General features: G+C 60.5%; 57 protein-coding genes and 1 tRNA gene (2 of these 58 only partly in view). 30 read left to right on the top strand and 28 right to left on the bottom strand.

Translation table 11 applies throughout. The features are described from left to right. The 4 genes from GO988_RS07245 to fumC form a co-directional block, all read right to left on the bottom strand. Positions 1-298, bottom strand: the 5' portion of a protein-coding gene (locus tag GO988_RS07245; protein ID WP_232341436.1) for a diacylglycerol kinase family protein. 131 nt of this gene lie to the left of the window's left edge; only the first 298 of its 429 coding nucleotides appear in the window; it begins with the start codon at positions 296-298; its stop codon lies beyond the left edge, outside the window. Continuing rightward, positions 282-881, bottom strand: a complete 600-nt coding sequence (locus GO988_RS07240; protein ID WP_317164812.1) for a GNAT family N-acetyltransferase — start codon at positions 879-881, stop codon at positions 282-284. The genes GO988_RS07245 and GO988_RS07240 overlap by 17 nt, the downstream gene beginning before the upstream one ends. Positions 882-940: 59 nt before the next feature. Further along, entirely contained in the window at positions 941-1,561 is a 621-nt protein-coding gene (locus tag GO988_RS07235; RefSeq protein WP_157563670.1) for a hypothetical protein, read from the bottom strand. A 125-nt stretch (positions 1,562-1,686) separates the two neighbouring features. Beyond that, a complete protein-coding gene (gene fumC, locus GO988_RS07230; protein WP_157565365.1) occupies positions 1,687-3,090 on the bottom strand; it encodes a class II fumarate hydratase in 1,404 nt (467 codons plus the stop codon). A gap of 147 nt (positions 3,091-3,237) precedes the next feature. Here fumC and GO988_RS07225 point away from each other — a divergent pair, with 147 nt between their 5' ends. The 4 genes from GO988_RS07225 (at position 3,238) to GO988_RS07210 (ending at position 9,362) form a co-directional block, all read left to right on the top strand. Continuing rightward, positions 3,238-3,414, top strand: a complete 177-nt coding sequence (locus GO988_RS07225; protein WP_157563668.1) for a hypothetical protein — start codon at positions 3,238-3,240, stop codon at positions 3,412-3,414. A gap of 192 nt (positions 3,415-3,606) precedes the next feature. After that, entirely contained in the window at positions 3,607-5,874 is a 2,268-nt protein-coding gene (locus GO988_RS07220) for a M28 family metallopeptidase (protein ID WP_157563666.1), read from the top strand. A gap of 75 nt (positions 5,875-5,949) precedes the next feature. Next, positions 5,950-8,121 (top strand): S9 family peptidase, encoded by a 2,172-nt coding sequence (locus GO988_RS07215; RefSeq protein ID WP_157563663.1) that lies wholly within the window; start codon positions 5,950-5,952, stop codon positions 8,119-8,121. A 155-nt stretch (positions 8,122-8,276) separates the two neighbouring features. Beyond that, positions 8,277-9,362, top strand: a complete 1,086-nt coding sequence (locus tag GO988_RS07210) for a proline iminopeptidase-family hydrolase (protein WP_157563659.1) — start codon at positions 8,277-8,279, stop codon at positions 9,360-9,362. 78 nt (positions 9,363-9,440) lie between these two features. On the opposite strand, the gene GO988_RS07205 is transcribed toward GO988_RS07210, so the two are convergent. The 3 genes from GO988_RS07205 to GO988_RS07195 all read right to left on the bottom strand — a co-directional run bounded on the left by GO988_RS07205 (position 9,441) and on the right by GO988_RS07195 (position 11,776). Next, on the bottom strand, positions 9,441-10,505 hold the full coding sequence (locus tag GO988_RS07205; RefSeq protein WP_157563656.1) for an energy transducer TonB: 1,065 nt from the start codon (positions 10,503-10,505) through the stop codon (positions 9,441-9,443). Between the two features lie 129 nt (positions 10,506-10,634). Continuing rightward, positions 10,635-11,309 (bottom strand): RNA polymerase sigma factor, encoded by a 675-nt coding sequence (locus tag GO988_RS07200; protein WP_198172564.1) that lies wholly within the window; start codon positions 11,307-11,309, stop codon positions 10,635-10,637. A 50-nt stretch (positions 11,310-11,359) separates the two neighbouring features. Continuing rightward, on the bottom strand, positions 11,360-11,776 hold the full coding sequence (locus GO988_RS07195) for a hypothetical protein (protein ID WP_157563650.1): 417 nt from the start codon (positions 11,774-11,776) through the stop codon (positions 11,360-11,362). 139 nt (positions 11,777-11,915) lie between these two features. Here GO988_RS07195 and GO988_RS07190 point away from each other — a divergent pair, with 139 nt between their 5' ends. The 6 genes from GO988_RS07190 (at position 11,916) to GO988_RS07165 (ending at position 19,089) form a co-directional block, all read left to right on the top strand. Continuing rightward, positions 11,916-12,317, top strand: coding sequence for a hypothetical protein (locus GO988_RS07190; protein WP_157563648.1), 402 nt, complete (start codon positions 11,916-11,918; stop codon positions 12,315-12,317). Positions 12,318-12,753: 436 nt separating this feature from the next. Next, positions 12,754-13,770, top strand: coding sequence for an ABC transporter transmembrane domain-containing protein (locus tag GO988_RS07185; protein WP_157563645.1), 1,017 nt, complete (start codon positions 12,754-12,756; stop codon positions 13,768-13,770). Beyond that, the gene (locus GO988_RS07180; protein ID WP_157563643.1) at positions 13,763-15,139 is read left to right on the top strand and encodes an HlyD family secretion protein; all 1,377 of its coding nucleotides are present in this window, start codon (positions 13,763-13,765) and stop codon (positions 15,137-15,139) included. Before GO988_RS07185 ends, GO988_RS07180 begins: the two co-directional genes overlap by 8 nt. Positions 15,140-15,142: 3 nt before the next feature. Next, on the top strand, positions 15,143-16,711 hold the full coding sequence (locus GO988_RS07175) for a TolC family protein (protein WP_157563640.1): 1,569 nt from the start codon (positions 15,143-15,145) through the stop codon (positions 16,709-16,711). 41 nt (positions 16,712-16,752) lie between these two features. Then, positions 16,753-17,769 carry a hypothetical protein gene (locus tag GO988_RS07170; protein WP_157563636.1) on the top strand — a complete coding sequence of 339 codons (1,017 nt, stop codon included), beginning with the start codon at positions 16,753-16,755 and terminating at the stop codon, positions 17,767-17,769. A 126-nt stretch (positions 17,770-17,895) separates the two neighbouring features. Continuing rightward, positions 17,896-19,089 carry an SMP-30/gluconolactonase/LRE family protein gene (locus GO988_RS07165; protein WP_198172562.1) on the top strand — a complete coding sequence of 398 codons (1,194 nt, stop codon included), beginning with the start codon at positions 17,896-17,898 and terminating at the stop codon, positions 19,087-19,089. On the opposite strand, the gene GO988_RS07160 is transcribed toward GO988_RS07165, so the two are convergent. After that, positions 19,065-19,835, bottom strand: a complete 771-nt coding sequence (locus GO988_RS07160) for an RlpA-like double-psi beta-barrel domain-containing protein (RefSeq protein WP_157563630.1) — start codon at positions 19,833-19,835, stop codon at positions 19,065-19,067. The genes GO988_RS07165 and GO988_RS07160 overlap by 25 nt on opposite strands. Positions 19,836-20,191: 356 nt before the next feature. On the opposite strand from GO988_RS07160, the gene GO988_RS07155 reads away from it, so the two are divergent. From GO988_RS07155 to lpdA, 11 genes are all read left to right on the top strand, one after another. Next, a complete protein-coding gene (locus tag GO988_RS07155; protein WP_157563627.1) occupies positions 20,192-23,107 on the top strand; it encodes a 2-oxoglutarate dehydrogenase E1 component in 2,916 nt (971 codons plus the stop codon). 4 nt (positions 23,108-23,111) lie between these two features. Further along, positions 23,112-23,435 (top strand): nucleotidyltransferase domain-containing protein, encoded by a 324-nt coding sequence (locus GO988_RS07150; RefSeq protein ID WP_198172560.1) that lies wholly within the window; start codon positions 23,112-23,114, stop codon positions 23,433-23,435. After that, positions 23,422-23,838 carry a HEPN domain-containing protein gene (locus tag GO988_RS07145; protein ID WP_157563620.1) on the top strand — a complete coding sequence of 139 codons (417 nt, stop codon included), beginning with the start codon at positions 23,422-23,424 and terminating at the stop codon, positions 23,836-23,838. The genes GO988_RS07150 and GO988_RS07145 overlap by 14 nt, the downstream gene beginning before the upstream one ends. A gap of 36 nt (positions 23,839-23,874) precedes the next feature. After that, positions 23,875-25,548: a 2-oxoglutarate dehydrogenase complex dihydrolipoyllysine-residue succinyltransferase gene (odhB, locus tag GO988_RS07140; RefSeq protein ID WP_157563618.1), complete on the top strand. Its 1,674-nt coding sequence runs from the start codon at positions 23,875-23,877 to the stop codon at positions 25,546-25,548. Between the two features lie 263 nt (positions 25,549-25,811). Then, positions 25,812-26,447 (top strand): Crp/Fnr family transcriptional regulator, encoded by a 636-nt coding sequence (locus GO988_RS07135; RefSeq protein ID WP_198172558.1) that lies wholly within the window; start codon positions 25,812-25,814, stop codon positions 26,445-26,447. A gap of 348 nt (positions 26,448-26,795) precedes the next feature. Then, on the top strand, positions 26,796-27,176 hold the full coding sequence (locus tag GO988_RS07130; RefSeq protein WP_157563612.1) for a hypothetical protein: 381 nt from the start codon (positions 26,796-26,798) through the stop codon (positions 27,174-27,176). A gap of 53 nt (positions 27,177-27,229) precedes the next feature. Continuing rightward, the gene (locus GO988_RS07125; RefSeq protein ID WP_157563609.1) at positions 27,230-27,685 is read left to right on the top strand and encodes a hypothetical protein; all 456 of its coding nucleotides are present in this window, start codon (positions 27,230-27,232) and stop codon (positions 27,683-27,685) included. 69 nt (positions 27,686-27,754) lie between these two features. Further along, a complete protein-coding gene (locus tag GO988_RS07120; RefSeq protein WP_157563606.1) occupies positions 27,755-28,441 on the top strand; it encodes a carboxypeptidase-like regulatory domain-containing protein in 687 nt (228 codons plus the stop codon). A 156-nt stretch (positions 28,442-28,597) separates the two neighbouring features. Beyond that, on the top strand, positions 28,598-28,978 hold the full coding sequence (locus GO988_RS07115; protein ID WP_157563603.1) for a hypothetical protein: 381 nt from the start codon (positions 28,598-28,600) through the stop codon (positions 28,976-28,978). 165 nt (positions 28,979-29,143) lie between these two features. Then, positions 29,144-29,701, top strand: a complete 558-nt coding sequence (locus GO988_RS07110) for a DUF4126 family protein (protein ID WP_157563600.1) — start codon at positions 29,144-29,146, stop codon at positions 29,699-29,701. Between the two features lie 210 nt (positions 29,702-29,911). After that, complete coding sequence (gene lpdA, locus GO988_RS07105) at positions 29,912-31,318, top strand: dihydrolipoyl dehydrogenase (protein ID WP_157563597.1); 1,407 nt, start codon at positions 29,912-29,914, stop codon at positions 31,316-31,318. An 83-nt stretch (positions 31,319-31,401) separates the two neighbouring features. On the opposite strand, the gene GO988_RS07100 is transcribed toward lpdA, so the two are convergent. The 6 genes from GO988_RS07100 to GO988_RS07075 form a co-directional block, all read right to left on the bottom strand. Continuing rightward, the gene (locus GO988_RS07100; protein WP_157563594.1) at positions 31,402-31,938 is read right to left on the bottom strand and encodes a hypothetical protein; all 537 of its coding nucleotides are present in this window, start codon (positions 31,936-31,938) and stop codon (positions 31,402-31,404) included. A gap of 332 nt (positions 31,939-32,270) precedes the next feature. Further along, on the bottom strand, positions 32,271-33,134 hold the full coding sequence (locus tag GO988_RS07095) for a DUF922 domain-containing protein (RefSeq protein WP_157563591.1): 864 nt from the start codon (positions 33,132-33,134) through the stop codon (positions 32,271-32,273). Positions 33,135-33,277: 143 nt separating this feature from the next. Continuing rightward, positions 33,278-33,739, bottom strand: coding sequence for a cold-shock protein (locus GO988_RS07090; RefSeq protein WP_157563588.1), 462 nt, complete (start codon positions 33,737-33,739; stop codon positions 33,278-33,280). Between the two features lie 116 nt (positions 33,740-33,855). Then, positions 33,856-34,065 (bottom strand): zinc ribbon domain-containing protein YjdM, encoded by a 210-nt coding sequence (locus GO988_RS07085; protein ID WP_157563585.1) that lies wholly within the window; start codon positions 34,063-34,065, stop codon positions 33,856-33,858. 32 nt (positions 34,066-34,097) lie between these two features. Next, the gene (locus tag GO988_RS07080) at positions 34,098-34,721 is read right to left on the bottom strand and encodes a pseudouridine synthase (RefSeq protein ID WP_157563582.1); all 624 of its coding nucleotides are present in this window, start codon (positions 34,719-34,721) and stop codon (positions 34,098-34,100) included. 107 nt (positions 34,722-34,828) lie between these two features. Continuing rightward, the gene (locus GO988_RS07075; protein ID WP_157563579.1) at positions 34,829-35,980 is read right to left on the bottom strand and encodes an MFS transporter; all 1,152 of its coding nucleotides are present in this window, start codon (positions 35,978-35,980) and stop codon (positions 34,829-34,831) included. Positions 35,981-36,167: 187 nt separating this feature from the next. Here GO988_RS07075 and GO988_RS07070 point away from each other — a divergent pair, with 187 nt between their 5' ends. Together GO988_RS07070 and GO988_RS07065 are read left to right on the top strand one after the other, a co-directional pair. Beyond that, positions 36,168-37,037 (top strand): SDR family oxidoreductase, encoded by an 870-nt coding sequence (locus GO988_RS07070; RefSeq protein WP_157563576.1) that lies wholly within the window; start codon positions 36,168-36,170, stop codon positions 37,035-37,037. Between the two features lie 123 nt (positions 37,038-37,160). Next, entirely contained in the window at positions 37,161-37,832 is a 672-nt protein-coding gene (locus GO988_RS07065; protein ID WP_157563574.1) for a hypothetical protein, read from the top strand. Positions 37,833-38,013: 181 nt separating this feature from the next. Here the strand turns inward: GO988_RS07065 and GO988_RS24570 are convergent, their stop codons facing one another. After that, positions 38,014-39,168 (bottom strand): phosphatase PAP2 family protein, encoded by a 1,155-nt coding sequence (locus GO988_RS24570; RefSeq protein WP_157563571.1) that lies wholly within the window; start codon positions 39,166-39,168, stop codon positions 38,014-38,016. A 191-nt stretch (positions 39,169-39,359) separates the two neighbouring features. Between GO988_RS24570 and GO988_RS07055 the strand changes: the two genes are divergently transcribed. Next, on the top strand, positions 39,360-40,814 hold the full coding sequence (locus GO988_RS07055; protein ID WP_157563569.1) for an aldehyde dehydrogenase family protein: 1,455 nt from the start codon (positions 39,360-39,362) through the stop codon (positions 40,812-40,814). A gap of 176 nt (positions 40,815-40,990) precedes the next feature. Here the strand turns inward: GO988_RS07055 and GO988_RS07050 are convergent, their stop codons facing one another. The 3 genes from GO988_RS07050 to GO988_RS07040 form a co-directional block, all read right to left on the bottom strand. Next, a complete protein-coding gene (locus tag GO988_RS07050; RefSeq protein ID WP_157563567.1) occupies positions 40,991-41,410 on the bottom strand; it encodes a hypothetical protein in 420 nt (139 codons plus the stop codon). A gap of 68 nt (positions 41,411-41,478) precedes the next feature. After that, complete coding sequence (locus GO988_RS07045; protein WP_157563565.1) at positions 41,479-44,445, bottom strand: PAS domain-containing hybrid sensor histidine kinase/response regulator; 2,967 nt, start codon at positions 44,443-44,445, stop codon at positions 41,479-41,481. A 362-nt stretch (positions 44,446-44,807) separates the two neighbouring features. Continuing rightward, positions 44,808-46,793, bottom strand: coding sequence for an FAD-dependent oxidoreductase (locus tag GO988_RS07040; protein WP_157563563.1), 1,986 nt, complete (start codon positions 46,791-46,793; stop codon positions 44,808-44,810). Between the two features lie 111 nt (positions 46,794-46,904). Here GO988_RS07040 and GO988_RS07035 point away from each other — a divergent pair, with 111 nt between their 5' ends. Further along, positions 46,905-47,429 carry an acyl-CoA thioesterase gene (locus GO988_RS07035; protein ID WP_157563561.1) on the top strand — a complete coding sequence of 175 codons (525 nt, stop codon included), beginning with the start codon at positions 46,905-46,907 and terminating at the stop codon, positions 47,427-47,429. Positions 47,430-47,557: 128 nt separating this feature from the next. Here the strand turns inward: GO988_RS07035 and GO988_RS07030 are convergent, their stop codons facing one another. After that, complete coding sequence (locus tag GO988_RS07030; protein ID WP_157563559.1) at positions 47,558-48,061, bottom strand: DUF6992 family protein; 504 nt, start codon at positions 48,059-48,061, stop codon at positions 47,558-47,560. A gap of 105 nt (positions 48,062-48,166) precedes the next feature. Here GO988_RS07030 and GO988_RS07025 point away from each other — a divergent pair. After that, positions 48,167-48,240 (top strand) — tRNA-Val (locus GO988_RS07025). Between the two features lie 476 nt (positions 48,241-48,716). Here GO988_RS07025 and GO988_RS07020 read toward each other — a convergent pair. Then, positions 48,717-49,286 carry a hypothetical protein gene (locus GO988_RS07020; RefSeq protein ID WP_157563557.1) on the bottom strand — a complete coding sequence of 190 codons (570 nt, stop codon included), beginning with the start codon at positions 49,284-49,286 and terminating at the stop codon, positions 48,717-48,719. A gap of 120 nt (positions 49,287-49,406) precedes the next feature. Between GO988_RS07020 and GO988_RS07015 the strand changes: the two genes are divergently transcribed. The 4 genes from GO988_RS07015 to GO988_RS07000 all read left to right on the top strand — a co-directional run bounded on the left by GO988_RS07015 (position 49,407) and on the right by GO988_RS07000 (position 51,355). Continuing rightward, positions 49,407-49,823 carry an ester cyclase gene (locus tag GO988_RS07015; protein ID WP_157563554.1) on the top strand — a complete coding sequence of 139 codons (417 nt, stop codon included), beginning with the start codon at positions 49,407-49,409 and terminating at the stop codon, positions 49,821-49,823. An 81-nt stretch (positions 49,824-49,904) separates the two neighbouring features. After that, positions 49,905-50,456: a hypothetical protein gene (locus GO988_RS07010; RefSeq protein ID WP_157563552.1), complete on the top strand. Its 552-nt coding sequence runs from the start codon at positions 49,905-49,907 to the stop codon at positions 50,454-50,456. Between the two features lie 204 nt (positions 50,457-50,660). Continuing rightward, a complete protein-coding gene (locus GO988_RS07005; protein ID WP_157563549.1) occupies positions 50,661-50,852 on the top strand; it encodes a hypothetical protein in 192 nt (63 codons plus the stop codon). A gap of 119 nt (positions 50,853-50,971) precedes the next feature. Next, positions 50,972-51,355, top strand: coding sequence for a hypothetical protein (locus GO988_RS07000; RefSeq protein WP_157563546.1), 384 nt, complete (start codon positions 50,972-50,974; stop codon positions 51,353-51,355). Between the two features lie 153 nt (positions 51,356-51,508). Here the strand turns inward: GO988_RS07000 and GO988_RS06995 are convergent, their stop codons facing one another. The 8 genes from GO988_RS06995 to GO988_RS06965 all read right to left on the bottom strand — a co-directional run. Then, entirely contained in the window at positions 51,509-52,156 is a 648-nt protein-coding gene (locus GO988_RS06995) for a hypothetical protein (RefSeq protein WP_157563543.1), read from the bottom strand. A gap of 169 nt (positions 52,157-52,325) precedes the next feature. After that, positions 52,326-52,481 (bottom strand): T9SS type A sorting domain-containing protein, encoded by a 156-nt coding sequence (locus GO988_RS06990; protein WP_157563540.1) that lies wholly within the window; start codon positions 52,479-52,481, stop codon positions 52,326-52,328. Next, positions 52,448-52,666 carry a hypothetical protein gene (locus tag GO988_RS06985; protein WP_157563538.1) on the bottom strand — a complete coding sequence of 73 codons (219 nt, stop codon included), beginning with the start codon at positions 52,664-52,666 and terminating at the stop codon, positions 52,448-52,450. Before GO988_RS06985 ends, GO988_RS06990 begins: the two co-directional genes overlap by 34 nt. A gap of 208 nt (positions 52,667-52,874) precedes the next feature. Next, the gene (locus GO988_RS06980) at positions 52,875-53,243 is read right to left on the bottom strand and encodes a hypothetical protein (protein WP_157563536.1); all 369 of its coding nucleotides are present in this window, start codon (positions 53,241-53,243) and stop codon (positions 52,875-52,877) included. A gap of 12 nt (positions 53,244-53,255) precedes the next feature. Further along, on the bottom strand, positions 53,256-53,726 hold the full coding sequence (locus GO988_RS06975) for a hypothetical protein (protein WP_157563534.1): 471 nt from the start codon (positions 53,724-53,726) through the stop codon (positions 53,256-53,258). A 63-nt stretch (positions 53,727-53,789) separates the two neighbouring features. After that, positions 53,790-54,116 (bottom strand): hypothetical protein, encoded by a 327-nt coding sequence (locus tag GO988_RS24090; RefSeq protein ID WP_232341435.1) that lies wholly within the window; start codon positions 54,114-54,116, stop codon positions 53,790-53,792. Between the two features lie 32 nt (positions 54,117-54,148). Further along, on the bottom strand, positions 54,149-55,147 hold the full coding sequence (locus GO988_RS24085) for a hypothetical protein (protein ID WP_232341434.1): 999 nt from the start codon (positions 55,145-55,147) through the stop codon (positions 54,149-54,151). Next, positions 55,092-55,419, bottom strand: the 3' portion of a protein-coding gene (locus tag GO988_RS06965; RefSeq protein WP_157563530.1) for a hypothetical protein. 68 nt of this gene lie beyond the right edge of the window; the window shows 328 of its 396 coding nt (coding positions 69-396); its start codon lies off the right edge, out of view — the gene reads right to left on this strand; it ends in the stop codon at positions 55,092-55,094. Before GO988_RS06965 ends, GO988_RS24085 begins: the two co-directional genes overlap by 56 nt.

Below are 55,419 nucleotides of genomic sequence, written 5' to 3'. Positions count from 1 at the left end.
GCGAGGCCAAGTTGGTGAGTGTTTCGATAGCCGTGTTGAAGAGTTCGGCCGCCCACACACTGGCCACTGCCAGGCTCACCAAAGCCCACTCTACCAAGCTCAGGCCGAAGTAGAAGCCCGCCCCCAGCACCACTGCCGTGGCTACCGCGTGCAGCTGCAAGTGCAGCTCGGAGCGTAGCGCCATCCCTACCCCCCGAAAGGCGTGCCCGAAGCTGGCCGCCCGGCGGCGCAGCAAGCTGCGCTGGCTGGCGCTAGGCGGCGCGTAGGGGGGTAGGGGGCCGTTAGCCTCGGGCATCATACTCCTTGAAAACGGACTGTTGCAGGGCGTCCCACTCGGGCCGGATAATGCTGAAAATGACCGTATCGCGCCGGTAGCCGCCCTGCGTGAGGCGGTGGCGGCGCAACGTGCCCTCTTCGGTGGCGCCCATGCGCCGCATGGCCTGCTGCGACTTCAGGTTGCGGCTGTCGGTTTCGAGCTCTACCCGCTCGTACTGCAAAGTTTCGAACGCGTAGCTCAGCAGCAGGTGCTTGGCCGCCCGGTTTAGGCCGGTGCGCTGAAACGCGGTGCCCAGCCAAGTGTAGCCGATGCTCAGGCGCTGGTCTTCGGGCACAATACTGTAGTAGCTGGTGCTACCTACCAGCTTGCCAGTGGCCCGCTCCACAATGGCGAAGGGGTAGCGTTTGCCGGCCTGGCGCTCGTGCATGGCGGCGGCCAAGTAGGCGGCCAGGCTCACTGCATCGTCGGCCCGCGTGATGGTAAACTGCCAGATGGCGGGGTCAAAAGCCACGGCCTTCAGCGGCTCAAAATCGGTGGTTTCGAGGGGCCGCAAGCGCACGAGGCTATTTTGCAACACGAGGTGCTGGTTGAAATCGAAACTCACGGGTGCAAGGGCAAAGTGAAGGGTAAGGCGAAGATAAAAGGGAATACCTGCGGCGGGCCTCAGCGGGCCGGCGCCGCCAGGCAATGCGCAGCCACGTACCGCCGGTAGTCGGCATAAGCCGGCTCCTGCACCAGCGCTTTGAGCGCCCGCACGTGCGGGTCGGCCAGGTCATGAGCCTGGCTACGCAGCAGCATAAACCGCAGGCCGGTTTGCAGCGGGGCGCAGTCGCCGGCCGCCGCCAGTTCGCGGGTTTTCACCAGCGAATAATCGAACGCGGCCCGCTCGCTCGCCTCGGGCGTGCGGCTGGGCGCCGGCACCGTGCGGTAATAGTGCAGGTGGCCAATTTCGTGGTACAGCACCACCACCAGGCGGTTATCATCAAAACCAGGCTGCGCCGTTTGCAAGTAGCGCAAGTCGAGGCGCACGGCGCCGTTGGCGAAGGCCATGGCCGGCGTAGCCAGGGGTAGGGCAGAGCGCACCACCACAAACCGTCTTAGCAGCGTGTCTTGTTGCTGTGCCAAGCGCAAAGCGCGGTAAAACTTAGGAAACTGCCGGGCGGCCGTGGCCAGTGCCGCGCGCGCCGTAGCCGAATCGACGGGGGTAGCCTGCGCCAATTGGGCGCGGCTCGCCAGCGGAGCCGTGCCCAGCAATCCGAGTAGCCAAAAATGCTTGATACGCATGGGTAAACCTTAAACGAGCCTGGCCGCTAAACAGTAGCGCGAACGTTGCCGGCCGCGTCCTCACCCAAATGGGCTGTGCGAGGACGCGGCCGATAACGTCCGCGCTAGTAGTTGGCTGCCGAAGGCTATTTCAGCTCGCCCACCATGTCTTCCGGCTTCAGCCACTCGTCAAACTCCTCGGCCGTGACGTAGCCGAGCTGAATAGCGGTTTCCTTCAGCGTCGACTGGTTTTTGTGGGCGGTTTGGGCAATCTCGGCTGCTTTGTAGTAGCCAATGTGCGGGTTGAGCGCCGTCACCAGCATCAGCGACGAGTTTACGTGCTTCTGAATGTTAGGCAAAATAGGCTCAATCCCCACCGCGCACTTGTCGGTAAACGACGTGCAGGCGTCGCCAATCAGCCGGGCCGAGTGCAGGAAATTGTATATCATCACCGGCTTGAACACGTTCAACTCGAAGTGGCCCATCGAGCCGCCAATGGTGATGGCTACGTCGTTGCCCATCACCTGGGCAGCCACCATCGTCAGGGCTTCGCACTGCGTGGGGTTCACCTTGCCCGGCATAATGCTGCTACCCGGCTCATTATCCGGGATGTGGATTTCGCCGATGCCCGCGCGGGGGCCGCTGCTCAGCATCCGGATATCGTTGGCGATTTTCATCAGGCTCACGGCCACTGTTTTGAGCGCGCCGTGCGCTTCCACAATGGCGTCGTGCGCGGCCAGGGCCTCAAACTTGTTGTCGGCCGTGATGAAGGGTAGGCCCGTCAGCTCGGCAATGTGCTGGGCCACGTTCTCGGAGTAGCCGGGGGGCGTGTTGATGCCAGTGCCCACGGCGGTGCCGCCCAGCGCCAGCTCGCTCAGGTGGGCCAGCGTGTTGTTAATGGCGCGCAGGCCGTGGTCGAGCTGCGACACGTAACCCGAAAACTCCTGGCCCAGGGTGAGGGGGGTAGCATCCATGAAGTGGGTGCGCCCGATTTTCACCACGTTTTTAAACGCTTCCGACTTGGCCTTCAGCGCATCGCGCAGCTTGGTGATACCCGGGATAGTGGTTTCGACCAAGATTTTGTAGGCCGCAATGTGCATGGCCGTCGGGAAGGTGTCGTTGCTCGACTGCGACTTGTTCACGTCGTCGTTCGGGGCCAAAAACTTCTTCTCATCGCTCAGCAAGCCGCCGTGCAGCACGTGGCCGCGGTAGGCGATTACCTCGTTCATGTTCATGTTCGACTGCGTGCCCGAGCCGGTTTGCCACACCACCAGCGGAAACTGGTCGGCGAGCTTGCCCTCCAAAATCTCGTCGGCTACGCGGCCAATCAGCTCGGCTTTTTCGGCGTCGAGCACGCCCGCGTCGCGGTTGGTAAGGGCGGCCGCCTTCTTGAGGTAGGCAAATGCGCGGATGATTTCCTTGGGCATCTTATTGATGTCCTGCGCAATCGGAAAGTTCTCGATGCTGCGCTGCGTTTGAGCGCCCCAATAGGCGTCGGCGGGCACTTGCACCTGGCCCATGGTATCTTTTTCGGTGCGGAACTGGCTCATAGCCTCGTTGGCTGAAGTGAAAACGGGTGAGAAAATGCGGATAGTAACGGCGGCAAAAGTACACCGCCCGGCCGGTGCGCGCCGGGGCCAGGCAGCCATTGGCCGGCGTAGCCCGTACACCTAGCCAATCCACTTTGTTTTTTCCCTATGAACCAGCCCACGCCTACCCCCGACCCCCACACCGAGCCGCCCGTACCTGTACAAGGCGACGGCGTGCCCGATTATAGCCACCTCGAAATCCACACCGAATCGGACTTGCCTACCCCCGACAAAGCCGGCGGCAGCGCTACCGAGCCTGAAAGCGGCGGCGGCTACAGCGGGTAATTGCTAGCTAATTGCGCAAAAAGCGCCGGGCTGCTTCGTGTTAGGAGCGGCCCGGCGCTTTTGCGTAGGCGGTAGCCCCACAACTCGTTGGTACACGCACACTAAGCCGTGCTATCTTGCGCGGCACTATTGCCGGGTTTTGCTGGATGCAGCCGGGTCGCGGTGCTTTTCTTTCGTGAAATAAGCCAGTCTATGAAGAAACGCTACCCCGTCCTCCTAGCCGCTGCCCTGCTCGCCCAAGCCGCAGCCCCCGCCCAAACCGCCCCCACCGAACCCAAGCCACTGTTGGGCTTCACAACGGCTACGGCAGCCACTGAATATCAGCACGAAAGTGCGTTCGACGCCCAACTTAAGGCCGACAACCTGCGCCAGTGGATGAAGCGCCTCGCCGCCCACCCGCACCACGTGGGCTCGCCTTACGACAAAGCCAATGCCGAATTCATGGCCGGGCTGTTTAAGTCGTGGGGCTATGATACGCGCATTGACGTGTCGTACGTGCTGTTTCCGACGCCCAAGCTGCGGGTACTGGAGCTGGTGGCGCCTACCCCCTTCACGGCCAGCCTCGCCGAAAAGCCAGTGGCCGAAGACGCTACCTCGGGCCAAACCAGCGAGCAGCTACCCACCTACAATTGCTTTTCGAAAGACGGCGACGTGACAGCCGAGCTGGTGTTTGTGAACTACGGCATCCCCAAGGATTATGAAGAGCTGGAGCGCCGCGGCATCGATGTGAAAGGTAAAATTGTGATTGCCAAGTACGGTGGCTCGTGGCGCGGCATCAAGCCCAAAGTAGCCGCCGAAAAAGGCGCCATTGGCTGCCTCATCTACTCCGACCCCAAAGATGACGGCTACGCCCAGGGCGACGTGTACCCCAAAGGCCCGTTCAAACCCGAAACGGGCGCCCAGCGCGGCTCGGTGCTCGACATGCCCACCTACCCCGGCGACCCGCTCACGCCCGGCTATGGCTCCACCAAAAACGCCAAGCGCCTCGACTACCGCCAGGCGCCCACGCTGACGCAAATCCCCGTGCTGCCCATCTCCTACGGCGATGCCCTACCCCTGCTTTCGGCGCTAGCCGGGCCCATGGCACCCGAGCCCTGGCGCGGGGCGCTGCCCATCTCGTACCACCTCGGGCCGGGGCCAGCTAAGGTGCATTTGCAGCTGGCTTTCAACTGGAATACCGAGCCGGTCTACAACGTCATTGCTACACTCAAAGGCCGCCAGCTGCCCGACGAATGGATACTGCGCGGCAACCACCACGACGGCTGGGTGAACGGCGCCAGCGACCCGCTTAGCGGCATGGTGGCCGAGCTGGAAGAAGCCCGCGCCATCGGCGAGCTGGTGAAAACCGGCTGGCGCCCCAAGCGCACGATTATATTTTGCGCCTGGGACGGCGAGGAGCCCGGCCTGCTGGGCTCAACCGAGTGGGCCGAAACCAATGCTAAGGACCTTCAAAAGCACGTGGTGGCGTACTTAAATACCGACAACAGCGACCGCGGTTTTGTGCGCGTAGCGGGCTCGCACACGCTCGAAAAGTTCTTTAACGAGGTGGGGCGTGATGTGCTCGACCCTGAAACGCACATTTCCATCCTCGAACGGCGCCGCGCTTTCGACTTGGTAAATGGCACGGCCGAGGTGCAAAAAGACGCCCGCGAGCGCCCCGACCTGCGCATTGCGGCCCTGGGCGCCGGCTCCGACTACTCGCCCTACATCCAGCACCTGGGCATTCCGTCGATGAACGTGGGCTTTGGCGGCGAGGGCGAAGGCGGCGAGTACCACTCGATTTATGATTCGTTTGATGACTTCGTGCGTTTCAAGGACCCCACGTTTGCCTACGGGGTAGCGCTGGCCCAAACAATGGGCCGCTGCGCCCTGCGCCTGGCTGATGCCGACGTGCTGCCCTTTGAGTTTCAAAACCTTTCGAACACCGTGGGCAAATACGGCACCGAGGTCAAGAAGCTGACCGATGATATGCGCACCGAAACTGAGCGCCAAACCAAGCTGCTGGCCGAAAAGCGCTACGAAGCCGCGTCGAACCCCGACCACCCCCTGCTACCCCCTAAAGCCCAGGACGCGGTGCCGCGCCTCGATTTTGCGCCGCTCGACCAGGCCCTGCTCAAGCTCGAGCAAAGCGCCCAAGCCTATGCCCAGGCCCGCAAGGCCAACGCTACCCCCCTCGCCGCCAGCCGCCAAAAGGCGCTCGACCAGCTGCTCTACCAGGCTGAGCAACAGCTGTTGAGCGCTGAGGGCTTGCCCCGCCGGCCCTGGTACCGGCACCAGCTCTACGCGCCGGGCTTCTACACCGGCTACGGCGTCAAAACCATGCCCGGCATCCGCGAGGCGATAGAAGAGCGCAAGTGGCCCGAAGCTACCGAGCAGATTAAGCGCACCGCCGCGGCCCTGGAGCGGCTAGCGGGCCAAGTGAACCGAGCCGCCGCCGTGGCTGGGCCGGCCGCGTTGTGAGGCTGCAAAACCGGCCGGCCTTACTTAATAGGCTCGCACTAATCGAGTAGTAAAGTCTCTCAACAACAAAGTATTATGAAGAAAACTAGCCTTGTTTTACTGGGTTGCTGGGCAGCCCAGGCAGCCAGCGCCCAGCAGGGCCCCGAGCCGGTGAAGGTTACGGATATGTTGAAAATTCAACAGGTCGGCAACATCACCCTGACGCGTGATGGGCGCAAGGCGGCCTTCAGCGTGTTGAGCGTGGAGCCCGACGAGAAGAACAAAGCCGATTACAAAAACGTGAGCCAAATCTACCAGCTTGGCACGGAGGCTGGAGCGAGCCCGCGGCAACTCACCTCGGCCAAGGAAGGCGCCAGCCAGCCGGCCTGGAGCCCCGACGGGCGGCAACTAGCCTTCGTGCGGACTGTGGAGGAGAAGCCGCAGGTATTTGTGCTAGCCGCCGACGGTGGCGAGGCCCGCCAGCTGACGCGCTTCAAGTTTGGCGCCACCGGCCCCAAGTGGTCGCCAGATGGCCGGCAGGTGCTATTTGCGGCCGCCATTCCGCTGCGCGAGCTGCTGCGCGACTCGGTGCTGAACGCCACGCAAGCCCTACCCCAGTGGTCGTTCGAGAAGCCCGGTTTTAGCAAGAATAGCCTGCTCGGCAGCGCCAAGCCCAATGCCAATGGCAGCTTGGCCGAAATACGCGCCTACCTCGACAAAGACGAGGTGGATAAGAAAGCCAAGGTGCTTGATAACCTCAATTTTCAGGATGAAAAAGAGGTGTCTACGGAGCAGAGCTTTACGCAGCTTTTCCTGCTTAGCGCCACCGACCCCGCGGCCAAGCCGGTAGCCGTTACCCGCGGGTTCTATCGCTTCGCGCAGGCCGATTTCACGCCCGACGGCCAGCACTTGCTGCTGCTCGCCGCCATCGACTCGCTGCGCCACCCCGACCGGGCGCTGGAAAATGGCATCTACCTGGCCGACCGCGATGGCCGCCACCCGCGCCGCCTGCTGGGGCAGGATAGCACCGTGTACTCGACCCCAAAGGTGTCAAACTCGGGCAAGTGGCTGGCCTTTCAGCAGTCGCCCACGTGGCGCGTGGCCGTGCCCACGCTGGCCATCATGCCGCTGAGCGGCAGCGCTAAAGACATCATTACCATTCCTTTCGACCGCAGCAAAGGTAGCCTGGCCTGGAGCAGCGACGACAAGTACCTGTACTTCACGGCGCAGGCCAATGGCGGCGTGCCGCTCTACCGCGTCAACATCAGCACCCGTAAGGTCGAAAAGCTTTCGGCCGCTGATACCGGTATTTTGAGTTTCGACGTGGCCCGCGATAAGGTGGTGTACGCCCAAACCGGCGTCCTCAATCCCTCCGATTTGTACGTGGCCGATGCTGGGCTGCGCAAGGTGCAGCGCGCCGGCACCTTCAACGACTGGGTGAAAACCCGCCGGCTGTCCTTGCCCGAAAAGCACAGCTTTGTGAACGACAAAGGCCTCACGGTGGAGTACTGGGTGATGAAGCCCACCGCCTACCAGGCCGGACAGAAGTACCCGGTGGTGCTCGATATTCACGGTGGCCCCACGGCTATGTGGGGGCCGGGCGAGGCCAGCATGTGGCACGAGTTTCAGTATTTCGCTAGCCAGGGCTACGGCGTGGTGTACAGCAACCCGCGTGGTTCGGGCGGCTACGGCCAGCAGTTCTTGCGGGCCAACATCCAGGATTGGGGCACCGGCCCGAGCCGTGACGTGCTCACGGCCCTCGACAAAACGGTGGCCGAAGGCTGGGCCGACCCCCAGAAGCTCACCGTCACGGGCGGCTCCTACGCGGGCTACCTCGTGGCCTGGATTATTAGCCACGACCACCGCTTTCAGGCGGCCTGCTCGCAGCGGGGCGTGTATGACCTGGCCACGTTTTTTGGCGAGGGCAACGCCTGGCACCTCGTGCCCGACTACTTTGGTGGCTACCCCTGGCAGCCGGCGGTGCGCAGCGTGCTCACCCGCGAGTCGCCGATTACCTACGTCGAAAATATCACTACCCCCTACATCATCTTCCACGGCGAAAACGACCGCCGCACCGGCTTTGTGCAGGGCGAAATGATGTACCGCAGCCTCAAAGTGCTGGGCCGCCCCGTGGAGTACGTGCGCCACCCCGGCGGCACCCACGAGCTGACCCGCTCGGGCGACAACCGCCAGCGCATCGACCAAATGCTGCGCACCTACGAGTTTTTTGAGCGCTATATCCACACCAAGGGGGTCGCCGCGCAGTAGCGTTTTTAGTCAGAATTTGGCATGAAGAACGTCCTGCTGAGCTTGCCGAAGCATCTTGCTTGCGCCAATTGAGTCACTAGCTCAACAACGCAAGCAAGATGCTTCGGCAAGCTCAGCAGGACGTTCTGTTTGATTTAAATTATATTCTCTGCCCCATGAAAAAATGTTTTCCTACCCGTCTGCTGTCACTCGCGCTGCTTGGTGGCGCGCTGCTGGCTGGTTGCAGCCAGTCGCAAACCCCCGCTACTACCGACGCCACGGCGCCTAGCACCACTATGCCGGCCAATTACTTCCCCGCGCCCGAAACCGGCGTGAAAACAGGCGGCGTGCAGGTTATTCCCATCACTACCCCCAAGGGGAAATTCAACGTCTGGACCAAGCGCTTCGGCAACAACCCCAAGATTAAAGTGCTGTTGCTCAATGGTGGGCCGGGGGCCACGCACGAGTATTTCGAGTGCATGGAGAGCTTCCTGCCGCAGGAGGGGGTAGAGTTTATTTACTACGACCAGCTCGGCTGCGGCAACTCCGACAACCCTAAAGACACGGCCATGTGGAGCCTGCCGCGCTACGTGGAAGAAGTAGAACAAGTGCGCCAGGCCTTGAAGCTGGACAAGAATAACTTCTACCTGCTGGGTCACTCCTGGGGTGGCATCCTGGCGGCCGAGTACGCCTTTAAGTACCAGCAACACCTCAAAGGTCTCATCATTAGTAACATGATGATGAGCTGCCCCGCCTACGGCAAGTACGCCGACGAGGTGCTGGCCAAGCAGATGAAGCCCGAGGTGCTAGCCGAAATCCGGGCCATTGAGGCCAAAAAAGACTTCAGCAACCCGCGCTACATGGGCCTGCTCGAGCCCAATTTTTACGCCGAGCACCTGTGCCGCATCGTGCCCAACCCAGAGCCCGTGACTCGCGCCATGAGCAAGATTAACCAGTCGCTTTACGTGACGATGCAGGGCCCCAGCGAGTTCGGTATTTCGGGCAAGCTCACCACCTGGGACCGCACCAAAGACCTGCCCCAACTCACGGTGCCTGTGCTAAGCATTGGGGGCAAATACGACACCATGGACCCCGCCCACATGGCCTGGATTGCCACCCAGGTTAAGAATGGCAACTCGCTCATCTGCCCCAACGGCAGCCACATGAGCATGTACGACGACCAGCAAACCTATATGAAAGGCTTCCTCACCTTCCTTAAATCGGTAGACGATGGCTCGTTCAAACCCGGTACGAAGCTTTGAATGGGTAATAGTTAATTGATTAGTGGTCAGTGGTTAATAAAGTGCTCATTAACCATTGACCACTAATCAATTAACCATTTAAAATGGTACGGCTATTTCCACGGCCTGCGCTGCGCGCCGCCCACCACTGACGCCTGGTACCCAGGCTGGCCCGTCGCACACGAGGCGCTGGGCTTCGGCATCGTAGTCGTCGCGTAGGCCGCGCAATACGTTGATTTTTTGAATCTTGCCATCGGGGCCGATGGTTAGCTGGAGCCGCACCGTGCCCGACAAGGGGCGGTCGGGCGCTTCGGGCACAAACTCGGCGGCTGCGCGCCGCAGCTTGTCGCGTAGGGCCGTGTAGCCACCCACGGGGGCCGGTGCCAGCGCAGGCATGGCCGGCATAGCACCGGCACGTACCCGCGCAGCCTCGGGAGCGATAGCCAGCTTGGCTGCAGTTGCTACGGCGGCTTTGCTAGCCAGCCCCGCCGTATCGGGGGGGGTAAGGGCGGCCGTAGTAGCCGCAGGCGCATCGGCAGCAACGGGGGAGGGTGTACCCGCGGCCAGCGGGGCAGCCGCGGTAGCGGGGGCAGCGTGAGGCTGGCTACTGCCCGCACGCCGGTGCTGGTGCCCAGTTCGGGCCATCGGCCGTGCAGCCGGCATGGGGGGCTGCGGGGGCAAGGGGGGGGTAGGGGCCGCGGCAGAAGCTGCCGGGGCAGCCGACGGTGCCGCCAACGAAGCTGGCGGCGCTGGCCTCACCTCTGCCACGGGTGCGGGGCCAACTGTGGCGGGGTGCCGCTGCTGCCACGTCCACCAGCCACCGGCTACCAGGCCCAAAATCAGCGTGGCGGCGGCCGCCAGCTGGGGTGCCAGCCAGCGGTGTGGCTGCTTACTGGTGGCTTGCCGGGCCGGGGCGGCTTGCTGCTGCACGCGCTTGCGCAGGCGCTGTTGCAACTGAGCCAGGGCTTGGTCGGTGGTCGCGGCGGGTGTTTGGAGCAAGCCTTCGAGCGCGTCGGCGCAGCGCGAGCAGGCCAGAGTGTGGGCCTCTACCCGGTGCTGGGCGGCGGGCGCCAGTGTACCCGCCGCATACTGGCGCAGCAGCGCCACCGGCAGGTGCGGGCCGGCCGGGGCAGTAGCATTCAGTAGGGGGTTGGCGGGCAGCATGTTGTAGGTTGTAGAATATGAATTGAAAAGTACTGGTTTGGGAGGCGGAGCCAGGGTATTCGTTAAGATGAAATACACAACGGTAGGCGAGTACCTAGCGGGGGTAGGGGCCAGCAACCTACTACGTGTTCATTCCTCGCTTTTCATTCGCAACTCTTTACTCAGCGTTCGCTTAAGCATGCGGCGGCCGTTTTGCAGGTGGCTTTTAACTAGGTTGAGGGCCAGGCCAGTGGCAGCTACAATTTCCTGATACGATTTTTCTTCCAAGTAAAATAATTCGAGGCAGCGGCGCTGCTCAGGGGGTAGCTGGCTGAGGGCCAACTCCAGGGCTTGCAAGTCGGCTTCGTGCTGGCGGGCTTCGTCGGCTTCGGCGCCGGCATCGGGCAGATGCCGGGCGGCAGCGTTTTCCACATCGGCAGCGTCGGGCAGCAGCAGCAGCGGGCCGCCGCTGGCGGTGCCGCGCTGGCGGGCGCGCAGCTCCATGAGGCAATAGTTGCGGGCAGTGGCATAGAGCCAAGCCGAAAAATTGTCGGGCACGTGGGTGCGCAGCTTCATGACTAGCTGCTCAAACAGCTGCATAGTCGCGTCCTGGGCATCCTCATCGGGCGGGGCCAGGTAGCGGCGGCACACCGCAAACACATCGGGCAGGTGCCGCTCGTAGAGCACGCCGAGGTCGGCTACGTCGCCGCCCTGGCGGTAGCGGGCCAGCACTTCCTGGTCGGAGAGGGCGGCAGCAGAAACGACGGGAACGCGGCGGCGAAACAACACGGCCACAAAATACGCCCGCCCGGCGCTAGCGCCCACAAAAAAAGCCCGCGCCAGGGGGCGCGGGCTTTCAAGCAGGCGGGGAAGAGTTACTTCTTAACGGCTTCTTTCAGGTTGGCTTTCGTTTCGGCGGCCGACTTCGAGGCGGCGTCGCCTACGGCATCCATGCGGCGGCCAGCGGCATCCATTTTGGCGTCCATCTTAGCACCGGCTTCGTTGGCGTTGGCCTTGGCGCGGTCGGCAGCGGCATCCATTTTGTCGCCAGCAGCGTCCATTTTGGCGTCGATTTTGTTGCCAGCGGCATCCATTTTAGCGCCCATCTTGTCGCCGGCGGCGTCCATCTTGGCATCCATTTTCGCACCTACCGAATCCGCGTTCGGGGTGGTTACCTCGGTCGTAGTCGTGGTGGTGCCGTCGGCATTGGTGGTTTTCGACGTGTCGGTCGAGCAAGCGGTGAAGCTAAGAGCAATGGCGGCAGCGCACAGCGTTTGCAGAGAGAATTTCATGGCAGGAGAAAAGTAGAAACGGTGAGATTGTGTACCTTAATTGTGCACCAGCCCAAAAGGTAACCTTAGGAGCAAGGCCGCTAACTAACTTTTTTGCAGCGAGCTAAGTATAGCCAGCTAACTTACCCTACCCCCCGTCATGGATTCTACCGCCGCCACCCCCCACACCCCCCCTACCCCCGAGATTCAGCTGAACATCAGCGACGAGCAAAACACGGCTTTACTGACCGATACGCTCAACCTGCTGGGCCAGGGCCTTCCCAACGCCGATGGCGCCACCGGCTTGCGCGAGCTAGAGCGCTGGGAGTCGGTACTAGCTGCCAGCGACCGCCCGGGCCTCGCCAAAATAAAGCAGGAAATCAAGCTCTTGCGCGAGATGCTGGGCTCGTCCGAAACCCAGGCCCACGAAGTGGCCGAAGTGCTGGCTAGCCTCGGCGCCGAAGCTGCCAAAGTGGGCGAAGAGTCGGCCAATGGTTACTCCGATTCGTTGCACAACCTAAGCCGGACGCTCATCAAGGCCGGCAACCTGCTTTCGCGCTAGCCGGTGCCTACCCCCTTGCTGGGCTTCATCGGCTAAAGAGAGGGTAGCGATTTTTTGGAATACAAAGCCCAGGTAGGGGCGGGCTAATAGCAATCATAACAGGTTGCTACCAGCCCGCCCTTACCTGGGCTTTTTGTGCGCCTAAGTGTCGCGGTATTAAGGTAGGGCGTTGATATTAAATTACTGATTATAAACGTATTATTCAATAAGTTCATTAAAAATTCATTAAAATGACAACCAACTATCCGACTGAAAGTTAAACGACCACGGAAACGCCTAGTAGCAGCCCAAGCTCTCGCAGAGCGCGCCTCCCACCCGCTGCCCAGCTGCACGCGCCGCGCCGATGTACGCCCGCTGCTCTTCCACTAACTAGCCAGGTGTACTGCCCTGGCCTGGATTGCTAACGGTTTGCTGTCCTGTTAATTATTGTTTGTTTATGAGTGCACATGTTGCTGGTAGCCTACCCCCCCCCACGCCTTGGCAGCGCCTTACGCGCTTGCTTGATACCGAGCGTAGTACCATTCGCTACATCGTTTTTTACGCCATCCTCACGGGCCTTATCAGCATGTCGCTGCCGCTGGGCACCCAGGCGGTTTTCAACCTCGTTTCGACGGGGGCAGTGTTTGGCTCTACCTACCTGCTAGTGGCGGTAGTGGTGGGCGGGGTGCTGCTGGGCGGCATTTTGCTGGTGGGCCAGATGACGCTCGTCGAGGCCATTGAGCAGCGCATTTTTGCCAAGGCGGCCATCGAGTACGCCTACCGGTTGCCGCGCATCAAGGCCGAGGCCCTGCACGACCAGAACCCGGCGGAGTTGGTGAACCGCTTTTTTGATGTGCTGACTATCCAGAAGGGCCTGACGAAGCTGCTGGTAGACGTCATGTTTGCGGTGCTGCAAATCTTGATGGGCGTTATTATTCTGGCTTTTTACCACCCCATTTTTATCGGGTTTGGCTTGTTTACCATCGTGGCGCTGGGGCTTTTATACATGCTCAACTACCGGCAGGCGCTGCACACGAGCATCGAAGAATCGGCGTATAAATACGAGTTGGTGGCCTGGCTCGAAAACGTGGCTGGCCGCCTCGACGAGGTGCGCGGCAACCCCAACGAGCAGCACCAAGCCCTGACCCGCACCGACGAGCTGACCTCGGAGTACTTGCACGCCCGCAACGCCCACTTTCGGGTACTAAAACTGTACTACGGCTACGCGGTGGCGCTGCGCACCATCCTCACGGCGGGTCTGCTGATAGCGGGTACGCTCTTCGTGGTGTCGCGCCAGATGACGCTGGGCCAGTTTGTGGCTGCCGAGGTGATTATTGTGCTCATTAGCAGCTCAATTGAGAAGCTGATGACGAGCATCAACACCATTTTTGACGTGCTAACGGGCGTAGAAAAAGTAGCCGCTTTGACCGACCTGCCCCTCGACCAGCACCAGAATTCTCTGCAAAATGCTTAACCTTTCTAACCAAAACGTCGCCGAGGAGGTGTGGGAACGGGTGCCCCGGCAGTCGCGCCCCGAGCTGCTGCGCACCTACGCCAGCCGCAAGTTGGGCCGCATCCTGGCGGTGATTGGCCTCGCGTTCCTCGTTATTCTGTTCTTGCCCTGGCGCCAGACGATTTACGGCACCGGCACGCTCACGGCCCTTACCCCCCAAGACCGGCCCCAGACGGTGCAAAACCAGATTGCGGGCCGCATCGAGCACTGGAATGTGCGCGAGGGCCAGCTGGTGCACCGCGGCGATACGCTGCTGACCATCTCCGAAATCAAAGACGAATACTTCGACCCTAACCTGCCCGAGCGCCTGCGCGAGCAGCTGGCCGCCAAGCGCGGCAACGTGGCCGCCAACGTAGCCAAGATAGCCGCCACCGACCAGCAGCTCACCGCCCTGCGCACCACGCTGGAAGTGCAATTGGAGTCGGCCCGCAATAAGGTAGAGCAGGCGCAAAATTACCTCAACAGCGACCGGGCCGACCTAGTGGCAGTCAGTAACTTCTACGAAACGGCCAAAGCCCGCTTAGCCCGCTACGAGGAAGGCTACAAAAACGGCCTTTTTTCGCTTACCGACATTGAAACCCGGCGCCTCAAACTCCAGGAAGACCTTGCTAAAGTAACCTCGCAGCGCAACAAAGTAGCCAGCAGCATCCAGAGCCTGGCCAACGCGCGCATCGAGCTCGCCAACCTGCGCGCCAAGTACAGCCAGGACCTGGCCAAAACAATGTCGGACCGCAGCTCGGCCGTGTCGAGCCGGGCCAGTTCGGAGGGCGAAGTTTCCTCGCTGCGCAACAAAATCAGCAACGTGGCCATGCGCCGTAGCCTATACGTGGTGCGCGCGCCCCAAACCGGCTACATCGTGCGCGCCCTCAAGGCGGGCATCGGCGAGACTATCAAGGAAGGCGAGTCCATTGCCACGCTCCAGCCCGAGGCGCCGCTGCTGGCCGCCGAAATGTACGTGCGGGCCATGGACGTGCCGCTCATTCAGCGGGGGCGCACGGTGCGCATTCAGTTCGATGGCTGGCCGGCCATTCAGTTTTCGGGCTGGCCCTCGGCGGCCGTGGGCACGTTTGGCGGCTTCGTAACCGTGATTGACGTGGTGAGCAGCGTGGGCGGCAAGTACCGCCTGCTGGTGCGCCCTACCCAGCCGCAGCCCGGCGACCAGCCCTGGCCTAAGCAGCTGCGCCTGGGCTCGGGCGTGCAGGGCTGGGTAATCCTCGACTCGGTGCCCGTGTGGTACGAAATCTGGCGGCAGCTCAACGGCTTCCCGCCCTCACTCAGCACCGAACCCGGCGACGCCCCCGTGAAGGAAGACAAGGAGAAAGCCAAGTAGCCTATGTATTCGTTCGCGTTTAGTTTTAGAAGCCTACCCCCCTCCGTGCGGGGTAGGGCGCGGGGCTGGCTGCTGGTGCTGGCCTTGCTGGCTGGCTTCGGGCACTCAGCCCTGGCCCAGACCCCGCAGCTGCCGGCCCGCAAGTCGGGGCTGGAGCGCGCGCCGCTCCAAACCGAGCAGCTGGCCGAGGTGCAGCCCGCCGATACGGCCAAGGTGTTTTCGCTGCAAGATTTGGCCGACCTGGTATTTGCCAATCACCCGATTGTGAAGCAGGCCGCCCTGCTCAGCGACGAGGCGCGCAGCCAAGTGCTGCAAGCCCGCGGCGGTTTCGACCCCAAGCTGGGCTCCGATTTTCACCGCAAGCAGTTTGGCGGCACCGACTACTATAATAATTGGGGCAACGAGCTAAAGGTGCCCCTGTGGCCCGGTGGCATCGACCTTAAGGCCAGCTACGACCGCGCCGTGGGCACCTACGTCAACCCCGAATCTCACACGCCCTCCAGGGGTTTGGCGGGGGTAGGGCTGTCGATTCCTATCGGCCAGGGCCTGCTCATTGATGCGCGGCGCAGCACGTTGCGCCAAGCCCAAATTATGCAGGCCGCCGCCGAGGCCGACCGCGTAAAGCAAATAAACGAGGTGTGGCTGCAAGCGGCCAAGGACTACTGGAACTGGTACTACACCTTTCAGCAAAGCCAGCTTATCCGGGAGGGCATTGCGCTTGCCAACCGGCGCTTTCAGGCCACCGCCCGCCGTGCCCAAATTGGCGACCAAGCACCCGTCGACTCGGTGGAAGCCCAGATAACGGTGCAGGACCGCCAAGTGCAGGCCGAGCAGCTGCAAGTAGACTTGCAAAACGCGCGCCTCGTACTTTCTAACCACCTCTGGAACAAGAACAACCAGCCCGTGGAATTGCCCACCTACGCCGCTCCGCAGCTGCCCGTGCGCGACACCGTGCGCCGGGCCGAGCTGCTGCGCCTCACCGAGCTAGCCGCCGCCAGCCACCCCACGCTGCTGAAGCTGGGGGCCAAAAGCCGCCAGCTTGGCGTGGAGGAGCGCTACCGCCGCGAGCTGCTTAAGCCCAAGCTCAACGTGAGCGGCACGCTCATCAGCCAGGGCGATTTTTACCGCAGCGAAGTGCCAGGGTACTACGATTTTGGCTGGAATAACCACAAGGTGGGCGTCGATTTTGCCTTCCCACTTTTCCTGCGGGCCGAGCGTGGCAAGCTCCAGTACACGCGCATTCAGCTCAAGGAAAACGCCCTGGAGCAGCAGCAAAGCCAGCGCACCATCGTCACGCAGGTGAATACGGTGTATAATACCCTCAAGGCCTACGAGCGCCAGCTCGTGCTGCAAGCTCAAACCATTGCGAACCAGCGCATTCTATTGCGCTCTGAGCTGCAAAAATTCGAGTTGGGCGAAAGCACCATCTTCCTCATCAACGCCCGCGAAACCAAGCTCATCGACCTCCGCATCAAGCAAGAAAGCCTGCGCGCCAGCTACGAAAAATCGCGCGCCGAGCTTTATTACTATGCCGGCAGCCGCTCGGTGGGCCCGCCGCCTACCCTGCCTTAAGCCGCCGGGCCCGACCTTTGCGACCGCTCTTCGCGCCGCTTATGATTACGCTCTACGACCCTTTTGAGGGAATGCAGTTTGGCCCCGGCCGCTGCTTTCTCACCGGCCAGCCCGTTGGCTCCGCCGATACCGTGCCGGTTTTTGCCGAGTGGCTGCAAGCCGCCTACGGCCTCGCCGACCGCCCCGTTTACCTGCTCGACCAGAGCCAGACCACCTACGCCGCCCTGCGCCTGCCGCTGGCCCCCGCGCTGCGCCCGCGCCTAGCCGCGCTGGAGGCCGAGGTGCAGGCGGCTGTGCTGGCCGGCCCCGCCGCCCTGCGCGCCCTACCCCCCGCCCGGCTATGGCAGTGGCTGGCCAAGATGTTCTACGGCATTTTCGCCACCGAGCTGGTGCAGCAGCAAGCGCCGCTCATCATGCCTCAATATCCGCTGGCCGAGAATGCGCAGTTGCTTCAGCGGTTTCGGGCATTTTTTCAGTTGCTGCAAGGCTTGCGCGTGCCCACCGACTACGCCGATTTTGTGCCCGGCTCGGTGTTTGTGCTCGAAGCCGATGCGCAGTACGAGGCGCCCGCTTTTGAATACGACGACGACCTGAATACGCTGGTTTTCAGCATCAAGCTGGGTCAGTCGGTGCTGGTGGCTACGCTAGTAGATATTGGCTTCATCGGCCAGGCTATGCGCCAAGTATATACCGATGCCCAGCGCCCGCTGCATCCCGCGCAGGTGGCCGAGTTCAAGGCCCGCGCCTACTACGCCGCCTACCTGCTGGCGGCGGTGCCCGACATTTACCCCCGCCGCCCTACCCCCGCCGATGCGCCCGAGGCCGAACTAGTGCTGGATGCCCTGGTAGATGACGTAACGGCCACCATTTTCAACCCTTGGGACAACCTGGCCTACGCCCACACGCTTACCGGCTTGTGGCCGCGCTGGGGCCTTACCGAGGCCCTGATTTTGCGCAACCCGTTTCAGCCCCTAAGCTTGCTGTATGATGCGGCCGGCCAGCCCCAGCCGGCGGCGGCGGCGGCCGAGCAGCTAGCCGTGCTGGCTTACAGCGCCTAGCTCGCCGCGGGGCTTATGCCAGCTAAATAAGTAAGCTCAGCCAAACGGATACCCCCTGCCGCCCGTATGCCAAACCCCGGCCCGCCTTGCGGAGCCGGGGTTTTTGTTTCATTCCCACTCTCCTTTATGCGTTTTCCTTTTCCATTTTCTGCGGCTGCTCCGGCGGCTATGGTGGCCACCGGCTTGCTGCTGGCAGCCTGCAACTCGGGCACTTCTACCGCCGACCAGCCGCGCGGCACCATCCCGGCCGATTCTACGGCGGCCCACGTGCCAGCGCCCGTTCCGGCCAATTCGCCGCTCACTATCGTGGCCGAAATCAACTCGCCGCAGATAACGGGCGTGGCCGTGGCGCCGGGCGGCAAAATCTTTGCCTTCTCGCCGCGCTGGGATTATAACCCTACCTTCCCCGTAGCGCTGGTGGGCGCCAACAATACCCTCACTGCCTACCCCGATGCTGGCTGGTGTACCTGGAACGACTCGGTGAAAACGGAGCCGCAAAAGCACTGGATTTCGCCCCAGGCCGGCTACGTCGATACCCAGGGCATGCTGTGGATAGTAGACCCCGCCTCGCCTGGCCTCAAGTATACGGTAGCGGGCGGCCCCAAACTGGTTAAAACCGACCCCAAAACCAGCAAGGTGGTGCAAACCATTGCCATTCCGGAGAGCGTAGCCCCGCGCAAGTCGTACCTCAACGACGTGCGGATTGACCTTCAAAATAACTACGCCTACCTTACCGAGTCGGGCACGGGCTCACTGGTGGTAGTCGACTTGAAAACCGGCCAGTCGCGCGGCCTACTCAAGCAGCATACCTCTACACTGCCTACGCCGGGCTTTATTACCAAGGCTCAGGGCCACGCCCTCATCGACCCCATGGGCAAACCCGGCTCCTTCAAAGCCGACGGTATCGCGCTGAGCACCGACAACCAATACCTATACTACCGCGCCCTCTCGGGCCACTCGCTCTACCGCATCAAAACTGCCGTGCTGCGCAACGCTGCTCTGAGCCCCGCCCAAGTATCGGCCGCCGTAGAGAAGCTCGCCGATGCCCCCGCCTGCGATGGCATGGAGCTCGACAGCAAAAATAACCTCTACCTCACAGGCTTCGAAAATGGCGAAATCTTGCGCCGCACCCCCGAGGGTAAAATAGAGACCTTGGTGAAAGAAGCCCGCCTCGAATGGCCCGATACCTTCGCCTGGGACCCCGATGGCAAAAGCATCTACTTCACGGTGTCGGAGCTTGATAAAACGCCCAATTGGAACAAGGGGGTAGGCCAAGCCCACGAGCCCTTCCGCATCTACAAAATGGCGCTTGCTAAGTAACTAGTAGACGGTTCATTAGCAAACCAGTCCCGTTGGGGCTGTTTCCTGGCTGGCCTTGCGCTCCTCGTGAGCCTGGGGCCAGCCAGTTTTTTGCGGCGCTGGTCTAGCGCTGGAGAATAGGCAACGTTCGGATTGGCAACGGCCAGCTGAATTTTAACGTCCGGCGTAAAAATGTCGAATTTTTCGGTGGGATGCGTCAGAATATCAATGCAATGGCGATGGCGCTTGTGCATGGTATCGTGCACGGTATACACGCCATCTAGCTGCGGCGAAAGGCCTCGCACCCGCACTTTATCGCCGTACTGAAACTTGCCGCCCCAACGTGCCAGCAAGTCTTGTGAGAGCGCCATCCAGCGCGTTTTGCTGCTGTAGCGGCGCTGGATGCGCGAATTATCAGCCGTCACGAAGGGCTCGTCATCTGTTTGCGCCACCACAGCCTGGTAAGCAGTTGCCGTGACGGTATAGATGGGGGTATGTGCTACCCGTGTCACATGGCGGTACTGCCGGGTTCGCCGCTGGTGATGCTTGGTACCTTCCACCGAAAAAAAAGTGGCCAAGCGATGGGTTTTTAGACCCGATTTGGCGTGATTTGGTGCAGCGTACAGGGCTACAGTAGCCAGCATGACGCCGATAATAATTCGAGCATTATCCATCAGAAAAGGATTGGTTTGACCGCCAAACTGGCCCGACGGCTTAAGCACTACTTTAACCTGCCGAAATGGTAGGAAGTGTTTAACAATGAGCAAGATATATTAGTTGCCTGAAATAAATTATCCTATCTAATAAGCCTGTTACACAATTTGGTGATGATTTTTCTTGGAAAAAGTATATCATTTATTTCCCATCAAGGGCTTATCAGCAGTGGTAATTTTTGGCTGCATATAGCTGGGGTTAGCACTGGCTATGGCCCTACCTAGCCAGCTAGCAGGCGGCGTCTACCTGAATTTCGTTAAATTGGCCACCGGAGAAAGAAGTAGGTTTTGCTGGTAGTAAGCAATTGGCTGAATACCAGCGAAATTTGCATAACCGAATGTAGGTTTCGCGTTTATTGCCAGCTACTTTACTTTTGTATTGAACTTAGTCGACCTTTCAAATTCCCGCCATGGATACCTATTCCTATATCGCCAACGCCGACGCAGCGGCTATCGAAACGCTCTATGAGGCGTACCGACAAAACCCCGAATCGGTCGATTTTGGCTGGCGTAAGTTTTTTGAGGGGTTCGACTTCTCCCAGCAGTTTCCGGAAGGCGCGCCCGTAGTGCCGGTTGCCAACGGCAATGGCACCACGCCTAAAGTGGCCCCTACCCCCTCGCCCGGCCCCGTACCGCAGCCCGACGACTACGGTGTGCTCACCACCGCTGCTTCTACTAATAACGCTCCGGGCCTGGCCCAGGGAGAAGTAGCCAGCAACAAGGAAACGGCAGTGCGCAACCTGATTCAGGCTTTCCGCAGCCGCGGCCATCTACGCGCCAAAACCAACCCCGTGCGCGAGCGCAAAGACCGCAAAGAGCGCCTAGATTTGGCTGATTTCGGCTTGAGCGACAGCGACCTCGATACCAAATTTCGCCAAGGCGAAGACCTTGGCTTGGGCCAGGGCGCCACGCTGCGCGAAATTGTGGCGGCGCTCACAAGTATTTATGCTGGCACCGTCGGCTTTGAGTACACTTACATCCGCGACCCGCAGGTGCTGGACTGGTTTCAACAGAAAACAGAGCACGACGCGCTGGCCTTCAACCCCGATGGCGAGTACAAGAAGCGGATTCTGAAGAAGTTGAACGAGGCGGTAGTATTCGAGAACTTCTTGCACACCAAGTTCTTGGGGCAGAAGCGCTTCTCACTTGAAGGCGGCGAAACGACTATTCCGGCGCTTGATGCCATTATCAACCGGGGTGCCGAGCTAGGCGTGAAAGAGGTAATGATTGGCATGGCCCACCGCGGCCGCCTAAACGTGCTCGCCAACATCATGGGCAAGACCTATGAGCAGATTTTCAGCGAGTTCGAAGGCACTGCCACGCCCGACCTCACGATGGGCGACGGCGACGTGAAGTACCACATGGGCTACTCGTCGGAGGTAGAAGCTATTAATGGTCAGAAAGTTAACCTGAAGCTGGCTCCCAACCCTTCGCACTTGGAGGCGGTGAACCCAGTGGTCGAAGGCTTTGTGCGAGCTAAGATTGAGCACCAGTACGGCGGCGACTACCACCAGATTTTGCCCATTCTCATCCACGGCGATGCGGCCTTGGCTGGCCAGGGCATTGGCTACGAGGTGACGCAGATGTCGCAGCTCGAAGGCTACAAAACGGGTGGCACCATTCACTTTGTGATTAATAACCAAGTTGGTTTCACGACGGACTTTGAGGACGCGCGCTCGTCTATCTACAGCACTGACCTAGCCAAGATTATCGACGCACCGGTGATTCACGTCAACGGCGACGACCCCGAGGCGGTGGTATTCGCAGTGCGGCTGGCTACCGAGTACCGGCAGCAGTTTCACGCCGATATCTTTATTGATATGGTGTGCTACCGCCGCCACGGCCACAACGAGTCGGACGAGCCCAAATTCACCCAGCCAACGCTTTACAACGTCATCTCGAAGCACCCCAACCCGCGCGAGGTGTACAACGCGCGCCTCGTGCAACGCGGCGACGTAGATGCTGAGCTAGCGGCCCAGATGGACAAGGAGTTTCGCGATATGCTGCAAGCCCGCCTCGACCAGGTGAAGCAGCAGCCACTTCCTTATAAGTACCAGGCCCTCGAAAACGAGTGGCGTACGCTGCGCCGTAGCACCAACGAAGACTTCGACCAGTCGCCCGAAACCGGCATTTCAGCCGAAGTTATCGAGCGCGTGGCGCAGGCTCTGACCACAATTCCGGACAATTTCCGGCCTATCAAGCAGATTGATAACCTGCTGAAGGAGCGCCGTAAAATGTTTTATGAGACGCGCACGCTCAACTGGGCGGCCGGCGAGCTGCTAGCCTACGGCTCGCTGCTGACCGAAAACCACATTGTGCGCGTGAGTGGGCAGGATGTGCAGCGGGGCACGTTCTCGCACCGCCACGCAGTGCTGCACGATGCCGAGACTTCCGCGCCGTATAACTCGTTGAACCACATTGCGGGCGAGCATGAAAAGCTGAGCATTTACAACTCGCTGCTGAGCGAGTATGCCGTGCTGGGCTTCGAGTTTGGCTACGGCATGGCCAACCCAACGGCACTAGTAGTGTGGGAAGCACAATTTGGCGACTTTGCCAACGGCGCGCAGACCATGATTGACCAGTTTGTGGTGAGCAGCGAGAGCAAGTGGCAGCGCATGAACGGCCTCGTGATGCTGCTACCCCACGGCTACGAAGGCCAGGGCCCCGAGCACTCCAACGCCCGCCCCGAGCGCTTCCTGCAATTGGCAGCCGAGAACAATATTGTGGTAGCCAACATTACTACCCCCGCCAACTTCTTCCACGCCCTGCGCCGGCAGCTCACGTGGAGCTTCCGCAAGCCGCTGGTGGTGATGTCGCCCAAGTCGATGCTGCGCAACCCGCTGTGCGTGTCGCCGGTAGAGGACTTCACCAGCGGCCGTTTCCAAGAAGTGCTGGGCGACAGCTTTGCGGATGCTAAGAAGGTGAAGCGCGTGCTGCTGTGCTCGGGCAAGGTGTACTACGACTTGCTCGACGAGCAGCAGAAATCGGACCGCAAGGATGTCGCCATCGTGCGGATGGAGCAGCTGCATCCCTTCCCCAAAAAGCAGCTCGATGCCGAGCTAGCCAAGTATCCGAAAGCCAAAATCTACTGGGTTCAGGAAGAGCCGGAGAACATGGGCTATTGGAACTACATGGTGCGCTTCATGCGCCGCGAACTCGAAGACGTGGTAGCTCGCAAGCCTTCGGCTTCGCCCGCCACGGGCTACAACAAAGTGCACGTGAAGGAACAGAAGGAAATCGTGGGCCGCGCCTTCGACAAGCCCAAAGAAGCTGTGGCCGACGAACAAATTAAAGAAACTAACGCCGTCGCCAAGACGCTCGACTAGCCCTGTGATAACTGAAGAGCAAATTCAGGCTGTGGTGCGCCGCATCGTTGAAGGCTACGCGCCGGACAGGATAGTCCTGTTTGGCTCGTACGCCTACGGCGAGCCGACGGAGGACAGCGACCTGGATTTGCTCATCATTAAAGAGACTGCGGCGGCTAGACGAATTGAGCATGACTTAACCGTGCGCCACCTGCTGTGGGGAGGAGAAATGCCGCCAATGGACATTTTTATTCGAATTCCCCAGGAGGTGAGCGCCGCGGTAGCTCAGGTTTTTACCATAAAGGCCGAGGCAGTGCATAAAGGCCGAACTTTATATGCAGCAGCGTAGTAGCACGCCTGAGCAAGAGCGGGTAGCTATTCTGCTCCGAGCCGCTGACCGCGCTATAGAAACGGCAGAATTGATAGTGCAGCACACTCCACATCAATATGAAAGTGCCGGGTTCAGCTGCCAGCAAGCCGTTGAGAACTATACAAAGGCCGTACTAACAGCTTCTAGCTTGCCAGCACCGTTTATGCATGTCTTAGCTGAGTTACTCCAACCGCTTGGGCAGGCAGCAATTGTCTTTGTCGGGCCTTATGAACTGAGTGCTGCTACCATTTTGCAAGATTTTGCTGTAGAGCGGCGCCCCGGTACCGACGATGCACCGAGCTATACATCGGCCGACCTCTTAGCAATGGCGCATCATTTTCGTGATAATCTGCGCCCGGTAGCACAAGCCTTTTTAATTTAAGAAATACTTCAGACGCTTTCCCTCCACCCGTTGCCCATGCCCACCGAAATCAAAATTCCCGCCGTCGGCGAATCCATCACCGAAGTCACTATTGCTAAGTGGCTCAAAAAAGACGGCGAGGCCGTGAAGCGCGACGAAGTAATCGCCGAGCTGGAGTCGGACAAAGCCACGTTTGAGCTGCCCGCTGAAGCTGATGGCACCCTCAAAATCCGCGTGGCGGAAGGTGAGACGATTGGCATCGGCACGGTAATAGCCGAGCTCGATGGCGCGGGCGCCAGCAATGGCCAGGCCGCACCCGCTACGGCCCCTACCCCCGCTGCCGCTGCCGACCCCCTTACCCAGGGCGAGCAAAATCCTCAGGCCAGCGACCAGTCGGGCTACGGCGGCACGCCCGCCGACCGCCCCGACAGCGACCCCGCTACGCCCGGCGCCCCAGCCGCCGCGCCTACCCCCGCCGCGGGCGGTGGCGCCACGGTCGAAATGAAAATTCCCGCCGTCGGCGAGTCCATCACCGAGGTGACAGTGGCCAAATGGCTGAAGCCCGACGGGGCCCAAGTAAGCCGCGATGAGGTAATTGCCGAGCTAGAATCGGACAAAGCCACGTTTGAGCTACCCGCTGAGGGCAGCGGCATTCTGCGCCACGCCGTGCAGGAAGGCGAAACGATTAGTATTGGTGCCACCATCGCCCGTATTGAGGGGGGTAGTGGGGCAGCCGCAGCCACTCCAGCCGCTAGCGCACCCGTTGCGGCGGCTGCTCCGGTAGCTGCCGCCGCGCAGCCAGCCAGCAGCGCCAGCACTTACGCGACCGGTGTGCCCTCGCCGGCTGCGGGTAAGATTTTGGGTGAAAAAGGCATCAGTGCCACCGACGTGACGGGTTCGGGCCGCGATGGCCGCATCACGAAGGAGGATGCACAGAATGCCCAAGCCAAGCCCGCCGCGCCCGCGGCTACCCCCGTGGCGCTGGCCCCGGCCAGCAGCCCGGCTGCCCCTACCTCCGCCGCTACCGGCAACCGCGGCCAGCGCCGCGAGCGCATGAGCAACCTGCGCAAAACAGTGGCTCGCCGCTTAGTATCGGTGAAAAACGAGACGGCCATGCTTACCACCTTCAACGAGGTGAACATGCAGCCCATCATGGATTTGCGCACCAAATTCAAGGACAAGTTCAAGGAAAAGCATGGGGTAGGGCTCGGCTTTATGTCATTCTTCACCCGCGCCGTGTGCGTGGCCCTGAAGGAGTGGCCCGCCGTGAATGCCCAACTCGACGGCAACGATATCGTGTATTCTGATTTCTGCGATATCAGTATTGCTGTATCGGCGCCTAAGGGCTTGGTAGTGCCGGTTATCCGCAACGCGGAGGAACTGTCTTTTGATGGGGTAGAGAAGGAAGTCGTGCGCCTCGCGGGCCTAGCCCGCGACAACAAGCTCACCATCGAGCAGATGACGGGCGGCACGTTTACTATCACCAACGGTGGTATTTTCGGCTCGATGATGAGCACGCCGATTATCAACGCGCCGCAGTCGGCCATTCTGGGGATGCACAACATCATTCAGCGTCCTGTAGCCGAGAATGGCCAAGTCGTGATTCGCCCCATGATGTACCTAGCCTTGAGCTACGACCACCGCATCATCGACGGCCGCGAGTCGGTGTCGTTCTTGGTGCGCGTGAAGGAGCTACTAGAAGACCCAACACGATTGCTGTTGGGGGTTTAACATATAGTATTGTATTATAACAAGGCCACTCCTTTTGGTAGTGGCCTTTTTTCATATATTTATAATAAGCTAAGTTATTGATTGACAATACTAAAAACATAATTGTTTCACGTAGTGCATAAAATTATTTTAAACAAGGCGTTTTAAGCAATAGTATCTTTGTAACCTTGGCTGGTCGTAATACTATTCTCATGAGCCGTTTTACTGTCCCGAATTGCCAGAATTGCCCTAGCCGGAAGGGGCCATTGCTGGGGTGCTGCCCCATGGAAGAACTGGAGTTTATCGCAACGAATAAATCTTCGCAATTTTACCAGAAGGGCCAGGCCATTTACCAGGAAGGCGCCGTAGCCCAGGGGCTGCACTGCGTACACCAGGGCAAGATTAAAGTAACCAAAACGAGCGGCGACCACAAAGAGCAGATTATGCGGTTGGTGCGGCATGGCGATGTGCTGGGCTTCCGGGCCCTGGTGATGGGCGACCGCTACTCCAACTCGGCGGTGGCCCTCGAAGACTGCGTGGTGTGCTTTGTGCCCCGGCCCGATTTTTTGCGGCTGGTGCAGTCCAACCTCCAATTTGCCAATTCGTTGATGCAATTGCTGGCCAGCTCCTTGGGCGAAGCCGAAGAGCGCATGATGCAGCTGGCCTACAAGCCCGTGCGCGAGCGCTTGGCCAAGGCGCTGCTACTGTTGCAGCGCACGTTTGCCGAAGAGCCCAACGCGGCACAGTTCAGCATCTCGCTCTCGCGTGAGGATGTGGCTTCGTTGGTGGGCACAGCCAAAGAAACGGTTAGCCGTCTGTTGTCAGATTTCAAAGATGCCGGCATTATAGCCACGAAAGGCAGCCAAATCACCATCCTGGATTCGGCGCGCCTACTCAGCATTGCGACCCTCTACGACTAGACCCTGGTCGAGCCTTGCCTTTGAGGCTTTGCTCCCTACCCCCTCAAGCGCGTGGCAGCCCAACGGATGCTGTTTGGCTTAAGGAACCAAGTACTTAGGTTTAAGAATACAAATTAATTGATAGTGGCAGAATAAACTAACGCAGGATTTTTATTAGATTAATTATATTATTGTTTTAAATACAAAAAGCGAATTTCTGATAAAAATCATCCTTAAAAATGACGTATATCATTTTTTGATAGCCTTTGTTAGCAGAAATTTGTTATCATCAAAAACGGCATAATTTAGGGTTTTATCCTACTGCACGCTTTACTATTGTTCCCGTCATATTTTCTAATAAAATTGTTTATGTCCTATTCGCTGGTGTCTGTCGAGGGTAGGGTAGTGCAATCCGTACTAGACGACTTGCCCGGTTTGTTGGCAGTAGCCGTGGTGGATACCTCTTCGGGTATGAGCTTGGCTTCGCATTCCAATTCGCCGACGCTCAATCCCGATACAGCGGCTGCTTACAATAGCCAGGTAGTAAAGCAAAAGCAGAAGGCGATAAGCGCCCTCAAGCTGCAAGACGAAACGATTCAGGATATCCTTATTACGCTTAGCAATCAATTACACCTTATCAACCTCACTAAAGACGGTCATAAATTCATCTATCTCGTGGTGAACATGCACGACACCAACCTGGCCATTGCCCGCGAAGTGCTGCGCCTCTATGCCAACCAGCTCAATTAAGTAGGCACTATCGGCCCGCTGGGCTTCGCCGGGATGGCCCCATTCCGGACGCTATGAAGATTCCTTTTCTCCGACACCTCCCGCTGCTGGGCGGCCCGCCTATTCGGCAGGTAGTTGCCGGCACTGGCTCCCAAGCCCCCGGCGCCGCCGCTGCCCTTCAGCACTTACTAACCGAGCTACCCGACCTGCTTATGGCGGCGGTGCTGGAAGTGGCCACTGGCCAGCTGCTAGCCACCTACGCCGCCGAGCGCGACTACCAACCCAGCCTGCTGGCTACCCCCGTGGTAGCCGTGGTGCGGCAGCTGCAGGCCAACCAGGCCGCGCAGGGGCCCGCCGCCGAGGAGCTGGAAGAAGTAGTGCTTACCCTGTCCTCGCAGCTGCACTTATTGCGGTTGCGGCCCGGAGGCCAGCAGTTTTTATACCTAGCCGTGGACATCCGCGATACCAACCTGGCCATTGCCCGGGAGCTAATGCGGCAGGCCATCGAGCAGATTGACAGCCTTAATTAAGACAAACCTGCTTATTTATCTTAATTATATAAACCGCTTTTACTCCACTTTTTTCCCTTCCCTTACCCCATGAAACTCACGGCTACTCCATTCAATCCTCAAACTGGTGAATTGCTGCCGGTATATCGCGACGCATACTTGCGGGGCGATTTGGCCCGCACTTCGGCCCAGGCCGTAGAGCAGTACTTGCGCCAAGATGCCAGCGAGGCCCACTCGACGGTGACGCGCTGGCACGAGCTGCAAACCGAAGAAACCGCCGCCGCCCCTACTTGGGTGCAGAAGCAGATGCGTTTCATCCGCGAGCAGCCGCAGCGTTTCCGCCGCCGCGCCCTGAGCATGGTAACGGTAGCTGCCCTGCTGGCCGGCGTGTCGATGGCTGCCACCACGCGCCCCGCCAATATCCTGCCCATGGGCAGCGTGCCAGCTGCCGAGCTGGCTACCCTCTCGACGGCCCCCAGCGCCGAACTGGCCGCTGCTAGCCTCACCCGTACCGTGCTCGTGCACGGCCGCATTCTTAACGAGAAGGGCCTGCCCCTGGCCGGTGCTACCGTGCTGCGCAAAGGCACTGCCAACGGCACCAGCACCGATGCCCAAGGCAACTACTCGCTGCGCGTGCCCGCCGATGGCCAGGCTACCCTGCAGTACGGCTACGGTGGCTACACCGACCGCGAACTGGCCGTGGCCCAGGCGGCCCCGGGCACTGCCGTTACGCTGCAGCCCCGCGCACCTAAGCGCCGCCATTGGCTGTTTTTCTAATTGCCTTATTTACGCGGTGCTAGCTAGCACCCGCCCGACGACGTGAAAGCGAAAACGTACCGCAAACTAGTCGCCCGCAAACAACAAGAAGACGCCCTAAAACTGCAAGCATCTTTACTTATTTCTCCTTCCTTAATACCCACTACTACCGCCGTTATGGCTTATTCTAAAAACAGCCCCGCTGGGCAAGCAATTGACGCAATTATTTCTGATTTGCCAGGTCTCGTGGCAGTTGCCGTAGTTGATGTAGCCTCGGGCATGGCCCTGGCTTCGCACTCTAACTCTCCTTCTATCAACCCCGAAACCGCTGCGGCCTACAACACCGAAGTGGTGAAGCAAAAGCAGAAGGCTATGTCGGCCCTGAAGCTGCAAGGCGAGACGATTGAGGACATCCTCATCACCCTCACCAACCAGCTTCACCTGCTCAAGCTGAACCCCGCCGGCAGCAAGTTCATCTACCTCGTAGTGAACTCGCGCGATACCAACCTGGCCATTGCTCGGGAAGTACTGCGCTCGCACGTAGCCGGCATCAACTAACTTACTGTTAAGTATCTAGCTCAAAGCCCAGCCGCCCCGCGGCTGGGCTTTGTCTGTTTAGGCCTAGCCTACCAGCAAAAGCTTAGCGGTAGCCAGTGGGGGTAAGGTAGCCATTTGGCGGTGGCTCTCGTTAAAGCGAGTCAATACCCTTTAGCTTGTTCTTCCATGTCATATTCTGTTGCCAAGCCGGCGGCCCAGCGCCGCCCTACCCCTCCCCAACCGCCTAAGCCCCGCGGCGCCAAGTTTTGGCCAGCGTTGGGCTTTGCCGCTCTGTCGGGCTCGCGTGCCACGAGTGCCCCGGCTTTTTTGAGCCAGTACCTGTCAAGCCAAGCCTTAGCGCCGGGGTTGGCCCAGTCGCCGCTGCGCTTCCTGGCTAAGCCGGGGGTAGCCACCGCCCTGAAATTTTTGGTGGCTGGCGAGCTGGTGGGCGATAAGCTGCCCAACACGCCCAACCGCATTGTGCCGCAGCAGCTGTCGGCGCGGGCGGCTTCGGGGGCCCTGGTAGGCGCCACGGTGTATAAAACTAAGGGCGGCAGTGCCCTGAGCGGTGCGCTGGTGGGCGCGCTGGGCGCGGTAGCGGCCACGTACATCACATATTACCTGCGCAAAACTCTCAGCGAGAAAACTAACACCAACACGTCGCTCATTGGGGCGGGTGAGGATGCGCTAGTGTTAGGCCTGGGCGCAGCACTGGCCAAGAGCCAGGAAACGGTGCCTGCGTAGTCTCGTTGGGCGTTTTGCCTCCCCCGGCCTTCTCCCAAAAGGAGGGGTAGGGAGTGAGGTAAGGCGCAAGGACGATGCAGCACCTTTCTGCACATTTCCGGTGGGTTAATTGTTAAGTATGCGGGCGTAGCAGGCGAGGTATTCGCCCGCTACGCCCGCGTATCTTTGCCGGGCTGGCCGGATGGCTGGCCCCACCCGTTTTTTGCGATTATGAATCAATACGATGTCACCGTCATCGGCTCGGGCCCTGGCGGATATGTAGCCGCCATCCGTTGCGCCCAGTTGGGCCTCAAAACCGCCCTTATCGAGAAATACCCCACGCTCGGCGGCACCTGCCTCAACGTGGGCTGCATCCCCAGCAAGGCCCTGCTCGACTCCAGCGAGCACTACCACAATGCCCATTCGGTGTTCGAAGAGCACGGCATTGGGCTGGAAAACCTAACGGTGGACATGAACCGCATGATTGACCGCAAGGCCGGTGTGGTGAAGGCCAACGTGGACGGCATTGCCTACCTCATGAAGAAGAACAAAATCGACGTGCTCACCGGCGTTGGTTCGTTCCTGGATAAAAACCACCTCAGCATCGCGCCCACCGCGGGCGGCGAAGCGCAGCAGATTGAAACCAAGAACGTCATCATCGCCACCGGCTCCAAGCCCACGGTGCTGCCGTTTATCGCGCAAGACAAGCAGCGCATCATCACCAGCACTGAGGCGCTGAACATCCGCGAAGTGCCCAAGCATATGATTGTGATTGGCGGCGGCGTAATTGGCCTCGAAATGGCCTCCGTGTACGCCCGCCTCGGAGCGAAAGTCTCGGTGGTGGAGTTTATGGATTCGCTCATCCCGACCATGGACCGCGGCCTCGGCAAGGAGCTGAAGCGCGTGCTGGGCAAAATCGGCATCGAGTTTTTCTTGAGCCACAAAGTGACCGGCGCCACCCGCGACGGCGACACCGTGACCGTAACCGCCCTCAACCCGAAAGGCGAAGAGGTGAAGTTTGAGGGCGACTACTGCCTTGTGGCCGTGGGCCGCGTGCCCTACACCGCTGGCCTCAACCTCGAAGCCGCCGGTGTGCAGATGGAAGAGCGCGGCCGCATCAAGGTCGGTGAGCACCTGCAAACCAACGTGCCCGGTATCTACGCCATCGGCGACGTGATTCGGGGTGCCATGCTGGCCCACAAGGCCGAGGAAGAAGGCGTGTACGTGGCCGAAACCATCGTGGGCCAGAAGCCGCACATCAACTACCTGCTCATCCCCGGCGTGGTGTACACCTGGCCCGAAGTGGCGGGGGTAGGCTACACCGAAGAGCAGCTTAAGGAGCAAGGCAAGGCCTACAAAGTGGGCAGCTTCCCCTTCAAAGCCAGCGGCCGCGCCCGCGCCAGTGGCGACACCGACGGTTTCGTGAAAGTGCTGGCCGACAAAACCACCGACGAAATCTTAGGCGTGCACATGATTGGGCCGCGCATCGCCGACCTCATCGCCGAAGCCGTGACCGCCATGGAGTTCCGCGCCTCGGCCGAGGACGTGGCCCGCATGAGCCACTCGCACCCCACCTATGCCGAGGCTATGAAAGAAGCCTGCCTCGCCGCCACCGAGAACCGGGCCATTCATATGTAGGTACTAGAATAGTTGCTAAAAGAAAAGCGCCTGAAGCTCTCGTAGCTTCAGGCGCTTTTTTAGTGCTGGGTCTTACCCCCTGCTTAGGGCTTTAGCGCTACTATATGGCCGGAGGCAATAACGTAAGAAACAGCGCATATGAGTAGTAGTGTTACGGTTTGTAGCGCAAATGCCCAGATGTACCGAATATTATACCACGGCAAGTCAAGGCGGCCGCCATCCGTCACAAAATCCTTTTCCTCGCCTGCGTCGGTAGATAATCTAATAAAGCAATTCTTATCTAGGTTCATAGCAGCGCAAAGGTGTCGGTTCACCTCATCCATTACTAGCCGGTCAATTCTGTTCCGGTGCTGCACACCTGATTGGTAAAAAAAGTGAGCTACGAATAGAAGTGTCATTCCTAGCGCCCACAAGTGCTTCTGCTGGGGTGTTAGCTGAATTCTGTAATTGAGTAGCGCAGCGGTCGAAAGCCCAAGCAGCGTTATCATCCCAAAAAATACTTTCCATTCATGTTCTCTGCGGATGTTAAATAAGCTCAGGTGCTTGTCATAAATGAACCGCATTTCTTCCGAAAACAGCTTGCGGTCGTCTGATGAGTTGGGAATGGTGACCTGGCACATGACTGGTAGGTTGAACAGTGTAACCGTTGACAGTAGGTAGGCGCTTTCTCACAGAAGAATTTACTGATTTTGGCAAGCAAGCATCTGCCTCTATTTGCTATGCAAGGGCTTACAAGGCTGGCCTACACTAAAATACCGGATAAAAAGCTATTTGCAATGTCCTGCGATAAGATAAAGAGAGACTACTCAATAAAAAATATTCGTGCAAAGCAGACCACTTAGTGGTACTTGGTAGGCCGTAGGCGCGCAGTTTGCCAAGCAATGGTTCAAACTATAAGCTCACTGCCTACTCTGCTAAGCAGTTAGATGTAACAACCTGCTGCTATAGGTAGCTACGTCTTAATCTTAATCGTCAGCTGTTTGCTGGCGTAGACCTGCGTGGCGTGCAGCTCCTGCGCGATTTCGGCGAGCCAGGCGGGCTGCTTGCTGCGGTCGGCGTACACCTCACTGTCGTACTTATCCTGGCGGGTTTGGGCCTCCGTCATTACCTGGTGGTAGATGGCTTGCTGCTTGGCTTCTAGCTCTTTGGTGTCGGCTACTTGCTCTTGCAGGGCTTGGGTGAAGCGGCGGGCGTAGATTTCGGTGAGGTCGAAATGCCCCTGCTCGTGGGCCAGGGTAAGGGCCGGGTCGCGGGTGCCTTTAAAGTACGAGTTCTGGCAATCGAAATACGTTTCGACCGTGAGCTGCACCTTGCCCTGAAACATGCGACCCGCGTAATGATAGCGCACGCCGCTATTCGTAGCTGCCTCGAAGGGCCGGCTGGCGGTGCTGGCCTTGAAGTCGATTGGGCGCAGGCGGCGCGTGGGCTGCCACACTATTTCCTTCTCGTAGGGCGTGAGGTCGGCCACGCGCAGGGCCTTGGCCCGAATGCGGTGGCAGGTGCTGCGCCACATATCGGGCAGCTGGTGCTCGTAGATTTTTAGCACGTTGGCGCCCAACTGCTGGGCTTGCGTAGTAGCCAATGCCACGGTGGTTTCGTAGTCGCAGTTGAGTGTGAAGCCGCCGTCTTTTATGTGAATGTCACCCAGTTCCTCAGCTGGGCCGGTAAAGGCTTCGGTTTCTTTAATCACTAAAAAGCCAGCGGGGCCCGTTGTGGCCACCGCCGGGCGGGCCGTATGCGTGGCCTGCGTAATCACGCGCGGCGCGCAGCCCGCCAGCGCCACCCCAAGCCCGAGCGCAATAAAAACGTGTTTCATGCCGTGAAGGAAAGCAAGAAACCTCGGCCATTCAAGTGCTTGCGCACGCAGAAGGGGGTAGGGCCCCAGACGCACAAAAGCGGCGGCAGCTCCCAGGAGCTACCGCCGCTTTTGTTGTTTATATAGCGACGATACTTAAGCGCTTAGGCGCTCATTTTCACGCGCACAGCGGTGGGGCCTTTCATGCCCATTTCCACTTCAAAAGTTACTTTGTTGCCTTCCTTCAGCGTGAGGCCGTTCAGCGCGTTGGCGTGCACGAAAATGCTTTCCTGGCTCGTCTGGTCCTTGATGAAACCATAGCCCTTCGAGTCGTTGAAGAACGACACAGTGCCGGTGCGAACCAAGTCTTCTGGCTCACGGTCTTCCTGCTTAGGCACACCCACTTGGATGTCCTCCAGGGCAATTTCTTTACGCTTCCGGGTCGGGTCGGGCGGGGTCGAAGTGATGTTGCCGTTCTCGTCCACGTACGCCAGCATGTCCTCTAGGCTCTGGCCCTGCGTGGCGTTAGCCTGGCGTTCCTTCTTCTTCTCCTCCTTCTCGGTTTTCTTTTTTAACCGCTTCTTTTCGTTTTCTTTTTTGCTGAAGGTTTCCTGCGCTCTGGCCATAGGTTGGGGTTAATCGTGACAGGCCCAGTCGTTCAACTAAAAAGAACGGCTGCCTGCTGTTAGGTAGTGATTTAAACAAAGTTAGCAGCTAGATAGTTGCCGTTGCTCCTAGCAATTTACGCTTTCTTCAAAAACTCCGTTTTGAGCACCATGGTGCTGCCGCCGGCGCGGCCTTCAATCTCGGCGGCCGAGTTGGTGAGGCGGATATTTTTGACCAATGTACCGCGCTTGAGCGTCTGCGACGAGCCTTTTACTTTAAGGTCTTTGATGAGCGTAACCGAGTCGCCCTCAGCGAGTAGGGTGCCGTTGCTGTCTTTAACGTCCATGGGTTTATGCGTTTGAACCCCAAATATCGGGATTACGCCAGCGCCAGCCCTAAACTAGGCACCTCGCGGGCGGTGCCGGGTAGCAGCTCGCCCAGCTCTATACCGCCGATGCGCACCCGCACCAGCCGCAGGGTAGGGAAGCCCACGGCCGCCGTCATTTTGCGCACCTGCCGGTATTTGCCCTCCGTGAGCGTGAGCGAGACCCAGCTGGTGGGTCCGTGCCGGTCGTCGCGGATGCGGCGGCCGCGGGGGGGTAGGGCCGGCGCCTCGGCCAGCAGGCGCACCTGGCAGGGCAGCGTGCGGTAGGCCACGCCGTGGATGCTGATAGCCACGCCCTGCTGCAACGCCGCCAGGGCCTCGGGTGTGAGCTGGCCATCAACTTGGGCATAGTATTCCTTCTCGACGTGGCGGCTGCGTACCTGCTCGCTCAAGCGGCCGTCGGTGGTGAGCAGCAGCAGGCCTTCGCTGTCCTCATCGAGCCGGCCAATGGCCATGAGGCCGGCGGGGAAGTCGTGCAGCTCGCCCAAAAACTTCTTTTTGCGCACTTCCACAGCCGCCTCGCTCCTGAACTGGCTGAGGTAGCCGTAGGGCTTGTGCAGCAGGAAGTGTCGGTGGGGGGTAGGGGGTAGGACTAAATCGTCGAGGTTGGTTTCCAAGGAGTTGCTGTGATGATGGAGGAAATATTAATGCGTGGCGCTGCCCTACCCCCTCCCCGGCGAAGAGGGAGGTAGGGCGGCACTGGTGCGCGCAGGTCAACTTCGGGTCAGGCTTTTTCGGGGGCCATGCCGCGCACCAGCCACACCACCAAGCCGCCAAACACGGCCATTAGCCCAAACGACCACCGCAAATTGGCGGCCTCGGCGATGAAGCCAATGAGCGGCGGCACCATCAAAAAGCCGAAATACCCGACTGTCGATACGCCCGCGATGGCCGCCCCCGAGCTAAGCGCCGCCCGCCCAGCCAACCCAAATACCATGGGGATAACGCACGACACCCCCAGCCCCACCAGCACAAACCCTACCCCCGCCACCAACGGCAAGGGTACCAGCGCGGCCAGCAGCAGCCCCGCGCCTATCAGCAGGCCGCTGTAGTGTAGCACCGGCTGCACGCCGAACCGGTTGGCCAGCCAGTCGCCACTAAAGCGCCCTACCGTCATGGCTACCATGTAGGTAGCAAAGCCCAGCGTGGCGGCGGTTTTGGGCAGCAGCACGGCTTTTTCGAAGTAAATGGAGCTCCAATCGTACATGGCGCCCTCGCAGGCCATCGAGGCAAAGGCCACCGCCCCAAAGCGCAGCAAGGCTTGGTCGGGCCAGCTAAAGCCGGGCTTGCGGGCGGCGGGGTTGGGGGGTAGGGCCAGGCTGTGGCGGTAGCTGAGCAGGGCCACCGCCGTAAGCACCACCGCCACCGCCGCGAAGTGCGGCCCGGGGCCCACCGTGCGCCCCACCAGCAGCGTGCCCAGCGCTGCCGCCGCAAAGCCGGCCACGCTCCACACCCCATGAAACGAGGCAATGATGGAGCGCCCATAGCGCGCCTGCACGCCCACCGACTGCGCATTCATGGAGATGTTGAGCAAGTTGCGCGACGACCCGAAGCAGAACAGCAGCGCCACCAGCTGCCACGTATGCGCGGCCAGGCCCAGCAGCGCCAGCACCAGGTTGTAAAGGATGGCGCCCACCAGCATTACTTGCCGGCTGCTGAAGCGCCGCAGCAGCACGCCCGTTACGGGCAGCGTGAGCATGAGGCCGGCAGGCATGGCCAGCAGCACGCCGCCCAGCTCGGCCTCGTTGAGCCCCAGCCGGTGCTGAATAGTGGGAATGCGCGAGGCCCAGGTGGCAAACCCAAACCCCGACACCAGAAAAAACAGCGCAATGGCCAGGCGCGCCTGGCCCGGCCGGGGATCCAAAATTTCTTCCATCGTACGAAACTGCCCTGGTAAAGTACCCTGTTTGAGGTAGCCAAGTCAGCTAAAGCTGGGGCAAAGGTCGGGGGTAAGGAGCAGGGGTAGGGCCGTAGGGCGTGGGGTAGCTAGGTTAAAGCTGCGCCGTAACCCCGTACGGTACCAGCCGTTAGGACAAACTCCTTACCTCGATTTAACCCTCCTGATGTCTGATAAACCCACCATTTTTCCGCCCCAGCACCAAGATGCGGGTGCCGGCCACCCCGGCCTAGAAAGCAAGATGACGCCCGAGCCCGAGCACATTCGCGAGGGTTATAAAGGTGCCGATAAGCTCAAAGATAAAATTGCCCTCATCACGGGCGGCGACTCGGGCATTGGCCGGGCCGTAGCCGTGCACTTTGCCCGCGAAGGCGCCGACTTGGCCATCGTGTACATGGCCAGCGAGCAGGAAGATGCCGCCAAAACCCAGCAATTGGTGCAGGCCGAAGGCCGCCGCTGCCTGCTGCTACCCGGCGACCTGAAAGTGCCCGCCTTCTGCGCCGAAATAGTGGAGCGCACCGTAGCCGAATATGGCCAGCTAGATGTGCTGGTGAACAACGCCGCCGAGCAAAACTGGCACGACTCGCTGGAGGAAATCACCGACAGCGAACTCGATAGCATCTTCAACCTCAACATCATCGCGCAGTTCCGCATCACGCGCACTGCGCTGAAGTACCTCAAAGAGGGCGCGGCCATCATCAACACCACTTCGGTGAATGCCTACAAAGGCAACGAGCAGCTGCTCGACTACACCTCGACCAAGGGTGCCATTGAGGCATTTACGCGCGCTTTGTCGTTGCAGCTCATCAAGAAAGGTATTCGGGTGAACTCGGTGGCGCCGGGCCCCATCTGGACGCCGTTTGTGACGGCCGCGGGCTTGCTCAAACTGCCCTTTTTCGGCAAAGATGTGCCCATGGGCCGCGCCGGCCAGCCCTCGGAAGTGGCGCCCGCCTACGTGTTTTTGGCTTCGGAAGACGCCTCCTACTTCTCGGGCCAAACACTGCACCCCAACGGGGGCTCGGTGGTGAACGCCTAAATGCTGGAGGTGCTATAAGGGGCGGTTTATCAAGGTATTGTGCAAAAATTGACAACTTCGCCTGTCACCAGCCGTATTATCCTGAACTTGCGGAAAAGCCGCACCTTACCTGACCTTAATCTGATGAATACCAAGCTCCTCTTTTTAGCGGCAGCCGCTGCGTTTGCCACTGCCTCCTGCTCGCAGGAAAGCAAAACCGAAACCACCGAAACCACGACGACCCCCAGCGGTGCCGAAGCCACGACGACTACGACTACCACCGTTGACACGGCTACCTACCGCAGCAGCGCCGACCAACTGGCCAACCAGGTAGCTACCGACCTCAGCTTGACGGATGCCGCGGCCAAAGCCCGCCTCCAGCAGATATATTATAGCCGCGGCCGCGCCATGCGCGACCTCGATACCCGTTTTGCTACGGATACTACCGGCCGCTACGCTGCCCTGAAAGCCGCCAACGACGCGACTACTACGGAAGTGAAAACGGTGGTGACCGACCCCGCTCAGTATGCCACTTACACGGGCAACCAAGGCAACTACTACGCTGGCCCCTACACCACTACCACCACTACGACGACCACCACGGCCGCTCATAAACCCAGCCTGGGCGCCCGCGTGGGCCAGGGCTCGGGCATCAAAAAGCTCGAGAATAATGATGACGACCGCAAAGTGAAATACGAAAACGGCGCCAAAATTAAGCGCAGCGATGACGGCTCGCTGAAAATCAAGCGCGCCGATGGCACGAAGATTAAAATCGACGAAAACGGCCACAAAACGGTGAAGAAGGGTTTGTTCTAAATCCAGCAAGCCGAAAGTAAAAAGGCCGCTCCTGCGTACAGGGGCGGCCTTTTTGTAATAATGCTTTTTAGGAAATCCCCCAACTATCTGACCACACACCAGATGAGCAAGACGTGCTTTTAGAAGGTCGCCTTAGGGGTTCACATAACCAGAGCTAATGGCTAAAAGCTACTCGCTGCACCTACAATTTCCAGGTGAGGCTACCCCCAGTGAAGGGCCCGTAGCTGAACGGCGAGAGCTCCCCGCGCTTGTACCAGGGGCGCGGGTGGATGGGCGCCTGCCAGCCGGTGCTGCCGTCGGGGGCAGTGGGCTCGGCCACGCGGGTACGGCCGTTGCGCACCGCTATTTTGGCAAAGCCGTAGCCAATGGCAATGCCAATGGGGTAGTCGCTGGCCCAGTGCACGCCGTTGTTGAGCATCGAGTAGCCGAGCAGGCCCATGAGCGAGTAGCCCACGGGGCGAATAAAACGGTACTCGGGGTAGTTTTCGGCAATAACCGTGACCGTGGCCATGGCCGTGGCCAGGTGGCCCGTTGGGAAGGCGTCGTAGTTGGAAACGTTGCTCTGGTAGGTGCTATAAGAAGGGGCTAAGTGCCACTCGCCCCGGTCTTTAGTAGACCGGAAAGGGCTCTGGCGGCCCGTGAGGCGCTTGAGCGACTGCACTACCACGCCCGTGCTCAGGATGGCTTCGCCGAGCTGGGTAGCCGTTTGGGCCGCGCGGTTATCCTTCTTAAGGATGCCGTAGGCCATGAAGGACGACGCAATGGTGAGGTGCGTCCAGCCATCGCCCAGGAAGTAGAACGTGCTGTTGAGGTTGTCGGGCACGTTGAACTCAAACGGCACCTTGGCCCCGCCCACGTGAAAGGGCACGTACACCAGCGTGCGCTGGGTGCTGGTGGCATCGAGGCCCATCCAGCGGCCCAGGTTTTGGGCGCCGTGCAAGATGGGCATATCGGCCACCCACAGCGCCCCCGAAGCCGCCACCAGGCCCGCAATGGTCGGGATATTCTCGCGCTTAAATGCGTAGCCGGGGTACTGAATAATGTCGCGCGGAATGTGCGTGAGCCAGCGAAACTGCCCCGGCTTTTCGTAGTGCCAGGTTACGCCAGGGGCCACCGTGTAGTCGGTGCGGCGCGCCCGGCGCGTGCGGCCTGAGTCGGCGGCGGCGGGTAGGGGCGCCGCCACCTGCGGCGAGCTCATACTGTCGAGCAGCTGGCGCCGCGCGGGGCTAGCGGCCGAGCCAGTGAGCAAGGGGGCAGCCACGGCCGAACCCACTAGAATGCGAAAACTGGCAACGGCCAGCCAGCCCCGCACAATGCATGTAAACGTACTTTTCACGAAATAAACGCTAGTAATAATCCCTGCCCTCCTGCCAGCGGCTCACGCGCACCATTTCCCCCGCCGCCCTGCAAAAGTAACGCCGCCGTAACCTTCTAGACATAGTAAAAGTTGATAGCTGCGGCGTATCTTTCAGTTTCTCAGTTGGCTACGTTCATGGGTGTGCAGTAGCCGCGCGCCATTTTCGTTCTATGCTTCCCACCGCTACCCTACCCGCTGCGCCTGCCCCCCCCGCCAGCGCCAACCAGTTTGCCGCGCAGTTTGCGGCTTTGCGCGCCCACGCGCCCACCCTGCGGGCCGAGGATGCCGCCGCCCGCCGCCACCGCCTGGCCCGCTTGGCCGATTGGCTACGCACGCACCGAACCGAGATTCAGCAAGCGCTTTTTCAAGATTTTAAAAAGCCGCCCGAAGAGACGGACCTCAGCGAAATTTGGCCCTCGCTCACCGAAATCAAGCACACCAGCCAGCACCTCAAGCGGTGGCTGGCCCGGCGCAAAGTGCCCACGCCGCTGGCCCTGGTAGGCGCCCGCGGCTGGGTGCAAGTCGAGCCCAAAGGCGTGGTGCTCATTATCGCGCCTTGGAACTACCCGTTTTACTTGGCCATCGACCCGCTGGTGTCGGCTATCGCGGCGGGCAACGCCGTGGTTATCAAGCCCGCCGAGCAAACGCCGGCTACTTCGGCCCTGTTGCGCCGGCTGGCCGAGGAGCTGTTTCGGCCCGAGGAGGTGCTGGTGCTAGAGGGGGGTAGGGAAGTGGCCACCGAGCTGCTGCGCCTGCCCTGGGACCATATTTTTTTCACTGGTTCGCCGCAAATCGGTAAAATCGTGATGCGCGCCGCCGCCGAGCACCTCAGTAGCGTAACGCTGGAGCTGGGCGGTAAGAGCCCGGCCATCGTGGATGCCACCGCCAACCTGCGCGACGCCGCCGAAAAGCTGGTGTGGGGCAAGTTTCTCAACGCCGGCCAAACCTGCGTGGCCCCCGACTACCTGCTGGTGCAAGCCAGCGTGCAAGCGCCGCTGCTGGCCGAGATGCAGCGCGTTATCAAAAAACATTACAATGCAGACGGTGAGGGTATTAAGCAATCAGGTTCCTTCGCGCGCCTCGTCAATGCCCACCACTTTGCCCGCGTGGCGGCGCTGCTCGAAGATGCCCAAACCCGTGGCGCCACCGTGGCGCAGGGCGGCAGCGTCGATGAGCACCAGTACTACATCGAACCCACCATCCTGACCGACGTGCCGGCCGGCGCCGCCGTGCTGGAAGAGGAGATTTTTGGCCCGCTGCTGCCCGTGCTTGCCTTCGAGGAACTGTCCGATGCGGCGGCCTACGTCAACGCCCGCCTCAAGCCGCTGGCGCAATACGTGTTCACGACCAGCACCGCCAACCGCCGCTACCTGCTCGATACTATTTCGGCGGGCGGCGCCGCCGTGAACGAGACGATTATGCAGCTGGCGCACCCCGAGCTGCCCTTTGGGGGGGTAGGCAACAGCGGCCTGGGCAAGGCGCACGGCCACGCGGGCTTCCTGGCATTCAGCAACGAGAAGTCGGTGTTGCAGCAGCGCGTGGGGTTTACGGGCATCAAAAGTATGTACCCGCCCTACACGTCGAAGGTGAAGCAACTGATTGGCTGGCTGCTGAAATACCTGTAGCACGACGAGGCTAGGCAGAGATTTTTACACCCTGCTCACCAAGCCCGCCCAGGTACTGGAAATTTCCGGCCTGGGCTTGGTGCTGCCGCTGGCCGAACTCTACGCCGACACCGCCGCGGCGCCGCTCGCGCCACGCCGCCCACCGAGCCCCAGCCGCAACCAGGGGGGTAGGGTGGCTACTGCCGCTGCTGCATCTGGGCCCGAATTTGGGCGCCTTTGGCTTGCATTTCCTTGTAGGTGGCCGGGCCCAGCGCCTGGCGCATCTGGCTATCAGAATCTTTGTTGATGCGGCTCAGGGCAGCATTTAGCTGCGGCGACTGCGCGGGGTATTGCTGGCGGGCGGCGTTGGCTTGCTCCACGGTCGAGCTCAGAATCTGGCGCACCTTGGTGGTTTGGTCGGGGCGCAGGTGCAGCACCGAAGTCATCACGTCGGCCAGGTCGCGGGCGGCGGTGGGGGGGGTAGGCGAATCGGGCGTGCGCACGGTTTCGACCACCGGGGCGGGCTCGGCGTGCTTGCGGTGAAAGATGGAGCAGCTGCTGGCCAGCACCAGCACCGTGGCGCCAGCCAGCAAACGTGAGGGAAATACCGAGGACATAGGGGCGGGTAAGAAGGGCAAAACTAGGCTTACGCAAAATTTCTGCCCATGGCACACCCGCCGCCCAGCTACTTGGCTGGTATAAGCACGCGCGTCATAATGCGCTCCTCGCGCAAGTCGAGCGCAATCAGGGTCAGTACTTCGTTCAGCAGCAGCTCTATCTCAGCTACTAACGCTTGCAGCGGGGCCAGGGCAAAGTCGCCACTCCACTGGTTAAGCTTCTCGACGGGGGGTAGGGCGTGCCAGGCGTTGAGGTGCTGCAAACTAGGCTTGAGGGTGTGGGCAGTGCCTTTGAGCAGCTTCACATCGGCCTCACGCAACCCGCGGTGCAAGTCTTGAAAAGCCTCCTGGCAGCTCTCAGCGAAAGTGTGCAGCATAAATTCCACAAACTCCGGGTCGCCCTGCCCGGCCTTCAGCAAGTCGTCGATGCTGTACAGGCTGGGCGGGGGGGTAGGCTCAGCCGGGGCCGGGGGGGTAGGTTCCGGGGCCAGCTGCTCGGGGCCGGCAGAAGGCGCGGCCGGCGCGGCCCAGTCGAGGAGCAGCTGCAGCAACTGCGCCTCCTGGAAGGGCTTGGCCAGGTAGGCATTCATGCCGGCGGCCAGGCATTTTTCGCGCTCACCATTGATGGCATTGGCCGTGAGGGCAATAATGGGGGTAGCAAGGCCCAGCTGCTGGCGCAAAAACGCGGTGGCGGCGTAGCCATCCATCACCGGCATTTGCACATCCATCAAAATCAGGTCGAACTGGTGGCGCTGCACCAGGTCGATGGCTTGGGCGCCGTGCTCGGCCTCCACCACGTGCACTTCGGCTTGGCTAAGAAAAGACTTGGCAATCTGGCGATTAAACAAGTTGTCCTCGACGATGAGCACGCGCTTGCCGCGCAGGTGGTGCATACGCAGGGCAATGTCGGCCATCGGCAGCTTGCGGCGCGCAATGGCCTGGGGCGGCCCCACAGGTAGGTGCAGCGTAAACTGGGTGGTCGTGCCCTTGTTCTTTTTGCTGCTCACGTGGATTTCGCTGTCCATGAGCTTCACCATGTCGCGGCAAATGCTCAGGCCCAGGCCCGTACCGCCGTACTTGCGCGTCACGGAAGAGTCGGCCTGGCTAAACTCGGTAAACATGGTGGCTAGGTATTCGGGCTCGATGCCGATGCCGGTATCCGTCACCTTAAACTCGATGGCCACGGTGTCGGCCGGCATATCGGGGGTAGGCGCCAAGATGGCGCACTCCACGGTAACGAGGCCTTTGCTGGTAAATTTCAAGGCATTGTCGGCCAGGTTCAAAAGCACTTGCCGAATGCGGTAGGGGTCGCCGAGCAGCACGGGCGGCACCTGCGGGTTGAGCACCGTTACCAGGCCCAAGCCTTTTTCGGCGGCCTTAAAGCGCAGCGTTTGCTCGACCTGGGCCAGCAAGTGCGCCGGCGCGAAGCCAATAATTTCGAGCACCAACTTGCCTGCTTCGAGCTTCGACAAATCGAGGATGTCGTTGATGATAACCAGCAGGTTTTCGGCCGACGCCCCAATGGCTTGCTGGTAGTTCAGCTGGTCGGCCGAAAGCGGCGTCTTGGCCAGCAGCTGGCTCATGCCCAGGATGGCGTTCATGGGCGTGCGAATTTCGTGGCTCATGTTGGCCAAAAAGGCCTCCTTTACCCGCGCCGATTCTTCGGCCGCCTGCTTGGCCAGCAACAGCGTTTGCTCGGCCTGCACCCGCTCCGTAATGTCGAGCCCGTAGCCCACCAGCATGCGCGTCGAGCCATCGGGGTTGAACACCGGCTGGATGCAGCGCAGCAGGTGGCGCGTGCCGTCGGGGCGCGGAAAGGTTTCTTCAAACGTGGTTAGCCGGCGCTCGCGCACGGCCTGCTCGAACTGGGCCGTGCGCTTTTCGCCCATTGCGCGGGGCCGGTTGGTGCGAGCAAAATACGCAAAGTCGTCCTTGCCAATCACCCATTCGCGCACGGCTGGGTCTTTCATACCACGCTCATTCACAAATAAATAGCGAAACTGCGCGTCAAAAACCCCGATGTCGCAGGGCATCTGGTTCAGCACCAGCTCGTAGAAGGCCTGTTGCTCGGCCAGCTTGCGCTCGGCCTGGTGGCGCTTGGTATTGTTGATGCCCGAGCCCACCACTAGGCGCAGCGTGCCATCGGCGCGGTAGAGCGGCTGCAGCATGCGCACCCACTGCTGCGGGCCCTCCGGCGTGGTAATGGTCTCCTCCCATTGCACGCTGGCCCGCGTGTGGCACGCCTCTACAAAGCGGCGCTTGCGCTCGGTGGCGACCTCGGCGGGCAGCTGGCGGTGGGCGCAGTACTCGTCGTTGTTTTTACCAATAATCCATTCGCGCACCATCGGGTTTTTCACGGCCGACGTGTTCACGAACTGGTAGCGGTGCTCGGGGTCAAACACGGCCACATCCACGGCCAGCGCGTTCAGGATGGTTTCGTAGAAGTCGCGCTGCTCGGCCAGTCCCTGCTCGGCGCAGTGCCGGGCGGTGGTATTAGTCAGGTACAGCGTGGCGCAGGTATCGCCGCGGCCCGGCACCACTTGCAGCAAGTACCAGTCGTCGGCCAGCGATACTTGCTGCTGCTGGGCAGTGCCCAGGCGCAACGCCGCGCGCACCAGCGGCAGCAGGTAGCCGCTGGGCTGCAAGGCGTGGGTGAGGGCCGGCCCCAGAGCCTGGGCCGCCGGGTTGGCGTAGCGCACTTCGCCAGTAGCCGTTAGGCGCAGCACGGGGTTGGGGTTGTCGGCCAGCAGCTGCGCCTGCACCACATCGTGCGGCTCGGTGGCGGCGTTGTGGGGGGGTAGGGCGCTGCGCACGGGCAGCTTGGCCATAGCCACACTGGTTCCTAGTGCCTTGGCGCCGCCGGGTAATAGCTCAAACAATTCTTGTAGGCGCTCGCTCTGCAGTTTCACCTGGGCCTGCGCGGTGGCCAAGGCTTGCCGCAGCTCTGCGAGCTGCTCTTCGGCCTGCGCGCGCCAGGCTTGCTCTTCTTTGGGCTGCGCTGCCGGAGAAATAGAGTTGTTTGTAGAGATGGACATAAAAGCGGATACACAAGAATAGCAGTAGCAAATATACGGGAAGTGCAACTGCTAAAGTTCTTGTAGAACTACCTTTAAGTATTTTATAATTTGTATTATATCATCAATTTATTTTGAAATTTTTAGCTGCATCCGCTTATTTTTATCAACGGGCCCTGCTGAGGCTATTTTCGTTGCTTTCCTAAATTTCTTAATAACCTCAGCAGCGAAAACAGGGCAAGTGCCATTTAGAGCTGTGCCTAAACGGGCCCCTATACCCGCCTATAAGCCAAGTGCTGCTTAATCAGGTGCATAGCCGCGCTTGAGCTAGGTTGCTCCTACGCGGCCCTACCCCCGCTCGGGCGGGCGAGCATGAGGGAGGGCTACTTTAGGCCTTGCGCCGTGTAGTGCGCCAGCGCCATAATGGTGAGCATGGGGTTGACGCCGCTGCACGCCGGAAAGGCCGAGCCATCGGCCACGTACAGGCCCTGCATTTCCACCGTTTCGCCGGTGGGCCGTACGGGGTGGGTAGCGGCCCGGCCGCCGAGGCGGCAGGTGCTCATCTGGTGGGCGCTGAAGAGGCCAAAGCGCCCAGGCTTCCAGCTGAGGTGGGGCAGTTGATTCAGCACGTCGGGGTTCTGCAACACGCCCTTTTCGGCCCGCAGGGTGGGCAGGGTGCCGTGCGGCAAATACACGGTGTGGGCGCCGGCCGCCACGTGAATTTCGGCCGCGCCGCGCACGCCGGCCAGCATGCTGGCGCGGTCGTGGGCCGATAGTTCGTAGTCGATGAGCAGCGCGCCGTGCTTGTCGAGGCGCACCCGGCCGCCGTCGCGGTCGCGGGTGAGCACGATAAACGAGCCTAGGTAGGCGGCGTCGGCCAGCAGGTCGCGGTGCTGCTGGCCGCTCAGCCAGGGCAGTACCATGCTCATCAGGCCGGGGTGGGTGGGTGGCGTTTCGAGCTTCGCCCCGAAGTTGGAGCCGTGCAGCCGCGCAAAATTATCGTTGACGATGCTCATGCTGGGGCCGTGCCACGGGTGCATCAGCTGCGGGTATTTGGCCGCTACTACCACTGTGGGGTGCAGGTGCAAGTGCTGGCCCAGGTGCGGATGCCGCAGCCCGCTGCGCAGCAGCAGGGCGGGTGTTTGCAGGGCGCCGCCCGCCACCACCACGCGCTTGGCCCGCACCGTGATGCGCACTGGCAAGCCGCCCATGGGCGTGTGCACGGCCTCGGCCCCGGTGGCGCGGCCCGCGGCGCTGGTCACGCGCTCGACCCACGTATCGGGCAGTAGGCGTGCCCCGTGCGCAAAAGCCGTGGCCAAATACGTATTGAGCGTGCCCTGCTTGATGCCGTGTGCATCGCCCAGCGACGAATAGCCCAGCCCGGCGAAATGGTGGTCAGAGTCGCTCAGCCCCTTCTCATTGCGCGGAATGAGGCGCGTGGCCTGCCCCAGCCGGGCCGAGCCGTCGCGCAGGGCCTGGTTCTGGCCGTTGTGGCGCGGGTAGTCGGTGTTCACGCTTAGGGCGGCGGCCACGGCATCGAGGCTGCGCCCAAAAGCGGGCGTAGTAAAGTGCGGCGCCTCGTGCTCGCGGGCCCATTCTTCCAAGATGTAGTCGGGGGTGCGAAACGCGCCGGCCCAGTTAACGGTGGTGCCACCGCCCAGGCACGAGCCGGCCAGCAGCCCTACCCCCCCATCTTGGGTGAGGAGGCTGCCGCGCCCGTCGTAGAGGCGGCCCAGCATATCCGCCTCGCGCTGCGTAAAGTCGGCGCCGTGGAAGTACGGGCCTTTTTCAAGCACCAGCACGTCGTGCCCAGCCTGGGCCAGCTCGCCGGCCACTACCCCCCCGCCCGCCCCCGAGCCAATCACCAAAACGTCGCAGTCGTAGGTGGTATCGGTGGTGGGCGCCAACGGGCGCAGCGGGCGCGGCGCGGCCACGGGCGCGTCGGTGGGGGTAGGGCCGGGGTAGCCGAGGCTGGCCCAGGCCGGGTTGGGTGCGCCGCTGGCCGGGCTATCGCCATAATACAGGAACATGCACAGCTGCCGCAACGCATGAAACCCCTTGCGCAGCACCGGCAGCCGCGAGGTGGCCCAGCTTTGCAGCAGCTGCTCGCGCTGGGCCGGCGCCAACGCCCCAAACGGCCGCAACGGCCCCAGCCATGTGAGGCTCAGCAGGGGTTTGTCAAGTAAGTCGAGAAGCTGCCCAAATTCGGCCTGCGCGCCCATTGATTGCGCCTGAATGGTCGCCGCAAGCTTGCCCATATCAATCAGCGCCGAGCCGGGAGGTAGGGCGGCGGGGTCGGGGCCGGCGGGCAGAAGGGTATCGGCTACGGCGCGCAACACGGCCAGGCGTGCGGGAGTGAGAACGAACATAATTCGGGCGGGAAAGGGCAGCCATATTGGAAGCCAAAAGGTACTGCCTTTTGCCGATATAGTCGGCACGCCGAGTAGTTTGGGGCCGGGCCGGCACTCTACCTTTGCCGCATGGCCGCTCTCATCCGCACTCCCGAAACCCAGCATCGCATTCATTTTCAAGACTGTGACATGCTGGGGCACCTCAACAACGCCCGCTACTTCGACTACTTCCTCAACGCCCGCGAGGACCAGGTAGCCGCTCACTACGACCTCAACATGGGCCAGATGGCCCGCGAGCAACGCGCCGCCTGGGTTATCACCAAGCACCACATGAGCTACCTCAAGCCGGCGCGGCAGGGTAGTACGGTGCGTATTCTCACCCAGCTCATTCATTTCGACAACTCTAACTTGGTGGTGGAGATGCAGATGCGCGCTGCCGATGGCCACCGCCTGCTGGCGCTGCTGTGGTCCGAAATGACCTTTGTGCAGATGCCCGCCGGCACGCGCCTCGACCACTCCGACGCCCTCATGGATATGCTCGACGAACTCGACGTGCCCACTATCGACTACGACCCCGACGGCTTCGACGAGCGTGTGAAAACCGTGCGCCAAGAGCTGAAAAAGGCCCGCCGCGCCGCCGGCGAGCCCGATTGAGCACATCAACCCCAGCTCAGCCGTAGCAATAGGCAATACTAAGTGGCGCGCCTACCCCCCTGCCGCCGCCAATGGCGTGGTACGAGTAGCAGCTTGCAAGGATTAGCCAGCTGTTGTAAACAATTGGTTTAGTGTCTGACGACTAGCCACATCACCACGTCGAATAGTAGTAGAAACGCTCCTTGCAGCTGCAAGGAGCGGCCGTAGCCAAACAGGCGCTCGGGCCGCTGAGCGGTGGGGCGGGCGGCGCGGCTCAGCAGCCACAGGCCCACCAGCATATAGCCCACGTCGAGAATAGCATTGAACAGAAAAATGCGCTCCAGCGACACCTGGGCCTCCAGCGCGCCGGCGGGGGTAAGGCCCAGCGGCGGCCGGCCAGGGTGCGTGCGCAAAATGCCCACCGCCGCCAAAATAGCGTTGATGAAGCCCCAGCAGGAGTTCATAAAATGGAAGTGGTGGGGCCACGCGCGCTGGTCGGTGCGCGGCAGCTGGTAGCCGCTGCCCAGCAGGTTGAGGAGCGCCCAGCCTCCCAGCAGGCCCAAGCCCTGGCTCAGCAGCAGCTCGCGGTGCTGGTAAGTGGCCAGCCAGTGGGCGGTGGGCGCCGCCAAGGCCGGAAGCGTAAGTAGCAACATAGCTACAAATAAACGCCGGTCCCGAAAGTTTGGCGCGGGCCCTGGTCAAAAACCGGGCGGGCGGTGTACTTTTGCGGCCCTGCCGCGCGGGCCGCGTCGCAAGCCGGGGAATTAGCTCAGTTGGTTAGAGCGCTACCTTGACATGGTAGAGGTCGCCGGTTCGAATCCGGCATTGCCCACATATACCTCTCTAGCGCGCTGCTGGGGGGGTATTTTTATTTATGCCCCCGGTTTAGGACCCGATTTCTGTGGCTTTATCTCTCATCTAGTAGCAATGGCAAGCTGAATATCATTAACAAGCTGAATATCATTAAGAGGCCTTTGGTATTCTCCTAGGTGAGGCCAATGGCTAGCTTGCGCACTATTTCTGGCTGCCGAGCGAGTTGGTGCGCCAACCGTTCCGCCTCGGTAAGTGGCGCAGGTGGGGGAGAGGCGCGGCGCTACAGTAGTAGGTGGGGGCGGCGTAGGTTAGTTAATAAATGGGCGAGCAGGTTCATTGCCTCAAGGTAGTGGGTAGGGCGCTACCTGGTAGCCGGTATTTAGCTTCTGCTGAAGCAACTGCAGCTCTTCGTCGCTGCCCACCTGCAAGCCTCGAGAGTATAGAAAAAGCCCCGCTAACCACGGGCTTTTTCTATACCCAACGCTCACGCAAACGCTACCCGCGTGCACCCCGCACGGCCAGCCAAAGTGCGTAGGCGGCACTTACCCACAGGATGCATCCTGCCCCAAGGGCTGCCTGCGCCTGCAGGTCTGGCTGCTGGCCCAGCAGCAGGCACCCCAGTGCCCAAGCTACCAGTGCGCCACCAGTCAGGTGGTGTATTGGGTTGGCAAACAAATGCGCCAGGGGGAAAAGGTGCAGCCCGACGACGATGACAATGGCAGGTATCATGTCCTGCCCGTACCCGAGCCGGGGCAGTAGCCAGCCCAGCAGAAAAATAGTACCCCACTGGGCGGCATTGACCCAGCCAAATACGCGGCCGTGCCGCTTCTTCAATGCTGCTTCTTCAGGACTCACGGGTGCCGTGGGTACTTGTTTAGCCCGTTGCAACACCCAGGCGCTGACGAAGAGCAGGGCAAGGGCACCTAGCACTACGCCCGCCTCGGTAAGTAGCGTCAGGTGCTGAATGCCGACCAGCCAGAGACTGAGCCACGCGGCCCCAAATAGGGTGAAGAAAATCGCGCCGGTGGCACGGCCCGCGAGTCGGTATGCAGTCGTAGGTGTCATGCTGTAAAACTAAGTGGGGCTTGCAGGTGAGTATAGAGAAAGCCCCGCTCACCACGGGACTTTTTCTATGATTACTTTATGCCACCAAACCGAAGCCTTCCTGACCGGTTAGCTGTAACAATGGACTCACTACTTCAAAAGAACAAGCGCGTGGTGCAGCGCTTTAACCAGGAGGTTATCGCCGAGGGCAACCTCGCCAGCTTTCACGAGCTAATGGACGAAAGCTTCGTCAATCATTCCGCTACCCCCGGCGCCGCCAATGGGCCGGGGGGTATGTGGCATACCTTCCACAACATCCTACGGCCGGCCCTATCCAACCTGCAAGTGCACATTCATGCTCAAGTGGCCGAAGGGGAAGTAGTTACTACGCGCAAGACTATCACTGGCATCCATACTGGCACCCTGCTAGGTGTGCCAGCTACGGAGCAGCCGGTGGCCATCGAGGTGATGGACATGGTGCGCCTGCGTGAGGGCAAATACTACGAGCACTGGGGCGTTAATACCCTGGCTGCCGTACTAGCGCACTTGCGCAAGTAGATGCCTTACTCACGTACGCCTCGCAAGTAGATGAAGAGCCCCGGCTACGGAGGAGCTTTTCCTGTCTTCGCCTGATGAAACGTGTCCTTCTGCTGGGCTGCTTACTTGGCCTGGGAGCCGGCTGTGAGCAGCGGCCTGCCCCCCCCGTCAACCAAGCCGGCTAATCGGGAACTTATCCCCGAAGGCGCCGTGCAAGGTGATTTCGACGGCGATGGCACGGCCGAATACGTATGGCTCGTGCCGCCCAAAATAGATTCGACTGATGTGGATTGCGTGGGCGAGTGTACCAGTTACCTCACCAGCTCCAACCCGGCCCTGCGTCCTTATGTTCTACAGACGGCCATCGGCGGCATGCTGGCTGTTTACCACCACCTGGGCGCCGGCCGGCGCGACTACGTGGGCATCGCCCCAGCATGGTTCATGGGTTGCTGGAGTAGGTACTTTGTGCTCACTTACCGCCCCAGCGGCGGGCAGTTGGGCGTAAAGCCCTTTTCCACCCATTGCGACCAATGGGAGCACGATAGCATTCCAATTGCCCGGGACAGCGCCCACGCGGGCCACGTGCTTATTCACTACACCGACATGGCGGCCGGGGATTTTGCGGTGAAGACTAAATCTGTGCCCTTGCAATAATCACCTGCGCCCAAGTTGCCCAGGAAGCTGCACACCCCGCCAGTAGGGGAGGAGCTTACAGCAGGCAACCGACCAGTAAAAGTAGGCCGTCGCGTTAGTATGAAAAGTATTAAGTTAGTCGCCTGTCTGTTTAGCTACGTGTCTACGTATCAGAGATTTCATCTCACAGTCAGACTTATGCAACCTCATCCACCTCAATTGCCCATGAACGATGTGGCCACCACAGCGGGCCCTCGCAACTGGAAGAAAGGAGCCTTGTTACTCTTTGGTATTGTTGCCATTATCATCGCACTCATCGCCTTTATGCTGCCTAAAAAGCAGGTTGAGGGCCGCAATGCTCCTCAGCCGACCGAGCATCGGTCCACATCCCCAGGCTTTAATAATCCAACGCGCTAAGCACGGCACCCGTTTTCAAAGTCTCGCCCACCAGCTGGGCTTTTTCATGCCCACCCCTCCGGCAGTCCTAGGGACATCATTAGCCATGTGTAGAAGAAGCGAATTCTATCTTGGCTCGCATGAAATATCTGCCGCTAATCCTCTGCCTACTCTGCGCTGTTGACGCGAAAGCTCAGGCTTCGCCTTCAGCACTAGTTACCACTCCTTATCGCTACTGTGCGCTGGTGGTGGATGACCGACTATTTTCCGTGCCTGACCGTGTGCAGCTCGACTACGGACAATCGGCACCGGGTGCGGTAGCTGACCCAGAAATGGCCGAAATGGCCAAAAGTATCAGGGCCTCGCACTCCATCATCGATGTGCTCAATTATCTGGGCCGTCACGGCTGGGAGCTATTCAACGTCACAACGGTTCAAACGCAAGGGCGCAGGTCTAGCTTGGACAATGCGACCAGCTATGTTGATTCGGAGACTCGTTATCTACTGCGTCGCCGCACGCCCTAGACTTTCGGCAGCTGCCCCCCTGCGCATAATCCTCGAGCAGCACGCTACTGCGGAAGCTGAGCAGCACTATCGGCCTATTCAGTGGTGCGGTTCGTTGGTGCCGTAAGTGCTGCCGCTGGGTGCGGGTTCGGGAGTTGCGAGTAGGGCAGCTAACTACTGCTGAAACACCACGAAGTTGAAGTTCAGATTAGCCGCCGCGCCGCTAGTGTTGGACGTACTCACGTTGATAATGCCGTTGGTGGTGAAAGCCGTCCAGGTAATGAAGCTGGGGGTGTTGTACGGGCTCATTACTATGGCGTAGTTGTCGAGTGATACGCCGCTCAGGCCGCTGGCTGCCGAGAAAGTAATCGTGTAAGTGCCCGTGCCTGTGCGAGCGGTCGTGTAGTTGCCCGAGCCACCAAAGGCAGTAGCCGAACTGGCACCAATCTGCCCGTAAGCCACGGCCAACATATTGTGGATGCTGGTGACCGGGGTGAGTACTTGGCCTGGCGTGGTATTGCTACCCACGGTGGCCGCGCCGCCGATGGCTAGGGCGCCGCCCACCGTGCCTGCGCCACTCATTTTGAAGCCGCCGGTTTGGGTGGCGCTGGTCTGGTTCTGGATGTAGCGGCTATCGGCGGTAGAGGTATCGGCCAGGCGCACCCAGGTGGTGGCGCTGCTGGCGTAGTAATAGCCGGGGCTGGTACCATCGGTCTGGTACACTAGCAGCCCAGAGGCGGGGGCCGGCACGTTGCCCGTGCCCATAGCTAGGCGAGCCGCCTGGGTGAGGCGGGGCGGCAGTAGGCCTTTGCTGCTGCTCACATCGAGGGCAGCAGAGGCATCGGGGGGGGGTAGTTCCGATACTAACGCCGCCGGTTTGAGCCCGGGCCAGGGGCGCGATAGCCAGTATTGCTAGCGTGATGAGCGGGGCGAAAAAGTAGGGTTTTAGCATGTGGGGTAGTAGCTGTCGACCTAAATAATTATGTTATTGTTATTGCCGTACCAGTTTGAGAGTTTGCTGTTGACTGCCTTGCTGCACCTGCAGCAGGTACACGCCGGCGGCTAGTCCGTTGGCCAACTCCAGCAATTGGGTAGTGGCACCCGTGCCCAGGTTCAGGGGCTGCTGCCCGATTTGTTGGCCCAGCATGTTGGTAAACCGCAGATTACCGGCCCGGCCTGGCTGGTGCGAATGCTGAGCGTAACATCCTGCTGCTGCGAGGGGTTGGGGTGGGCTTGCGCCAGTAGTCCAGCTTCAAAAGGTACTTGCACCGTCCGCACGGGTGAGTAAGTGGCCATGCCGTCGGTATCGACCTGGCGCAGGCGGTAGTACACCTAGCCCACGGTGTAGCGAGCTAGGTTCACGTCAGTAAACTGGTACTGCTGGGCCTGCGTAGTGGTGCCGGCTCCTGGCAGCTGGCGCCGTCGGCCAAGCTTTCCACTATAAAGGCAGCATTATGCAGCCCCGCGGCGGTGGCCCAGTTTAGCAGCCCGTCCTGGCCCTGGCGCTGGGCGGTAAACTTGGTAAGCGTGCCTAGCTGCGTCACGTTGGTCGTGAAGCTGCGGGCGTTGGCGCTGGCCGGGGCGCCCTGCGTGGTCTAGGGGCCTGGTCGGCGCGCCAGAGCTGGGCCGGGGTAGTCGCGTTGAAGCCGTTGTCATCGTCGCTCATCCAGCTCAGCGTCACAGAGGCAGGCGCGGTGGAGCTAGGTTGCTGAGCAAATGCCACCTGCCACACTCGGTCGATGCCTTTATTCGGGCCGCCTATATTGATGCCGTAGCTCACGCCGGCCGCCTGTAGGCCAGCTGTGCGCGTCACGGTGACGGGACCGAGGGCTTGGCCGTTAGGGCTAAGCACCAGTCCATTGGTGAAGTCTACGGAGCCGGTGCTGGCGCTCACAGCAGCGCGCGTCACGGCCAAGCGGCCCTACACGTACTGGCCGGGGCCTTCGCCCACGACCCGACCCCCATCGGGCAAGCTTAGGGTGCGCAGCGTGCCCCCGACTACCTGGGTGCGCAATAGGCCCTGAATGAGGGTGAGCAGCGAGCCGATGGTAAGGTCTTGATTGAGCAAGAGTAGGTTAGCACCCGTCGCGCCGGTGTTGCTGAGGGTAAGGGCCGTCACGGTGGCGGTGCCCGGCGTAAAGGCCTGGTCAGTGCTGCCACTAAATAGCAGCGTGCCGCTGGAAGTGAGCGCGCCCGCGTTGTTGAGGTCGCCGGTAAGCTGCACCGTGCCAGCGTTGGTGAGAGTGCTAGTAGCATTGTTTTGCACCGAGCCGGCCACGTAGAGCGTGGCTCCAGCCTGCACCGTGAGGGTAGCCCCGTCGTTAGTGAGCGTGGTTTGGGCCAGGCCAGTGAGGGCGGGCAAGGCCAACAACAGGGTAAGAGGAAGTTTCATGTTGAAAATGATTAAGAGTAAGCGCACTAGGGCGGACAAACCGCCCCGACACGAAGGCAGCGCCTACCGCTGGGCCTGCCCACCGATGGCGGTCTCCAGCCGCCGCAGCCGGGTCTCGAAGGCCTCGGTGGTGGCAGTGGCTTGGGCCCTGAGGGTTTGCAGCTCGGTGGACATGGTCACCGATTTTGCCACGGCCGTGGCGAGGCGAGCCTTGAGAGCCTCATTCTCCGTGCTCAGCTCCTGCACGGCCCGCACCAGGGGCACCACAAACTGGGCATAGCCTAGGCTGTAGTGGTCGCGGGCGTTGGCGGGGACCTGAATGCCATCGAAGCGAAAGCCCAGCTGCCGGGCCGTGGCCTCTACTTCCTGGGCTAGGAAGCCCGTGCGCACGGTGGCAGCCGGGTCGGGGGCACTGCGGGCAGCTAGCGTGCCGGTGCGCTCGAAGGTGCCCAGGCGGGCCTCGTCGAAGCGGTAGGTAACGGGACGAAGCCGGGTGATGAAGGCCAGGCCAGGCCAGGCACGTTGGCCTGCACGTCGTACTTGAAGCGGGCATCGGAGGTGGTGGTCAGGCCCACCTGACAGCGCAGGCTGGTAATGTTGGCATCACCGAGTTGAATGGTGTTGCTACTAAACACAGTGGCCCCACTGCCCAGGGCTAGGGTATTGGTGATGTCTCCATAGCCTTGGGCCGGGCCGGAGAAATTGCCCAGGGCCGTGTTGAGGGTACCCGTAGTCGCATAGTAACCGCTCTGGTAACCCAGGAACGTGTTCCGATTGCCAGTTGTGTTGCTGTAGCCATTCTGGTGCCCCATGAGTGTGTTATGGCTCCCACTCGTGTTGAGGTAGCCGCTGCGGTAGCCGAGAAAGGTATTGTTGACGGTCGCAAAGCCGGAGCCCGTCCGGTACCCACTCTGGTAGCCGATGAGCGTATTATAGGAAGGAGAAAAGCCCGTGCCCGTGCTGTTGTACCCAGTTTGGTAGCCGATAAACAAGTTGAATTGGCCGTACCCCATATTGAACCCGCTTTGATAACCGCTGAACTGGTTATTGCTTTCCAAACTTCTATAGCCGCTCTGAAAGCCGCTGAACTGGTTCTGGGTTGGACTGCCACCACCGATGGTAATAGCGCCATAGCCACTCTGATAGCCCGTGAACTGGTTCTGGTAGCTATATTTCGTACTAAAGCCGCTCTGGTAGCCACTGAATAGGTTCCGGTAGCCTATTATATTATTATAGCCGCTCTGATAGCCCACGAATTGATTGAAACCACCACCATAGCTGGAATCAAAAGTGGTCGCCGGCCCGGTCTGGTAGCCCACAAATAGGTTGTTGCCCGCCGTATTCTGACCGATGTTGAGGCCGCCATCAGCCCGGATGCCCACGCCGACCACCGTGCCCAGGTCGGCCCCGGTGCCGGTCAAGGCGTTGCCTTGCAGGTCCAGGGTTTGAATGGCGGTGTGGTTGCCCAGGTTGTCGGCTCCCAGGCCATCCCGTCGTAGGCGTAAAGGCCGGGGTGTTATCAGTTTGGTAAATCACCAGCCCCGGCACGGGCGGGGCCGTGGGGCTGGCCGTGAGGGCGTCGCGCTGGACCAGGCTCAAGCGCGGCAGCAGCAGGCCCTGGCTGGTGCTTTTTATTTCGAGCGCCGCTGAGGCATCGGGGGTAATGGTGCCGATGCCTACGCCGCCAGTCTGG

The organism is Hymenobacter ginkgonis (genome assembly GCF_009755225.1).
GTDB lineage: Bacteria > Bacteroidota > Bacteroidia > Cytophagales > Hymenobacteraceae > Hymenobacter > Hymenobacter ginkgonis.
This window is presented reverse-complemented; position numbering and strand designations above follow the sequence as displayed.

Bases quoted from the DNA above. Each gene is read 5' to 3' on its own strand.
- GO988_RS07095 (WP_157563591.1), bottom strand. From the start codon at position 33,134: ATGAAACACGTTTTTATTGCGCTCGGGCTTGGGGTGGCGCTGGCGGGC.
- GO988_RS06975 (WP_157563534.1), bottom strand. From the start codon at position 53,726: ATGAAACTTCCTCTTACCCTGTTGTTGGCCTTGCCCGCCCTCACTGGC.
- GO988_RS07035 (WP_157563561.1), top strand. From the start codon at position 46,905: ATGGCCGCTCTCATCCGCACTCCCGAAACCCAGCATCGCATTCATTTT.
- GO988_RS07115 (WP_157563603.1), top strand. From the start codon at position 28,598: ATGGCTTATTCTAAAAACAGCCCCGCTGGGCAAGCAATTGACGCAATT.
- GO988_RS07020 (WP_157563557.1), bottom strand. From the start codon at position 49,286: ATGACACCTACGACTGCATACCGACTCGCGGGCCGTGCCACCGGCGCG.
- GO988_RS07005 (WP_157563549.1), top strand. From the start codon at position 50,661: ATGAACGATGTGGCCACCACAGCGGGCCCTCGCAACTGGAAGAAAGGA.
- GO988_RS07130 (WP_157563612.1), top strand. From the start codon at position 26,796: ATGTCCTATTCGCTGGTGTCTGTCGAGGGTAGGGTAGTGCAATCCGTA.
- GO988_RS07220 (WP_157563666.1), top strand. From the start codon at position 3,607: ATGAAGAAACGCTACCCCGTCCTCCTAGCCGCTGCCCTGCTCGCCCAA.
- GO988_RS07180 (WP_157563643.1), top strand. From the start codon at position 13,763: ATGCTTAACCTTTCTAACCAAAACGTCGCCGAGGAGGTGTGGGAACGG.
- GO988_RS07195 (WP_157563650.1), bottom strand. From the start codon at position 11,776: ATGAAATTCTCTCTGCAAACGCTGTGCGCTGCCGCCATTGCTCTTAGC.
- GO988_RS07090 (WP_157563588.1), bottom strand. From the start codon at position 33,739: ATGGCCAGAGCGCAGGAAACCTTCAGCAAAAAAGAAAACGAAAAGAAG.
- GO988_RS07205 (WP_157563656.1), bottom strand. From the start codon at position 10,505: ATGCTGCCCGCCAACCCCCTACTGAATGCTACTGCCCCGGCCGGCCCG.
- GO988_RS07050 (WP_157563567.1), bottom strand. From the start codon at position 41,410: ATGTCCTCGGTATTTCCCTCACGTTTGCTGGCTGGCGCCACGGTGCTG.
- GO988_RS07125 (WP_157563609.1), top strand. From the start codon at position 27,230: ATGAAGATTCCTTTTCTCCGACACCTCCCGCTGCTGGGCGGCCCGCCT.
- GO988_RS07155 (WP_157563627.1), top strand. From the start codon at position 20,192: ATGGATACCTATTCCTATATCGCCAACGCCGACGCAGCGGCTATCGAA.
- GO988_RS07055 (WP_157563569.1), top strand. From the start codon at position 39,360: ATGCTTCCCACCGCTACCCTACCCGCTGCGCCTGCCCCCCCCGCCAGC.
- GO988_RS07065 (WP_157563574.1), top strand. From the start codon at position 37,161: ATGAATACCAAGCTCCTCTTTTTAGCGGCAGCCGCTGCGTTTGCCACT.
- GO988_RS07100 (WP_157563594.1), bottom strand. From the start codon at position 31,938: ATGTGCCAGGTCACCATTCCCAACTCATCAGACGACCGCAAGCTGTTT.
- GO988_RS07175 (WP_157563640.1), top strand. From the start codon at position 15,143: ATGTATTCGTTCGCGTTTAGTTTTAGAAGCCTACCCCCCTCCGTGCGG.
- lpdA (WP_157563597.1), top strand. From the start codon at position 29,912: ATGAATCAATACGATGTCACCGTCATCGGCTCGGGCCCTGGCGGATAT.
- GO988_RS07120 (WP_157563606.1), top strand. From the start codon at position 27,755: ATGAAACTCACGGCTACTCCATTCAATCCTCAAACTGGTGAATTGCTG.
- GO988_RS07190 (WP_157563648.1), top strand. From the start codon at position 11,916: ATGGATTCTACCGCCGCCACCCCCCACACCCCCCCTACCCCCGAGATT.
- GO988_RS07235 (WP_157563670.1), bottom strand. From the start codon at position 1,561: ATGCGTATCAAGCATTTTTGGCTACTCGGATTGCTGGGCACGGCTCCG.
- GO988_RS07210 (WP_157563659.1), top strand. From the start codon at position 8,277: ATGAAAAAATGTTTTCCTACCCGTCTGCTGTCACTCGCGCTGCTTGGT.
- GO988_RS07110 (WP_157563600.1), top strand. From the start codon at position 29,144: ATGTCATATTCTGTTGCCAAGCCGGCGGCCCAGCGCCGCCCTACCCCT.
- GO988_RS07225 (WP_157563668.1), top strand. From the start codon at position 3,238: ATGAACCAGCCCACGCCTACCCCCGACCCCCACACCGAGCCGCCCGTA.
- GO988_RS07030 (WP_157563559.1), bottom strand. From the start codon at position 48,061: ATGTTGCTACTTACGCTTCCGGCCTTGGCGGCGCCCACCGCCCACTGG.
- GO988_RS07040 (WP_157563563.1), bottom strand. From the start codon at position 46,793: ATGTTCGTTCTCACTCCCGCACGCCTGGCCGTGTTGCGCGCCGTAGCC.
- GO988_RS07170 (WP_157563636.1), top strand. From the start codon at position 16,753: ATGATTACGCTCTACGACCCTTTTGAGGGAATGCAGTTTGGCCCCGGC.
- fumC (WP_157565365.1), bottom strand. From the start codon at position 3,090: ATGAGCCAGTTCCGCACCGAAAAAGATACCATGGGCCAGGTGCAAGTG.
- GO988_RS07145 (WP_157563620.1), top strand. From the start codon at position 23,422: ATGCAGCAGCGTAGTAGCACGCCTGAGCAAGAGCGGGTAGCTATTCTG.
- GO988_RS07185 (WP_157563645.1), top strand. From the start codon at position 12,754: ATGAGTGCACATGTTGCTGGTAGCCTACCCCCCCCCACGCCTTGGCAG.
- GO988_RS07000 (WP_157563546.1), top strand. From the start codon at position 50,972: ATGAAATATCTGCCGCTAATCCTCTGCCTACTCTGCGCTGTTGACGCG.
- GO988_RS07165 (WP_198172562.1), top strand. From the start codon at position 17,896: ATGCGTTTTCCTTTTCCATTTTCTGCGGCTGCTCCGGCGGCTATGGTG.
- GO988_RS07015 (WP_157563554.1), top strand. From the start codon at position 49,407: ATGGACTCACTACTTCAAAAGAACAAGCGCGTGGTGCAGCGCTTTAAC.
- GO988_RS07075 (WP_157563579.1), bottom strand. From the start codon at position 35,980: ATGGAAGAAATTTTGGATCCCCGGCCGGGCCAGGCGCGCCTGGCCATT.
- GO988_RS07215 (WP_157563663.1), top strand. From the start codon at position 5,950: ATGAAGAAAACTAGCCTTGTTTTACTGGGTTGCTGGGCAGCCCAGGCA.
- GO988_RS07085 (WP_157563585.1), bottom strand. From the start codon at position 34,065: ATGGACGTTAAAGACAGCAACGGCACCCTACTCGCTGAGGGCGACTCG.
- GO988_RS06990 (WP_157563540.1), bottom strand. From the start codon at position 52,481: ATGCTGGGCCAACAAATCGGGCAGCAGCCCCTGAACCTGGGCACGGGT.
- GO988_RS07135 (WP_198172558.1), top strand. From the start codon at position 25,812: ATGGAAGAACTGGAGTTTATCGCAACGAATAAATCTTCGCAATTTTAC.
- GO988_RS07045 (WP_157563565.1), bottom strand. From the start codon at position 44,445: ATGTCCATCTCTACAAACAACTCTATTTCTCCGGCAGCGCAGCCCAAA.
- GO988_RS07070 (WP_157563576.1), top strand. From the start codon at position 36,168: ATGTCTGATAAACCCACCATTTTTCCGCCCCAGCACCAAGATGCGGGT.
- odhB (WP_157563618.1), top strand. From the start codon at position 23,875: ATGCCCACCGAAATCAAAATTCCCGCCGTCGGCGAATCCATCACCGAA.